This is a genomic window from Streptomyces sp. NPDC098781, assembly GCF_044759995.1.
Taxonomy (GTDB): Bacteria; Actinomycetota; Actinomycetes; order Streptomycetales; family Streptomycetaceae; genus Streptomyces.
Map to the genome: position 1 here is coordinate 226,372 of NZ_JBIWAK010000006.1, position 57,671 is coordinate 284,042.

The 57,671-nt window shown below is 71.4% G+C and carries 44 protein-coding genes and 1 riboswitch (2 of these 45 only partly in view); of the genes, 19 read left to right on the forward strand and 25 right to left on the reverse strand.

The genetic code is table 11. The features are described from left to right. Positions 1-1,230: the 3' portion of an SWIM zinc finger family protein gene (locus ACIQWG_RS25395; protein ID WP_404099848.1), read on the forward strand. 126 nt of this gene lie to the left of the window's left edge; only the last 1,230 of its 1,356 coding nucleotides appear in the window; its start codon lies off the left edge, out of view; the stop codon is at positions 1,228-1,230. Between the two features lie 170 nt (positions 1,231-1,400). Continuing rightward, positions 1,401-3,038 carry a DUF5691 domain-containing protein gene (locus tag ACIQWG_RS25400; protein WP_404099850.1) on the forward strand — a complete coding sequence of 546 codons (1,638 nt, stop codon included), beginning with the start codon at positions 1,401-1,403 and terminating at the stop codon, positions 3,036-3,038. 205 nt (positions 3,039-3,243) lie between these two features. Here ACIQWG_RS25400 and ACIQWG_RS25405 read toward each other — a convergent pair whose 3' ends face one another. Further along, positions 3,244-3,660 carry a cobalamin B12-binding domain-containing protein gene (locus ACIQWG_RS25405; protein WP_404100362.1) on the reverse strand — a complete coding sequence of 139 codons (417 nt, stop codon included), beginning with the start codon at positions 3,658-3,660 and terminating at the stop codon, positions 3,244-3,246. A 650-nt stretch (positions 3,661-4,310) separates the two neighbouring features. On the opposite strand from ACIQWG_RS25405, the gene ACIQWG_RS25410 reads away from it, so the two are divergent. Continuing rightward, a complete protein-coding gene (locus ACIQWG_RS25410; RefSeq protein ID WP_404099852.1) occupies positions 4,311-5,168 on the forward strand; it encodes a lipase family alpha/beta hydrolase in 858 nt (285 codons plus the stop codon). A gap of 217 nt (positions 5,169-5,385) precedes the next feature. Then, on the forward strand, positions 5,386-6,960 hold the full coding sequence (locus ACIQWG_RS25415) for a M23 family metallopeptidase (RefSeq protein ID WP_404099854.1): 1,575 nt from the start codon (positions 5,386-5,388) through the stop codon (positions 6,958-6,960). 58 nt (positions 6,961-7,018) lie between these two features. Here ACIQWG_RS25415 and pcrA read toward each other — a convergent pair whose 3' ends face one another. Then, positions 7,019-9,505 (reverse strand): DNA helicase PcrA, encoded by a 2,487-nt coding sequence (gene pcrA, locus ACIQWG_RS25420; protein ID WP_404099856.1) that lies wholly within the window; start codon positions 9,503-9,505, stop codon positions 7,019-7,021. A 370-nt stretch (positions 9,506-9,875) separates the two neighbouring features. Continuing rightward, positions 9,876-10,044, forward strand: a riboswitch (cyclic di-AMP (ydaO/yuaA leader). Positions 10,045-10,052: 8 nt separating this feature from the next. Here pcrA and ACIQWG_RS25425 point away from each other — a divergent pair. Together ACIQWG_RS25425 and ACIQWG_RS25430 are read left to right on the forward strand one after the other, a co-directional pair. After that, positions 10,053-11,225, forward strand: coding sequence for an NlpC/P60 family protein (locus ACIQWG_RS25425; RefSeq protein ID WP_404099858.1), 1,173 nt, complete (start codon positions 10,053-10,055; stop codon positions 11,223-11,225). A 390-nt stretch (positions 11,226-11,615) separates the two neighbouring features. Then, positions 11,616-12,638 (forward strand): tellurite resistance/C4-dicarboxylate transporter family protein, encoded by a 1,023-nt coding sequence (locus ACIQWG_RS25430; protein WP_404099860.1) that lies wholly within the window; start codon positions 11,616-11,618, stop codon positions 12,636-12,638. Here ACIQWG_RS25430 and ACIQWG_RS25435 read toward each other — a convergent pair. Beyond that, positions 12,616-12,969: a hypothetical protein gene (locus ACIQWG_RS25435; protein ID WP_404099862.1), complete on the reverse strand. Its 354-nt coding sequence runs from the start codon at positions 12,967-12,969 to the stop codon at positions 12,616-12,618. The two genes, ACIQWG_RS25430 and ACIQWG_RS25435, sit on opposite strands and share 23 nt — an antisense overlap. Positions 12,970-13,467: 498 nt before the next feature. Between ACIQWG_RS25435 and ACIQWG_RS25440 the strand changes: the two genes are divergently transcribed. Continuing rightward, positions 13,468-14,550, forward strand: a complete 1,083-nt coding sequence (locus tag ACIQWG_RS25440; protein ID WP_404099864.1) for an NlpC/P60 family protein — start codon at positions 13,468-13,470, stop codon at positions 14,548-14,550. 47 nt (positions 14,551-14,597) lie between these two features. Here the strand turns inward: ACIQWG_RS25440 and ACIQWG_RS25445 are convergent, their stop codons facing one another. Beyond that, positions 14,598-15,317 (reverse strand): LuxR C-terminal-related transcriptional regulator, encoded by a 720-nt coding sequence (locus ACIQWG_RS25445; RefSeq protein ID WP_404099865.1) that lies wholly within the window; start codon positions 15,315-15,317, stop codon positions 14,598-14,600. Beyond that, positions 15,317-16,639, reverse strand: coding sequence for a PspC domain-containing protein (locus ACIQWG_RS25450; protein ID WP_404099867.1), 1,323 nt, complete (start codon positions 16,637-16,639; stop codon positions 15,317-15,319). The genes ACIQWG_RS25445 and ACIQWG_RS25450 overlap by 1 nt, the downstream gene beginning before the upstream one ends. 143 nt (positions 16,640-16,782) lie before the next feature. Here ACIQWG_RS25450 and ACIQWG_RS25455 point away from each other — a divergent pair, with 143 nt between their 5' ends. Together ACIQWG_RS25455 and ACIQWG_RS25460 are read left to right on the forward strand one after the other, a co-directional pair. Next, a complete protein-coding gene (locus ACIQWG_RS25455; RefSeq protein WP_404099869.1) occupies positions 16,783-18,216 on the forward strand; it encodes a PspC domain-containing protein in 1,434 nt (477 codons plus the stop codon). Further along, positions 18,203-18,445, forward strand: a complete 243-nt coding sequence (locus tag ACIQWG_RS25460) for a hypothetical protein (protein ID WP_404099871.1) — start codon at positions 18,203-18,205, stop codon at positions 18,443-18,445. The genes ACIQWG_RS25455 and ACIQWG_RS25460 overlap by 14 nt, the downstream gene beginning before the upstream one ends. A gap of 4 nt (positions 18,446-18,449) precedes the next feature. On the opposite strand, the gene ACIQWG_RS25465 is transcribed toward ACIQWG_RS25460, so the two are convergent. Both ACIQWG_RS25465 and ACIQWG_RS25470 read right to left on the reverse strand, forming a co-directional pair. Continuing rightward, the gene (locus ACIQWG_RS25465) at positions 18,450-18,980 is read right to left on the reverse strand and encodes a DoxX family protein (RefSeq protein WP_404099873.1); all 531 of its coding nucleotides are present in this window, start codon (positions 18,978-18,980) and stop codon (positions 18,450-18,452) included. A 204-nt stretch (positions 18,981-19,184) separates the two neighbouring features. Beyond that, entirely contained in the window at positions 19,185-20,465 is a 1,281-nt protein-coding gene (locus tag ACIQWG_RS25470; RefSeq protein ID WP_404099875.1) for a hypothetical protein, read from the reverse strand. 367 nt (positions 20,466-20,832) lie between these two features. On the opposite strand from ACIQWG_RS25470, the gene ACIQWG_RS25475 reads away from it, so the two are divergent. Continuing rightward, positions 20,833-21,717 carry a DUF4429 domain-containing protein gene (locus tag ACIQWG_RS25475; protein WP_404099877.1) on the forward strand — a complete coding sequence of 295 codons (885 nt, stop codon included), beginning with the start codon at positions 20,833-20,835 and terminating at the stop codon, positions 21,715-21,717. A gap of 32 nt (positions 21,718-21,749) precedes the next feature. On the opposite strand, the gene ACIQWG_RS25480 is transcribed toward ACIQWG_RS25475, so the two are convergent. Continuing rightward, positions 21,750-22,556 (reverse strand): class II aldolase/adducin family protein, encoded by an 807-nt coding sequence (locus ACIQWG_RS25480; protein WP_404099879.1) that lies wholly within the window; start codon positions 22,554-22,556, stop codon positions 21,750-21,752. Positions 22,557-22,710: 154 nt separating this feature from the next. On the opposite strand from ACIQWG_RS25480, the gene ACIQWG_RS25485 reads away from it, so the two are divergent. Continuing rightward, positions 22,711-23,184, forward strand: a complete 474-nt coding sequence (locus tag ACIQWG_RS25485; protein ID WP_404099881.1) for a pyridoxamine 5'-phosphate oxidase family protein — start codon at positions 22,711-22,713, stop codon at positions 23,182-23,184. A gap of 10 nt (positions 23,185-23,194) precedes the next feature. Here the strand turns inward: ACIQWG_RS25485 and guaA are convergent, their stop codons facing one another. Then, positions 23,195-24,772: a glutamine-hydrolyzing GMP synthase gene (guaA, locus tag ACIQWG_RS25490; protein WP_404099883.1), complete on the reverse strand. Its 1,578-nt coding sequence runs from the start codon at positions 24,770-24,772 to the stop codon at positions 23,195-23,197. 319 nt (positions 24,773-25,091) lie between these two features. On the opposite strand from guaA, the gene ACIQWG_RS25495 reads away from it, so the two are divergent. Further along, positions 25,092-25,379, forward strand: a complete 288-nt coding sequence (locus tag ACIQWG_RS25495) for a chorismate mutase (RefSeq protein WP_404099885.1) — start codon at positions 25,092-25,094, stop codon at positions 25,377-25,379. Between the two features lie 608 nt (positions 25,380-25,987). Here the strand turns inward: ACIQWG_RS25495 and ACIQWG_RS25500 are convergent. Further along, positions 25,988-27,121, reverse strand: a complete 1,134-nt coding sequence (locus tag ACIQWG_RS25500; RefSeq protein WP_404099887.1) for a hypothetical protein — start codon at positions 27,119-27,121, stop codon at positions 25,988-25,990. A gap of 246 nt (positions 27,122-27,367) precedes the next feature. Here ACIQWG_RS25500 and ACIQWG_RS25505 point away from each other — a divergent pair, with 246 nt between their 5' ends. Next, complete coding sequence (locus tag ACIQWG_RS25505) at positions 27,368-28,399, forward strand: LPXTG cell wall anchor domain-containing protein (protein WP_404099889.1); 1,032 nt, start codon at positions 27,368-27,370, stop codon at positions 28,397-28,399. Between the two features lie 105 nt (positions 28,400-28,504). On the opposite strand, the gene ACIQWG_RS25510 is transcribed toward ACIQWG_RS25505, so the two are convergent. From ACIQWG_RS25510 to ACIQWG_RS25545, 8 genes are all read right to left on the reverse strand, one after another. Beyond that, complete coding sequence (locus ACIQWG_RS25510) at positions 28,505-30,283, reverse strand: GMC oxidoreductase (RefSeq protein WP_404099891.1); 1,779 nt, start codon at positions 30,281-30,283, stop codon at positions 28,505-28,507. Between the two features lie 29 nt (positions 30,284-30,312). Further along, positions 30,313-31,926 carry a succinic semialdehyde dehydrogenase gene (locus ACIQWG_RS25515; protein WP_404099893.1) on the reverse strand — a complete coding sequence of 538 codons (1,614 nt, stop codon included), beginning with the start codon at positions 31,924-31,926 and terminating at the stop codon, positions 30,313-30,315. 132 nt (positions 31,927-32,058) lie between these two features. After that, complete coding sequence (locus ACIQWG_RS25520; RefSeq protein ID WP_404099895.1) at positions 32,059-33,783, reverse strand: serine/threonine-protein kinase; 1,725 nt, start codon at positions 33,781-33,783, stop codon at positions 32,059-32,061. 38 nt (positions 33,784-33,821) lie between these two features. After that, positions 33,822-35,486, reverse strand: a complete 1,665-nt coding sequence (locus ACIQWG_RS25525) for a serine/threonine-protein kinase (RefSeq protein ID WP_404099897.1) — start codon at positions 35,484-35,486, stop codon at positions 33,822-33,824. Positions 35,487-35,578: 92 nt separating this feature from the next. Next, on the reverse strand, positions 35,579-36,769 hold the full coding sequence (locus tag ACIQWG_RS25530; RefSeq protein WP_404099899.1) for a serine/threonine-protein kinase: 1,191 nt from the start codon (positions 36,767-36,769) through the stop codon (positions 35,579-35,581). A 130-nt stretch (positions 36,770-36,899) separates the two neighbouring features. After that, a complete protein-coding gene (locus ACIQWG_RS25535) occupies positions 36,900-38,585 on the reverse strand; it encodes a serine/threonine-protein kinase (protein ID WP_404099901.1) in 1,686 nt (561 codons plus the stop codon). A 152-nt stretch (positions 38,586-38,737) separates the two neighbouring features. Beyond that, positions 38,738-41,356 carry a protein kinase gene (locus ACIQWG_RS25540; protein ID WP_404099903.1) on the reverse strand — a complete coding sequence of 873 codons (2,619 nt, stop codon included), beginning with the start codon at positions 41,354-41,356 and terminating at the stop codon, positions 38,738-38,740. 185 nt (positions 41,357-41,541) lie between these two features. Continuing rightward, positions 41,542-43,638 (reverse strand): serine/threonine-protein kinase, encoded by a 2,097-nt coding sequence (locus ACIQWG_RS25545; RefSeq protein ID WP_404099905.1) that lies wholly within the window; start codon positions 43,636-43,638, stop codon positions 41,542-41,544. 287 nt (positions 43,639-43,925) lie between these two features. Here ACIQWG_RS25545 and ACIQWG_RS25550 point away from each other — a divergent pair, with 287 nt between their 5' ends. Continuing rightward, on the forward strand, positions 43,926-44,933 hold the full coding sequence (locus ACIQWG_RS25550; RefSeq protein ID WP_404100364.1) for a serine hydrolase domain-containing protein: 1,008 nt from the start codon (positions 43,926-43,928) through the stop codon (positions 44,931-44,933). A gap of 276 nt (positions 44,934-45,209) precedes the next feature. Here the strand turns inward: ACIQWG_RS25550 and ACIQWG_RS25555 are convergent, their stop codons facing one another. After that, entirely contained in the window at positions 45,210-46,916 is a 1,707-nt protein-coding gene (locus ACIQWG_RS25555; protein WP_404099907.1) for a glycerol-3-phosphate dehydrogenase/oxidase, read from the reverse strand. 263 nt (positions 46,917-47,179) lie between these two features. Between ACIQWG_RS25555 and ACIQWG_RS25560 the strand changes: the two genes are divergently transcribed. Beyond that, complete coding sequence (locus ACIQWG_RS25560) at positions 47,180-48,388, forward strand: nucleotide sugar dehydrogenase (RefSeq protein ID WP_404099909.1); 1,209 nt, start codon at positions 47,180-47,182, stop codon at positions 48,386-48,388. Between the two features lie 541 nt (positions 48,389-48,929). On the opposite strand, the gene ACIQWG_RS25565 is transcribed toward ACIQWG_RS25560, so the two are convergent. From ACIQWG_RS25565 to ACIQWG_RS25580, 4 genes are all read right to left on the reverse strand, one after another. Continuing rightward, a complete protein-coding gene (locus tag ACIQWG_RS25565) occupies positions 48,930-50,054 on the reverse strand; it encodes a GuaB3 family IMP dehydrogenase-related protein (RefSeq protein WP_404099911.1) in 1,125 nt (374 codons plus the stop codon). Between the two features lie 105 nt (positions 50,055-50,159). Next, positions 50,160-51,665, reverse strand: a complete 1,506-nt coding sequence (gene guaB, locus ACIQWG_RS25570) for an IMP dehydrogenase (RefSeq protein WP_404099913.1) — start codon at positions 51,663-51,665, stop codon at positions 50,160-50,162. 153 nt (positions 51,666-51,818) lie between these two features. Continuing rightward, positions 51,819-52,406, reverse strand: a complete 588-nt coding sequence (locus ACIQWG_RS25575; RefSeq protein WP_404099915.1) for a sigma-70 family RNA polymerase sigma factor — start codon at positions 52,404-52,406, stop codon at positions 51,819-51,821. 333 nt (positions 52,407-52,739) lie between these two features. Next, complete coding sequence (locus tag ACIQWG_RS25580; RefSeq protein ID WP_003948568.1) at positions 52,740-53,351, reverse strand: response regulator transcription factor; 612 nt, start codon at positions 53,349-53,351, stop codon at positions 52,740-52,742. 381 nt (positions 53,352-53,732) lie between these two features. On the opposite strand from ACIQWG_RS25580, the gene ACIQWG_RS25585 reads away from it, so the two are divergent. Then, positions 53,733-54,062 (forward strand): WhiB family transcriptional regulator, encoded by a 330-nt coding sequence (locus ACIQWG_RS25585; protein ID WP_404099917.1) that lies wholly within the window; start codon positions 53,733-53,735, stop codon positions 54,060-54,062. 58 nt (positions 54,063-54,120) lie between these two features. Here the strand turns inward: ACIQWG_RS25585 and ACIQWG_RS25590 are convergent, their stop codons facing one another. Further along, positions 54,121-55,017 (reverse strand): LysR family transcriptional regulator, encoded by an 897-nt coding sequence (locus ACIQWG_RS25590; protein WP_404099919.1) that lies wholly within the window; start codon positions 55,015-55,017, stop codon positions 54,121-54,123. Between the two features lie 81 nt (positions 55,018-55,098). On the opposite strand from ACIQWG_RS25590, the gene ACIQWG_RS25595 reads away from it, so the two are divergent. From ACIQWG_RS25595 to ACIQWG_RS25605, 3 genes are all read left to right on the forward strand, one after another. Continuing rightward, a complete protein-coding gene (locus ACIQWG_RS25595) occupies positions 55,099-55,767 on the forward strand; it encodes an MOSC domain-containing protein (protein WP_404099921.1) in 669 nt (222 codons plus the stop codon). Between the two features lie 122 nt (positions 55,768-55,889). Beyond that, a complete protein-coding gene (locus ACIQWG_RS25600) occupies positions 55,890-56,663 on the forward strand; it encodes an SDR family NAD(P)-dependent oxidoreductase (protein ID WP_404099923.1) in 774 nt (257 codons plus the stop codon). An 81-nt stretch (positions 56,664-56,744) separates the two neighbouring features. Beyond that, a complete protein-coding gene (locus tag ACIQWG_RS25605; protein WP_404099925.1) occupies positions 56,745-57,437 on the forward strand; it encodes an ester cyclase in 693 nt (230 codons plus the stop codon). A gap of 78 nt (positions 57,438-57,515) precedes the next feature. On the opposite strand, the gene groL is transcribed toward ACIQWG_RS25605, so the two are convergent. After that, positions 57,516-57,671, reverse strand: partial view of a chaperonin GroEL gene (groL, locus tag ACIQWG_RS25610; RefSeq protein ID WP_404099927.1) — the 3' portion only. The gene runs 1,470 nt beyond the window's last position; the window shows 156 of its 1,626 coding nt (coding positions 1,471-1,626); its start codon lies off the right edge, out of view; the stop codon is at positions 57,516-57,518.

Below are 57,671 nucleotides of genomic sequence, written 5' to 3' on the forward strand. Positions count from 1 at the left end.
GAAGGGACGGTGTGGGGGCTGTGCAAGGGCAGCGGCAGCAAGCCGTATCAAACGGTCATCGACATCGCGGACGCATCGGGGCCCGCGTACAAGTGCAGCTGTCCGAGCCGGAAGTTCCCGTGCAAACACGCCATCGGGCTGTTGCTGCTCTGGGCCGGCGAGGACGGTGCGGTGGCGACCGGGCAGCCGCCGGACTGGGCGGGACAGTGGATAGAGGGGAGAAGGCAGCGGGCCGAGGAGAAGCGGACGGCGAGCGCCTCCGGTTCCGCCCCGGCGTCCGCTGACCCGGAGGGGGCACGACGCAGGGCGGAGCGAAGGGCCGTCCGGGTCACCGCGGGGGCGACGGAGCTGGAGCAGCGGCTGGCCGACCTGCTGCGCGGCGGCCTGGCCGGGGCGGAACAGTCGGGGTACGGGCTGTGGGAGGAGACGGCCGCCCGAATGGTCGACGCCCAGGCCCCGGGACTGGCCGCACGCGTACGGGAGTTGGGAGCGATCCCGGCGTCCGGGCCCGGCTGGCCGGTGCGGCTGCTGGAGGAGTGCGCCCTGCTCCACCTGCTCGACCAGGGCTGGCTGCGCCGCGAAGCGCTGCCGGAGGGCCTGGCGGACACGGTCCGCTCCCGCATCGGCCTGCCCGCATCGGCGGACGGCCCGTCCGTGCGGGACCGCTGGCTGGTGCTCGCCCAGTACGACACGGCGGACGTGAAACTGACGACGCGCCGGATATGGCTGCACGGCGCCGACTCTGGCCGCACCGCGCTGCTCCTCTCTTATGGCGCCGCCGGCCGGGCTCCGGAGCTGACGCTGCCGGTGGGGCTGGCGCTGGAGGCCGAGGTGGCGTCGTACCCGGGCGCCGGGCAGCTGCGAGCCGCTCTGGGCGAGCAGTTCGCCCCGCCCGCCCCGGCGGCGATACGACCGCCAGGTGTGACGACGGCCGAGGCGACGGCCCGTTACGGCAAGGCACTGCGCGACGACCCTTGGCTGGACTCCGTCCCGGTCACCCTGGACAGGGTCATACCCACCCCAGACAGCGACTCGTGGCAGCTCGCGGACGCCGACACCGACACGGCTCTGCCGCTCACCCCGGCCGCCCGTGCCCGCCCGGGCCTGTGGCGCCTGGTCGCACTGTCGGGCGGGGGGCCGGTCAAGGTGTTCGGCGAGTGCGGCCACCGCGGTTTCACCCCGCTGACGGCCTGGCCGGAGGGGCCGGGAGATGCCGTACCGCTGTGCTGAGCGGCACGCGCCGCCCCACCACGGGGAGCCCCACCCCATAGCGCTCGACCACCCACACCCACCGACAACTCCACGGCACCCGCCCGAAAACAGACACGCAGACAGACGCGCGGACAGATACGCAGACAGTCACAAAGACGACAGACACGAAGACAGAGAGGAATGACCCCATGAACAGCCCCTCCGTTCCCGTGGATTCGTCGGCGCCCAGCGCCTGGGAGGAGCTCGTCACGGCCGCGCTGCTCGGGACGGACCGGCGTACGCCCCCGGGCGGCACGCCGGGACGCGAGGCACCGGAGGCACTGCTGGACGCGGCGGCCGCGGAGACCGTACGGCGGCGGGCCGGGCTGCGACCGGCCGGCGCCGCGCAACGTCCGCCGCAGGCCCCCGAGGACCCGCGGCCGGCGCTGCCCCCGGCGGCGACCCGCCGGCTGGCCATGCTGCTGTCCGACCGTCCCGGCGGATCCGGCGGCGGCCGCAGAGGCACGGCACCCGACCTCGTGGAACTGCTGCCGGAGTGGCTCGCGACGGCGAACCACCGGGGTTTCGGGCCGCGCCCCGAGGTACTGCCCGCCCTGCTGGACGCCGCTCGGGGCCGTACGGATCTGCGCCCGGCGGCACTGACCTTCGCCGGCCCGCGGGCGGTGTGGCTCGCTCGGCTCAACCCGGACTGGCGGTTCGCCCTGCGCGCGGCCCCGGGCGGGAGCGCGGCGCTGCCGCAGCTCGAGGACACTGCGCAGGTCGAACAGCTATGGCAGGAGGGGCTGTTCGCGGAGCGGGTCGCCCTGCTGTCGGCGATACGCGCGCGTGAGCCCGACGCCGCACGGGAGTTGCTGATCACGACGTGGGCGACCGAGCGGGCGGAGGACCGGCTGATGTTCCTGGACTCGCTGCGGACGGGACTCGGCCCCCAGGACGAGCCGTTCCTGGAGCGGGCGCTGTCCGACCGGAGCCGCAATGTCCGGGCGACGGCTGCGGAGCTGCTGTCGGCGCTGCCGAGTTCGGCGCTCGCCGCGCGGATGGCGGTGCGGGCCGGGGCCTGCGTGGCGGTGGACCACACGGGGGAGGCCCCGGTGATCGGCGTGGAGGCGCCGCACGAGTGCGACGCGGGCATGGAGCGCGACGGCGTCGTGGCCAAGGCCCCGTCGGGGCGGGGTGAACGGTCCTGGTGGTTCGGCCAGTTGGCCGAGGCGACGCCGCTCATAGCCTGGCCGCGGCGGCTGGGAGGTCGTACACCTGAGGAGATCGTGGGGCTGCCGGTGGCGGACGACTGGCAGGCGGAGCTGCACGCGGCCTGGTGCCGGGCCGCGGTACGACAGCGGGACGCCGAGTGGTCGAGGGCGCTGCTCGGGTCGCCTTCGGCTTCGGAAGCCGGCGGTCCGGGGGCGGTGTCCCTGGCCGAGCGCGCGAAGCTGCTCGGCACGCTGGGCCCGGCCGAGCGGGCCGAATGGGTCGCCGGGTTCATCGCGGCGCACGGCCTGTCGGAGGCGTTTCAGCTGCTCGGGGTGTGTGCCGTGCCGTGGGCCGCGCCGCTCGGGCGGTCGGTGGTCGACGCGCTCAACATCGCGCGGGACGCGGGGAGTTATCCATGGAGTTTCAGTGGGGTGATGGGCCTGGCCGAGCGCTGTCTCGACCCGGCCGAGGCGAGCCGCCTGGACGGCCTGCTGGCGGTACCGGACGAGCCGGAGAACGCGTCACCGGGGGCCGGGGCGTACTGGGCGGAGGCGTTCCAGCGGCTGGTCACGACGTTGCGGTTGCGGGCAGCCATGATCAAGGAGCTGGAGCCCCTCGGCCCGCCCGGCGCCTGACGCCGAGGCCGATCAAGCCGAACGGCGTCCCGAGGGCCGAGCCCCCGACGGACGACCCGCCTGCGGACCCACCCGCTCCGGCGAAATCGGCCTGGTCGCCCGACCACCGGCTGCCCGAGCGACGCCGCCCCGACCGAAGGCTCCCGGCCGACGACTCTCCAGCCGACGGCCGGCCTCCCCCACGACCGCTCGCTCACGCGAAGGCTCACGCCCCAGCCGGCTGCCTGACGTTGGCCCGCACCCAGTCCACGATCGACTGTGTCGTCGCACCGGGCGTGAAGATCTCCGCGACGCCCTTCTCCTTCAGCGGCGGAATGTCGTCCTCGGGGATGATCCCGCCGCCGAAGACGAGGATGTCCGCCGCGTCGCGCTCCTTGAGCAGCTCGATCACGGCGGCGAAGAGGGTGTTGTGGGCCCCGGAGAGGATGGACAGGCCGATCGCGTCGGCGTCCTCCTGGATCGCGGTGTCGACGATCTGCTCGGGGGTCTGGTGGAGCCCGGTGTAGATGACCTCCATACCGGCGTCGCGCAGGGCCCGCGCGATCACCTTGGCCCCGCGATCGTGGCCGTCGAGTCCCGGCTTGGCCACCACCACGCGGATCGGACCGGCTGCCACACCCATCACTGCCTCCATGAAGCGACTACATCCATCCGTACCGACAAGCATCACTCATATATGAGTTATGCCGCACAGGCCGCACATGTCATACATGCTGCGCGTATCGCACTTTTCCGCTACTCACCGCACCGGACGTGCCACCACGGCACAGACGCCCCGGGCCACGCCGCCCAGGGAAGTGAACGAACGTTATCGCCAGCATCCCGCAACCGGCAGTTTCGCGGTGCGGACCGAGGGGGAAATCACACGGTGGGACACGTTCGCCGCGCACCGTTTCCACATCTCTGCGGCACACGGGCCGCAGCACTCTGCGGTACCCGAGTCGCAGCGGGACCGAGCGCAACGGGAGCCGCAACGAGGTCGCCGCACCACCGCGCCGCAGGCCGCGCGACGTGGCGGTGCGGCGCATCGACGGTGGTACGAAGGGCACGTAGGGCAGGTAAGGCACGACAGCGGGGAAGCCTCGTCGCCACACCGGCAGGGAGCCCCGTCGGGCCATCGGCGCACCACGGCCACCGGGGCCGTTGCGCACGGCGCGCGCCTCGCTTGCCCCACGCACCCTCCGCACGCCCGCCGGCCACCTCCGGCGCGACTTCCCACGAGGGCACACGGGGGTCGGAGCCGTCCTCCAGCGTGCCGCAAGGAGGTCGGCCATGAAGGTCACCGGGGCAGTACTCCCCTTCATCCCGTTCTACCGGCGTCTGCTCCCGAGCAGCCTCGCCGGCCTCTCCCTGGCCCTGCTGAAGGCGACCGCCCTGGAGATCGCGATCCTCGCCGGGCATCTGCTGCTCTACCCCTCCGGCATCACGCAGGAGCGCCGCACCACCCCTACGCTCCCCACGCCGGACACCGCCCAGCTGCCCACGGGGTCCCCACCCCCCGTCGTCCTGCTGCACGGCTTCATAGACAACCGCTCCGTCTTCGTCCTGCTGCGCCGCAGCCTTGCCCAGCACGGCAGGCAGCACGTCGAGTCGCTCAACTACTCCCCGCTGACCTGCGACATCCGCACCGCCGCCGAGCTGCTCGGCCGGCACATAGAGGGGATCTGCGAGCGCACCGGCAGCAAGCAGGTCGACATCGTCGGACACAGCCTCGGCGGGCTGATAGCGCGCTACTACGCGCAGCGCCTCGGCGGCGACCTCAGGGTCCGTACGCTCGTCACGCTCGGCACACCGCACTCCGGCACGCGAGTCGTTCCGCTGGCCAACGCGCACCCCATCGTGCGCCAGATGCGCCCCGGCTCACCGATCCTCGAGGAACTGACCCGCCCCGCGCCCGGCTGCCGTACGCACTTCGTGAGCTTCTGGAGCGACCTCGACCATCTGATGGACCCGCTGGAGACGGCCTGTATCGACCATCCCGACCTGATGGCGCAGAACGTCCGGGTCAGCGGCGTCGGCCACCTCGCCCTGCCGGTGCACCCCGCCGTCGCGACCGGGATACGCCAGGCCCTCGACTCCGCGCCGACGACAGCCGCAGCCGGCCGGCCGAACGGCCTCACCGTGGCGTAACAACAGGCGTCCAGCGTCGAACAATCTTCGAACACAAGGCCAAACTCGCGCCCGCAGTCCGCCAAAACACGGCCGAATGCCCGTTTCCTGCGCGCGCGAAACCTGCCGAAGATTGTCGTGCCCGCGTACCGCCGGGTACAGTCGCCGCACTGCTCTGGCAGCCCCTGTTGTCGAGGCGAGAGAGAAGTTGGTGAACGATCGTCACCCGTCGGGGACCATGACGTCTCCGGCTTCGGCTTCCGACGCCACCGCGGCGCACTACGCGGCGTACGGCACCCAGGAAGCCCACTACGGTGACTCCACCACGTACGGCACGTACGACGCCAACGGATTTGCCACCGCCGGCCACGCCGCCCCGACCTTCGACGCCGATCCGCTGTTCGGCAGCCTTCCCGGGGAAGGCACGGGCACCTACGACGCCACACAGTGGTCCACGGGCAGCCACCACACCGCGCACTACGACGCCTACGCGGGCCAGCACCAGGCCGGCTACGACACCGGCGCGTACGACACCGCGGCCTGGACCACCGACCACGAGCGGCTGGCGTTCGTCCCGCAGCAGGCCAACGGCCATGACGTCTCCGGTCAGTGGGACGCGAACGCCTGGCTCCAGCCCGACCAGTCCGGCGCGCCGGCCGACCAGACCCAGCACTGGCAATGGGGCACGACGGCCTTCGACACGGGCGCGTACGACGCCACCCAGTGGAACTCCGACGGCAGCGCGGCGCAGGCGACCGACGACTACGAGCAGCCAGCAGAATCCTTCGACCAGCAGGCCACGGCGCACTTCGAGCAGATCGAGCACGGCGCCCCCGCCTACGAAGACCCTGCCGCCTACGAAGACCCCGCCACGTACGAAGACCCGGCCGCCTACGAGGACCCGTCGGCGTACGACGAGCACACGACGTACGACCACACCTCGTACGACGACCCGGCCCAACGTGACGCCGAGTTGAGCGCCACCGGCGAACTCCCCGCCGTGGCGCCGCTCCTCGACGACCAGGAGGAGACCACTCCGGCCCCCTCCCCGCGCGCCTCCTCCCGCAGCGGGGCGCGTTCCCGTCGCCGTACGCCCCCCAAGCGCTCCGCGCTGCTGACGGTCGCCGTGCCCTCGGCGTGCGTGATGGGCGTCGCCGGCATCGCCGCCGCCTCGGTCAACACCCTGACCGACGACAAGGACGCGTCGTCCACGCTGGCGGCCTCGGAGGGCACGGCCGTGAAGCCGTCCGCGGCGAACAACAAGCTGGACAGCCAGCTGGAGAGCCTCTCCGCCGGCGCCGACGACTTCGCCGACCGGGCCAGCCGTACGCAGGAGCGCATCGATCTCAAGGCACAGCAGGCGGCCGAGAAGCGGAAGGCCGCCGAGGAGGCCGCCCGCAAGGAGCGACTGCGCCCGAAGTTCGCGGTCCCGGTCGCCCAGCACGGCCTCAGCGCCTACTACGGCCAGTCCGGCATCAACTGGATGTCCGTGCACACCGGCATCGACTTCCCGGTCTCGTACGGCACGACGGTGATGGCCGCGACCGACGGCACCGTCCGTACGCAGTGGAACAGCGCCTACGGCAACATGATGATCGTGACCGCGATGGACGGCACGGAGACGTGGTACTGCCACCTCTCCACCTACCGCGTCGCCTCCGGTACGACGGTCAAGGCCGGCGACCCGATCGCGTACTCCGGCAACTCCGGCAACTCGACGGGCCCGCACCTGCACTTCGAGGTGCGTCCCGGCGGCGGCTCGGCGATAGACCCGCTGCCGTGGCTGCGCAGCCACGGGGTCGACCCGACGTAGGCGGCACCACAGCTTCGCCTCGCGCCCCCGCCCATCGGCGGGGGCGCACTCGTATGCGCTAGAGCTTCTCCACCGGCGCGTACCGCAGCAGCAACCGCTTCGGCTTGGTGTCCCCGAAGTCGATCGTCGCCTCGGCGTTCCCGCCCGTGCCCTTCACGGCCATCACCGTGCCGAGCCCGAACTGGTCATGCGTGACACGGTCGCCGACCGCCAGCTGCACGACCGGCTTCTCCGAGGTACGGCGCGTGGCGAAGCCGGAGGCGCCCGAGGCCGAGGAGCGCGAGCGGGACGAGGACAGCGAGGCGGCGACCCCGGACGCGGGCCCGGAGGAGACCGGCGCGGTCGCCCCGGTGCGCTTCCAGTCCACGTGCTGTGCCGGGATCTCCTCCAGGAACCGGGAGGGCGGGTTGTACGACGGCTGCCCCCACGCGCTGCGCATCGACGAACGCGTCAGGTACAGCCGTTCACGGGCGCGCGTGATGCCGACGTACGCGAGCCGCCGCTCCTCCTCCAGCTCCTTGGTCTGGCCGAGGGCGCGCATGTGCGGGAAGACGCCGTCCTCCATGCCGGTGAGGAAGACGACCGGGAACTCCAGGCCCTTGGCGGTGTGCAGGGTCATCAGGGTGATGACTCCGGAGCCGTCCTCCTCCTCGTCCGGGATCTGGTCGGAGTCGGCGACGAGGGCGACCCGCTCCAGGAAGGCCGCGAGCCCGCCGGAGGCCTCACCCTCGCCCGACTCCTGCTCGAACTCCAGGGCGACGGCGGCGAGTTCCTGAAGGTTCTCGATCCGGGTCTCGTCCTGCGGATCCGTGGAAGCCTGCAACTCGGCCAGGTAGCCGGTTCGTTCGAGCACCGCCTCCAGGACGGTCGCCGGTGCCGCGCCGGACTCGACGATCGTACGGAGTTCCTCCATCAGCGTGTTGAAGCGCCTGACGGCGTTGGTCGACCGCGCGGCCATGCCGTACGCCTCGTCGACGCGGCGCAGCGCCTGCGGGAAGCTGATCTTCTCCCGCTGTGCGAGGGCGTCGATCATCGCCTCGGCACGGTCGCCGATGCCCCGCTTGGGGACGTTCAGGATCCGCCGCAGCGGCACGGAGTCCTCGGGGTTGGCCAGCACCCGCAGGTAGGCCAGGACGTCCCGGACCTCCTTGCGCTCGTAGAACCGCACTCCACCGACGACCTTGTAGGGCAGCCCGACGCGGATGAAGACTTCCTCGAAGACACGGGACTGGGCGTTCGTCCGGTAGAACACGGCGACGTCGCCGGCCTTCGCGTCCCCCGCGTCGGTCAGTCGGTCTATCTCTTCGGCGACGAACTGTGCCTCGTCGTGCTCGGTGTCCGCGACATAGCCGGTGATGCGCGCGCCCGCGCCCGCGTTGGTCCACAGGTTCTTGGGGCGGCGGGACTCGTTGCGCTCGATGACGGCGTTGGCGGCGGTCAGGATGGTCTGCGTGGAGCGGTAGTTCTGCTCCAGCAGGATCGTCGTCGCGTCCGGGTAGTCCTCCTCGAACTGGAGGATGTTGCGGATGGTGGCGCCCCGGAACGCGTAGATCGACTGGTCGGCGTCACCCACGACACACAGCTCGGCGGGCGGGATGTCGTAGTCGCTGGGCGGTACGTCGACGGGGTGCTCGCGGGTCCCGACGAGCTCGCGCACCAGCGCGTACTGGGCGTGGTTGGTGTCCTGGTACTCGTCCACCAGCACATGGCGGAAGCGACGGCGGTAGTGCTCGGCGACGTCCGGGAAGGCGCGCAGCAGGTTGACCGTCGTCATGATCAGGTCGTCGAAGTCGAGGGCGTTGGCCTCCCGCAGCCTCGACTGGTACAGCGCGTAGGCCTGGGCGAGCGTCTTCTCGAAGCCGTCCGTCGCCTGGGCGGCGAAGTCCTCCTCGTCGATCAGCTCGTTCTTCAGATTGCTGATCTTGGCGCTGAAGGACTTGGGCGGGAACCGCTTGGGATCGAGATCCAGATCACGGCACACCAGCGCCATCAGCCGCTTGCTGTCGGCGGCGTCGTAGATCGAGAAGGAGGATGTGAACCCGAGCTTCTTGCTCTCTCGGCGCAGGATGCGCACGCACGCGCTGTGGAAGGTCATCACCCACATCGCGTTCGCCCGCGGGCCGACGAGCTGCTCGACCCGCTCCTTCATCTCGCCGGCGGCCTTGTTGGTGAAGGTGATCGCGAGGATCTGCCCCGGATGCACATTCCGCTCGGCCAGCAGATGGGCGATGCGGTGGGTGAGCACCCGCGTCTTGCCGGAGCCGGCCCCGGCCACGATGAGCAGCGGGGTGCCGGAGTGCACGACGGCGGCGCGCTGGTTCTCGTTCAGCCCCTCCAGCAGTGCCGCGGCGTCGAGGGCGGGCCGCGGGGCTCCGTCGCGGTAGTAGCCGTCCCGGTCCGGTGGCACGTCGAACTTCCCACCGAACAGATCGTCCGGAACCGACTCCGGAGCGTGCTCGTCCTCGGGCGGTGGTGGGGACTCTTCCTCGTGGGCCCGCGGGGCCTGGAGGTCGGCCAGGAAGCTGTCGTCAAAGAGGCTGCTCATCGCTCTCCGAGTCTAGGCCGCCCCACTGACAGCCCGCCGCCGCCCCGAGAACATCGCCCGTTCCGAATCCGGACGATCACCGACCCCCACCACCCCCACGCCCCCTCACCCCCCGCGACCAGCCCTTCACAGTCCGCGATCAACCGATTCGCCCCACCGAACTTCCGGCAAATAACTCAAAACACCCACTCACCCTGAATGTGAGCAACCACCCCCACACTCCCCCGAATGAACCGCCCCTGAGACCTCCCCGCCTCAAGGTCACGAAAATGTATCGGGCATATCGAACATCAACCTTCACAGGGGCCACACGAGTTGGCTACGGTGCCGGACAGGCCGTACGACCCCCTCCGGCGAACGACGCCGGGCCGCACGGCCTCCGCCGAGTCCGGAGCGCCGCCGCGCCCCCGGAGCCGGGGACCCACCGAACTTGGGGTGAATCGGCCCGACTCCCGCCCGGGGAGCGGCCGTAGGGCAAACCTTCCGAGCCACCCGCCCGAACCCGACAGCTAACTCGGTAGGCGGAGCATGGAAGGAGTCGCCTCCCTTGGCGTCGCACCGCAAGTCGCGTCCCTCTGGTACGCGCGTAGCAGGCATACGGACCCCCGCCCTCGCCACGGCGGCCCTCACCTCCGTAGCCCTGCTGTCCCAGACGGCCACCGCCAGCCCGTCCACGGACGACAAGCCGAGCCTCGAAGAGGTCGAGAAGAAGGTCGACGACCTCTACCGCCAGGCGGAGTCGGCGACGGAGAAGTACAACGCGGCCAAGGAGAAGACCGCGAAGCAGCGCAAGCGCGTCGACACCCTCCTCGACGACGTCGCCCAGCGCACCCAGCGGCTCAACGAGGCCCGCGAGGAACTCGGCCGCAACGCCGCCGCCCAGTACCGCACCGGCGCCGCCGCCCCCGACACGGCGACCTTCCTCCTCGCGGACACCCCGCAGGACTACTTCGACCAGTCCCAACTGATGGGCCGCATGACGGACCGTCAGAAGGAATCGGTCGACGAATACTTCACCGAGCAGTCCGCGACCATGAAGAAGCGCCAGGAGGCCACCCAGAGCCTCGAGACGCTCACCGAGTCGCAGACCGACCTCCAGGCCGCCAAGACCACCGTCCAGCAGAAGCTCTCCGACGCACGCGAGCTGCTGTCCAAGCTGACGGCGGAGGAGAAGGCCCGCCTCGCCGCGATCGAGAAGCGCAAGCAGGAGGAGGCCGCCCGCAAGGCGGCCGAGCTCGCCCGCGAGCAGGCGGAAGCCGAGGCCGAACGCCAACGCCAGGAGGCCGCGCAGCAGCAGGAGAGCACCGAGTCCCCGTCCGAGTCGGGCACCTCGGACTCGTCCTCCGCGGACAGCTCCTACGCCACCAAGGCCGAGAAGGCCCTGGCCTTCTCCCGCTCCGCGATCGGAAAGCCGTACGTCTGGGGCGCCACGGGCCCCGACTCCTACGACTGCTCCGGTCTCACCCAGGCCGCCTGGAAGGCAGCCGGCGTGGACATCCCCCGCGTCACCTACGACCAGGTCAACGCCGGCACCACGGTGTCCCTCTCCAGCGCCCAGCCCGGCGACCTGGTCTTCTTCTACGACGATGTCACCCACGTGGGCATCTACATAGGCAACGGCATGATGATCCACGCCCCGAAGCCCGGCGCCTACGTCCGCGAGGAGTCGATCTACTACGACGGAGAGTCGTCGATCCACAGCGTGGTCCGCCCGGCCTGACCCCACCGCCCGCACAGGCGACCGAGGGGCCTCGCCGCAAGGAAGGCGTCCCGTCAGCCGCGTACGGCGGCAAGGGGCCACGCGGTCGTGCGGTCGTGCGGTCGTGCCAGGGGGGTGTCCGCACGCAGCGGCCGGCGTCGACGGACGACACCTCTGTGCCCGACAGCGACCGCCCGACGGAGGACGGACACCCCCGGCACGGCCCCGACCGAGGGGACGGACACCCCCGGCACGGCCCCGACCCCCAACGCACCCGCAGGCGCCACCCGCACCCCCACCGGACAGCGACGGGCCGCCGCAGGCATCCCCCGCCCAACCGCCGGAGGCAAACCGCACGGACGACCCGCGCGCCCCACCCCCAACCCTCACCCCGCTCCATAGCATCGCCCCATGCCCGCCACCACCACCCCCACCTCCCCCCTCCACACCTGGTGGTCGCAGCGACCCCCCGCGGCCGGCGCAGCCGTCATGGCGACCGGCATCATCTCGGTGGCCCTCCACCAGACCGGCTACGAGACCCTCTCCCGCATCGCCCTGGCCCTCGCCTCGGCGGCCTGGCTCGTCCTCGGCGGCGACTTCACCGCCCGGCTCCTGCGGGACCGCCCGAGCTGGGTCGAGGAGGCGGCAACTCCAGCCGCACTGACCGCCATCGCCGCGACAACGGTCCTCGGCACCCGCTTCGCCGCCCTCGGCTGGGAGACCCTCGCCGAAGCCCTCCTGGCCCTGGCCGCCGTGCTCTGGCCGGCCCTGCTCCTCGCGGTCGCCCGTCACTGGCGCCGCGGCATGCCCGGCTCGGTCTTCCTCGGCTGCGTCGCCACGCAGGGCCTTGCCGTCCTGGGCGCGACCCTCGCCGCGACCGAGAAGGCGGCATGGCTCGCCCACGCCGCGCTCGCGCTGTTCTGGCTGGGCCTGGTGCTCTACGTCATCGCCCTGGCCTGCTTCGACCGGCGCGAGATCGCCCACGGCGCCGGCGACCACTGGGTGGCGGGCGGCGCCCTGGCCATCTCCGCGCTCGCCGGCTCGAAGCTCCTCGCCGCCGACGGCCCCGGCCTGTACCTCTGGAACAGGGACGACGAAGGCGTCCTGCGCACGGTGACCGTGGCCGTGCTCGTACTCGACCTCGCCTGGTACGCCGTCCTGTTGCTCGCCGAATGCGCATGGCCACGGCCGCGCTACGACGTACGCCGCTGGGCAACCGTCTTCCCGATGGGAATGACGTCGGCGGCGACCCTCTCCGTCGCCTCCGCCGCGGACATCGCCTGGCTGGAGACCCCCGGCGAGGTACTCCTCTGGGTCGCGGTGGCGGCCTGGCTGGCGGTCACCGCGGGCGCGGTACGGTCCTACACCGGCGGAACAGCCCCCGAAGGCCCGGGCGATCCCGGGACCGACATCACGTCCACAACACGGCGATGAAGATGTTCGCGGTGGTCAACAGCCCCACCGCGCCGAACAGACGCTTGTCCACCGTCTCCTCGTCCCGCTTCACATAGACGAGCCCGAGGATCACGATCAGCAGCGCCAGCTTCACGCCGATCTTGATGTTGTCGACCGACTGGTCGTCCGCCTGATTGAGGCCGACGAGGATCACCCCGGTGACCAGCATGGTCAGCGCGCCGTGCAGCATCGCGGGGACGAACCGGGCCGTGCCCTGCCCCATCGCCTTCATCTGGGTGAGGAAACCACCGAGCAGCGCGGCGATACCGACGATGTGCAGGCCGACGAACAGATGGATGAGTACGTCCATGGAGCCGGAGCCTAACCACCACGAAAATCCCACCCCACACCGCCCCACACCGCGCGCATATATGCGCGCCATAGCACTCCGCCACCCCCGCGCAACCCCGAACCGCCACATCGGTCAGCACCCTGCGTGAACCAGACGCCCCCATCCCGGGATCACGCTCACTTACGGTCACCGACGGTCCGCTCCCGGCACTTCCGCACATCGCCACACCGACCCGCCACACCGAGGTTTAGCGTCCTGCACCAGGTGACCGGCTCCCCACCGCCGCCCGGGCCAGGGGCGGCAGTCGGCCACCACCGCCGAGAAAAGTCCGGCGGCGGCCCGCTCCCCCTGTGCAGGCCGCCGCCGGACGCGTGACCCGCCCCGGGCGGTCGTACGTCCGCTCCCCCCAGGCGTCCGTACACCCGCCGCTCCTCCGGGGCTGGAGTACCCCCGCGGTCCGCCACCCAGGCGGAGGCCACGGGACCGGGCGGTCGTAGGAAAGGACGTGCAGTCCACGTGGCAGCGCACAGAAAGCCCCGCCGGCGCACGGTCGGCGGCATGGGTGGCATCGGTGGCAACACGGCCCGCACGGCATGGACCATCGCACTGGCGGGCGCGGCGACGGCGACGGGCTTCGACGGGACCGGACACGCCGAACCCCAGCTGACACCGGCGCAGGTGAAGGCGAAGGTGGACCAGCTGTACCAGGAGGCGGAGGCCGCCACCGAGAAGTACAACGGGGCGAAGGAGAAGGCGGACGCCGCCGAGCAGCGGATCAGGACGCTCCAGGATGAAGCCGCCCGCAAGACGGACCAGCTCAACTCGGCACGCGAAGCACTCGGTTCGATGGCCGCCGCCCAGTACCGCGACGGTGGCGTCGACCCGGCGCTCCAGCTTGCGCTCTCCGACGACCCCGACCGCTATCTCGCCGGTGCCGAGTTCGCCGAACGCGCCGGCAACCGCCAGGCGGCCTCCGTCGCCGACGTGCGCAGACAGCTGCGCGAGATCGAGCAGTTGCGCGGCGCCGCGCACATCGAACTGACCTCGCTCAAGTCCCGCCAGGCCGAGCTGAAACGCCACAAGGAGACGCTCACCGGCAAGCTGGACGAGGCCCGGGACCTGCTCGCCCGGCTGCCCGCCGAGGAACGCGCACAGCTCCAGCAGAGCGGCACCGACCGCGCCACCCGCTCCGCGACCGGCGCCCGCGACGCCCTGGCCGCCGCCGGCTCCGCCACGGCCCAAGCCCCCAACTCCCGTGCCGCTGCCGCCATTTCCTACGCCTACGCCAAGCTCGGCAGCCCCTATGTCTGGGGCGCCACCGGCCCGAACGCCTTCGACTGCTCAGGCCTCACTCAGGCCGCCTACCGCTCGGCAGGCATCTCCCTGCCGCGCACGACCTACGCCCAGATCGACGCGGGCCGCCGTGTCTCCCGCTCCGAACTCCTCCCGGGCGACCTGGTGTTCTTCTACTCGGGCGTCAGCCATGTGGGCCTCTACATCGGCAACGGCCAGATGATCCACGCCCCGAACCCGTCGGCCCCGGTCCGGGTGGCCCCGCTCGACGAGATGCCGTTCGCGGGGGCCACGCGGGTCGTGTGAACCGGCACGGCGGTAGCGGCGGTACGGCGCTCGGGCCAGCTCAGACCTCAGACCAGCCGTCGTGCCGTCGCCCACCGCGTGAGCTCATGCCGGTTGGACAGCTGGAGCTTGCGCAGCACCGCCGACACATGCGACTCGACCGTCTTCACGGAGATGAACAGCTGCTTGGCGATCTCCTTGTACGCGTACCCCCGGGCGATCAGCCGCAGCACCTCCCGCTCGCGCTGGGTGAGCCGGTCGAGGTCCTCGTCGACCGGCGGCGCGTCCGTCGACGCGAACGCGTCCAGCACGAAACCGGCGAGCCGAGGCGAGAACACCGCGTCGCCGTCCTGGACCCGGAAGATGGAGTCGACCAGGTCGGTGCCCGTGATCGTCTTCGTCACATAACCGCGCGCACCGCCCCGGATCACCCCGATCACGTCCTCCGCGGCGTCCGAGACGGACAGCGCGAGGAAGCGGACGGGCTGTTCGGCGTCCGCCATCAACGGGGCGCAGCGGCGCAGGACTTCCACCCCGCCGCCGCCCGGGAGGTGCACGTCGAGGAGGACGACCTCGGGGCGGGTCGCGGTGATGACCGTGACCGCCTGGTCGACGTCCGCGGCCTCGCCGACGACCTCGACGCCGGTCTGCTCGGTCCGGCCGATCTCGGCCTGGACTCCGGTACGGAACATCCGGTGGTCGTCGACGAGGACCACGCGCACATGCCGCTCGCCCACGCTCCCGCCGGTCGGCTCCACGGGCTCGCTCGCCTCGGTCGGGTCGCTCATCACGTCTTCTCCGCCCTCTCCATCTCCAGCTCGACCTCCGTGCCGCCGTCGGGTACCGCCCGGAGCCGGGCCGTACCGCCGTAGCGCTCCATGCGGCCGATGATCGATTCTCTGACGCCCATGCGGTCGGCGGGTATCGAGTCGAGGTCGAAGCCCGGACCGCGGTCCCGGACGGACACGAAGACGGTCTTCCCCTCCACCTCGGCGTAGACCTGCACTGCGCCGCCCTCGCCACCGTACTTCGCGGCGTTCACCATCGCCTCGCGCGCGGCCTGCATCTGTGCGCCGATCTTCTCGTCGAGCGGACAGTCCCCGACGACCACGACCTCGATGGGCACGCCGTGTTTGTCCTCCACCTCGGCGGCGTTGCGCCGCACGGCGTCGGCGAGGTCGGTGGGTTCGTCGGCCTCGTCCTTGCCGGTGCCCTCGGGTTTGTAGAGCCAGGTGCGCAGGTCGCGCTCCTGGGCGCGGGCCAGGCGGCGGACCTCGTTCGCGTTCTCCGCGTTGCGCTGGATCAGGGTCAGGGTGTGCAGCACCGAGTCGTGGACGTGCGCGGCGACCTCGGCGCGCTCCTGGGCCCGGATGCGCATCAGCCGTTCCTCGGAGAGGTCCTGGGTCATCCGGACCAGGTACGGCCCCGCGAGGAGCGTTATGCCGACGAGGACCGCCAGGGCGGCCTGGAGGACGGAGCCGAGGTGGGCGGCGGAGCCCTGAAGGACGAAGATGCCGGAGACGCCGGCCGTGACCAGCACGACGCCGCCCGCCGCGCGCAGCAGGCTGAGGGTGCGCCGGCGCCGGCCGACCTCCATCCAGCGGGCCCGCCGCGCGTTGTCCGCCTGGCGCCAGACCAGGGCGACGCCCGCGCCGACCAGCACGGCGGGCAGGAGGTAGGCCTTCGCGCCGTTGCCCAGGTCCACGCTGCCGACGAAGACCATGGCCACCGCGACCATGAGGAGCAGGGCAACGATCTGCCCCTTGTCGGGCTTGCGGGCGACGAGTCTGCGCCGGCCGTCCGGCGCGGTCTCGGTGGCGAAGGGGGGCGGCCGCTGCGCGTCGACACCGCCGACGCCCAGCGGAACGAAGAACCAGAACGCGGCATACAGCAACGCGCCGAGGCCGTCCGCCATGAACAGACCGACGAAGACGAGCCGCACCCAGATGACGGGCAGGCCGAGATGCCCGGCCAGCCCCCGCGCCACGCCCCCGAGCCAGCGTCCGTCACTGCTGCGGTAGAGCTTGCGCGGCGGCCGCGGTTCGACGAGTGGCGCTGCTGCGGCTTCCGGCATGCCATCGATGGTCACACGCCCGGCCGACCAGGGCATCAGGGTCGACCCCCTAGACTCCCCTGATCTTCGCGGGCCGCCGTTTCGCACACATCCCCCGCACCCGCCTCAGGGCCGATATCAGGGTCCGACCAGGGTCGTACCGACTCCCATCCGGCCGACCCGCCCGTCACCATGGACACATGACTGATCACCAGCACGCCGCGGACTCCGTGCCCGAGCCGGACGACGTGCCCACCACGGGCACTCCGTCCGGCCCGGCACCCGCGAGCGCCGCGGGTGAGGGACCACGTGCGCACCCGGGCGCGGAAACAGGGGCGCCGGCGGAAGCGGGCGTCCTCGACGCGCCGCACAGGTTCCGGCGCGACCGGGGAAACAAGATGCTGGCCGGTGTGTGCGCCGGGCTCGGTCGGCAGTGCGACATGGATCCGGTGATCTTCCGGATCACCCTCGCCGTCCTCTCGGCGACCGGCGGCATCGGCCTGATCTTCTACGGCTTCGCCTGGCTCTTCGTCCCCTACGACGACGAGGACGAGAACGAGGTGCGCAAGCTGCTGACCGGCCGCGTCGACGGTCAGGCGCTGACGGCCGTGCTGTTCGCGCTGGTCGGTTGCGGTGTCTTCCTGACCATGCTGAGGAACGGCGGTGTGCTGGCCTTCGCCGTCGTCCTCTCCCTCCTCCTCGCGGGCGCCGGCTACTGGTCGCGGCACCGCGGCACCCCCGACCCCGACCCGCTCGCCGCGCAGGCCGTCGCCGACGCCCCGCCGGAGGCCCAGGCGCCTCCGGTGCCCGCGGCCTACCCGTCCTGGTGGCGCGACCCCATCGTCAAGGACGGCACCCATGACGGCGGCACGGGCTATCTCTGGGGCCCCGGCGACGCCCGCGACCGCGACATCGCGGCGGCCGTCAACATCGGCCTCGGCAACACCTGGAGCAGCCGACAGGACATCCGGACCCGACGCCCCCAGCAGCCCAAGCCCCGCGGCCCCCGTTGGATCGGCGGCTGGGTGTTCCTGCTGGCCCTCCTCGCGGGCGCCCTGGGCACGGGCGCGACCTGGCACGACGACACACTCGGCACCAGCCTCCAGACCGGCCTGGCCTGTGCGCTGCTGGTCATAGGCCTGGGCATAGCGGTCAGCGCCTTCCTGGGCCGCACGGGAGCGGGCTCCGTCTTCCTCGCGGTCATCACCGCGGGCCTGCTGGCCGCCTCGGCCGCCCTGCCCAAGGACATCAGCACCCACTGGATCGAGAAGGACTGGCGACCGGCGGCGGCGACACAGGTGCAGGAGGACTACGAGCTTGGGACGGGCGTCGGGACCCTGGACCTGACCCGGCTGAAGTTCACCGGGGACCAGCCGGTGACGACGCGAGCGGACGTCGGCGTCGGCCGGCTGAAGGTGATCGTCCCCAAGGACGCGACCGTGAAGGTGAGCATCGACGTCGGCGTGGGAGACATCCAACTGCCGGGCGAGGACGAGCGGGACGTGGATGTCGCGCCGGGCAAACACAAGGAGCTGACCCTGAAACCGCCCACCGGTACCAAGAGCGCGGGCACGCTGGACCTCGATCTGAGCGTGGGCGTCGGACAGGCGGAGGTGAGCCGTGCTGCGTCATGAGTTCCAGCCCGGAAGGCTGGTCGCCGGCGGCTTCCTGACCCTGGCGGGCATCATCTACGCCGGTGACGCGGGCGGCGCCTGGGAGACACCGTGGTTCGCGGTGATCCCCCTGGTCGTCTTCGGCCTGTTCCTGGCAGGGGCGACGGCACTCCTGACCCGAGCGATACGCAGCAGACGCCGCACCAGGCCGCGCACCCCCGTCGGCCCCCAGCAGGAGCCACCCAACTGACCGGCTACCGATACGCACCGGTCCGCCGCCGTCGTCGCGCACGAAGCGCGGCGTCCACCGACAGCAGCGGAGCACCGGCCAGCACGAGCGGCAGCCAGGCCATCAGGTAGGCGAGGTCGTTGCCGTAGTAGTAGGGATCGGAGGCCCAGCTCACCGTCAACCACAGACTCAGCGAGATGAGCGCCCCGCCGAGCGCCGCCAGACGGGCGAACAGCCCGATCAGCGTGCCGATGCCGACGGCCAGCTCACCGAAGGCGATGGCGTATCCGAAGCCCACCGGGTTGTCCAAGGCCATGTCGACCATGGCCGGAATGGCCGCCGTGTCCCGAACGGCCCGCATCATGTCGCCGATCGAGCCCGCCCCGGCGTCCTTCATGAAGGCGCTGTCGGTGAGTTTGTCCAGGCCGGCGTAGATGAAGGTGACGCCGAGAAAGACGCGCAGCGGCAGCAGCGCGTAGCGGGTGGCGGTCTCCCGCCAGTCCCGACCACCGTCAAGGTAGGGACGGTGAGCATCTGTGTGCATACCGTGAGTCATCGCCAGTAGCCGCCTCTCGCCCGCCGTGCCGTGACCCCTCAAAAGACCATACGTACGCAATAACCGCGCCGCTCAACCACACCGCCCCGCATTCTCCGCCCCGCCAAGGCCTCCGGGAAACCCCCGCGCCCCACCGGCCGGCAACAGGCCGCCGCGGGCATCGCCCGCCCGCGCACCGGACGGCACCCGCCACTCAGTTACTAGTCACTCAGTCACATCGATCACGTACCGATTCGTCTCCACGCCCACCGCGGTAACCACCTGCACCTCCACCCGGCCCGGCTCGACCTCCACGGGCACCGGCACGGTCAGCACCGCATCCGTCGGGTTGCTGAAGCCCCCGGCCACCGGCACCAACGGCACATGCACATGCACCGCCCCGACCCGCACCACCATCCGCGACAACCGATCCGCCCCCTGCGCCCCGGGCGGCACGAACCCGGCCCCCCGGATCTCGATGTCGTCCCCCGTCCGGATCGGAGCGTCCAGATCGCCGGCCTCGCGGACCCGTACCACCGAGAGAATCACCGGTCGGCCGCCCTCCGCGTACTTCCCCGCCAGATACGTCGCGGCGGAAACGAGCACCACCACCGCCAGCCCCCACGGCAGATCGGGCAACTGATCCGGCCGCCGCCCCAACCGCACCGCCGCGAACAGCAATGCCACGGCACCGATCACGACGTACTGAATGTCGGCGAACGTGCCCCGCCCCGCGTCGTCCGTCAGCAGATCCGCCGCCCGAGGCCGATGCGCACGCACCTTCTGCAACCGCTGCCCGAGCACCCGCATCCCGACGACGCGCCGCACCAGCACCGCGATCGCGCACACCACCGCGAGCACCGTCACCACACCGGCCCCGCGCGCCAGATCGAGCCCGGCGATCAGCGCGTCGCGCTCCGCGTGCCCGGAGGCCGCGGCCAACCGCCCCACGAGCACCAACACCGCGTACGCCACGAACAGCACCCAGGCCCCGGCCACCGCCCGTGAGGTGGACAGCCGGTTGTCCTCCCCGATGACCGGCGCCAGTACGCCACCGCGCGCCCGGTGGAACCACGACGCGGCCGTGAGCACCCCGGCCGTGACGACCGCCGCCAGCAGCCCGGCGGTGCGCGCGGCGGTCCACCCCGTGCCGATCGCCGTGAGCGCCTGCACCAGCAGCAGCGCCACGACCAGTCCCCACACCACGCTCGCCGTACGCCACCACAGCCGAGCCAGCCACGCCTGGCCTTCGGCCCGTCCGCGCTCGGCGACGAGTTCCGCCGACTGCGTCAACTCCTCGGAGACCCACTGCCGGGAGGCCGAGACCGAGTGGGCCACCGCCGCCGGGAGCCCCTGTCCGGCGGCGAACTCGTCCCGCATCAGCAGGAATTCGGCAACCGCCCGCCGATGCCCCGCACGCGCACCGTGCGGACAGTCCCCACAGGTGCAGCCGCCCCCGTGAGCGCCCACGACCGCGCCGCCCTGCCCAGCCTCCTGCACCGCCACGCCCGACGCCTGCCTTCCTCGAACCTCACGACCGACCCCACGACCTTCAGAGCTTCCACGCCCATCAGGCCCCGACAACCCGCACCGGCGACCCCACGGGCACACCGGCAGACTCACACCGGCAGACCCCGCCGGCACACGGCCGCACGAACACACGGCCACACCGCCTTATAGCCCACGGCCCCACCCCCGGCAGCCGGATCTCACATACCGGCCACCGTCGATTTCGGCCACCGCCGGCGCCGCTTGCAACTGCCGTACGACGACAGCGAATTGTGCCGTACAGCGCCCGTTCGGCTGTCGGCAGGGCCATGGGGCGCGGGTGAGCGGAGGACCACCGTGTTGACCCGGCTGCGAGAATTTCCCCATGGCCGAGATCATCCAGCGCGACGGGACCTGGGCCTTCGACGGCACAACGGTCCGGATCACGCCGGGACTCCACCGCTCCGTGCCGCTGTTCCGGCAGACGTACGGAGAGATCGCCGTACCGCTGGAAGCCGTGGCGAGCATCGTCTTCGAACCCGAACGCAGGCGCGGCCGACTGCGTATGCGGCTGCGCGAGGGCGCCGACCCGCTGCTCCAGGCGACCGGTGGCCGGCTGCCGGAGACGGCCGATCCGTATCGGCTCACGGTGGACATCGACCGTGCGGGAGTCGCCGAGTACCTCGCCGAGGAGATCCGCCAGGCGCTGCTCCTGGACCAGATCCCCAGGGAGGCGAGCAAGACCTACCTCCTGCCCGGCCCCCCGGTCCCGGTCTCCGTCCGCTCTTCCGACGGCACGGTCTCCTTCGACGGCACCCAGGTGCGGATCGACTGGTCCGACACCTCCGAGCGGGTCAAGCGGGCGACCGGCCCACGCATCATCGACGCGGGCGACCTCGTGCAGGTCGAGTGGCTGCCCAACACCGGCTACGAGGACGGCTTCCTGCGCTTCGTGACCCGCGAGACGGTGTTCTCCAAACTACCGCCGGAGAAGGACCCGTACGCCCTGGATCTGTGGGGCAGCGCCCGGCGCGATCTGCTCACGGCGCTGATCGCCACGGCCGTCACCGCACGTCTGCCGCACCCCTCCACGCGCACCGGCATCGACCACGCCGACCGCCCGCAGCCGGCGGCGTCCGTTCCGCCCCCGGCCGACCATCACGACGTACTGCTGCGCAGGCTCCGCGAGTTGGGCGAGCTGCACCGGGACGGCGTCCTCACGGACGAGGAGTTCGCCAGGACGAAGGCGGTGGTCCTGCGCGGCTTCTGACCACGCGACCGCCCCGGCACCGGGACCTCGGCTCAGCTCAGCAGGTCCGGCTCGCTTCGGCTCACGTCCTGCCACAGCGGCTGATAGTTGATCCACGCCACCAGATCCCCGCCCAGCTGCTCCCGCGTGGCCACCGCCTGCCGATGCTCGATCAGCACCGGACGTCCCGCCGCCCGGGCGGTGAGCTGCACCTGGCAGGACCGTTCCATGGACAGGAACCACCAGGCCGCCGCGTCCACCGAGTCGCCGACGGTGAGCAGTCCGTGGTTACGCAGGACGAGGGCCTTGTGGGAGCCGAGCGCGGACGCGATCCGGCGGCCCTCCAGGGCGTCCACGGCGACCCCGGAGTAGGCGTCGTAGAGCGAGTGGTCCTCGTAGAAGGCGCAGCTCTCCTGGGTGATGGGGTCAAGGAGTTCACCGAGCGCCGCGAGCGCGCGCCCGTGCACCGAGTGGCAGTGGGCGACCGCGACGACGTCGGGGCGGGCGGCGTGCACCTGGGAGTGGACGGTGAAGGCGGCCTGGTTCACGTGGTAGCGGCCGTCGATCACCTGCCCCTCGGAGTTGGCGAGGACCAGGTCGCTGACGGTGACGTGCTTGAACGGCATCCCGAACGGATTGACCCAGAAGCAGTCGCTGAACTCCGGATCGCGCGCGGTGATGTGTCCGGAGACCCCGTCCTCGAACCCGAGCCGTCCGAAGATCCGCAGCGCGCCCGCGAGCCGTTCCTTGCGGTGCCGGCGCTCGTCGTCGAGGGACTCGTGCCTCGGTGGCATCGCGAACCGCAGCTGGTCGGTCGGCAGCGGCGAAGGCGGAGTGGGCCCGAGGGGCGTCCCGTGCATCTGTCCTCCAGCACTGGGTTGCTTACGGGGCGGAAGTTACCCTCGGTCAGCGCAGGAGAACAGAGCTGTTCTGTAAAGATCCCGCCCCCACGAGATCCCGGTCGGCCCCGGAAACCAGACAGCGGATGTCGGGTATCGGCGCGACACTCACCGTATGACAGCGAACTGGGCCGCCTTCGCCGCCGCAGAACCGGACCTCGCCCGCACCGCCGAAGAGCGCTTCGGCGCCTTCACCCACCACGTCCTCGCCACCCTCCGCAAGGACGGCTCCCCCCGCACCACCGGCCTGGAGGTCCGCTTCCTGAACGGCGAGCTGTGGCTCGGCATGATGCCGGACTCGCTCAAGGCCCTCGACCTGCGCCGCGACCCGCGCTTCGCGCTCCAGGCCAACCCCGGGGAGGGGCAGTCCATGGGCGGCGGCGATGTGCGGATCAGCGGGCGGGCGATCGAGGTCGAGGACCCGGCGCAGAAGGCCGCGTACGGCGAAGAGGTGGAACCGCCGGAGCCGTTCCACCTCTTCCGTACCGAGCTGACGGAGGTCGTGAGGACCTACGTGGAGGACGACAAGTACCTGGTCGTCCAGGTCTGGCAGCCCGGCCGGCCCGTGCGCACGATCAAGCGCACCTAGGGCCTGTCCGCTACTCCCACTCGATGGTGCCCGGCGGCTTCGAGGTCACGTCGAGGACGACGCGGTTGACGTCCCGCACCTCGTTGGTGATCCGCGTCGAGATCTTCGCCAGCACGTCGTACGGCAGCCTCGACCAGTCGGCGGTCATCGCGTCCTCGGAGGAGACGGGCCGCAGGACGATCGGGTGGCCGTAGGTCCGGCCGTCGCCCTGCACGCCCACGCTGCGGACGTCCGCGAGCAGGACCACCGGGCACTGCCAGATGTCCCGGTCGAGGCCGGCGACGGTGAGCTCCTCGCGGGCGATGGCGTCGGCGTCGCGCAGGAGGTCGAGCCGGTCCTTGGTCACCTCGCCGACGATCCGGATGCCGAGGCCGGGACCCGGGAAGGGCTGGCGCTGGACGATCTCGTCCGGGAGCCCGAGCTCCTGGCCGACCATCCGGACCTCGTCCTTGAACAGCTGGCGGAGCGGCTCGATGAGCTTGAACTCCAGGTCCTCGGGGAGGCCGCCCACGTTGTGGTGGGACTTGATGTTCGCCGTGCCGGTGCCGCCACCGGACTCGACCACGTCCGGGTACAGGGTGCCCTGGACGAGGAACTCCACCGCCGGACCCTCGTCCGCGATGATCTCGGCCTGCGCCTGCTCGAAGACCCGGATGAACTCCCGGCCGATGATCTTCCGCTTCTCCTCGGGGTCCGAGACCCCGGCGAGCGCCTTGAGGAACCGCTCCTCCGCGTCCACGACCTTCAGCTGTACGCCGGTCGCGGCCACGAAGTCCTTCTCGACCTGCTCGGTCTCGCCCTTGCGCATCAGGCCGTGGTCGACATACACGCAGGTCAGCTGGGAGCCGATGGCCTTCTGGACCAGGGCCGCCGCGACGGCGGAGTCGACGCCGCCGGACAGCCCGCAGATGGCGCGCCGGTCGCCGACCTGCTCGCGGATGGCCGCGACCTGCTCCTCGATGACATTGCCGGTGGTCCAGTCCGGCTTCAGACCCGCGCCCCGGTACAGGAAGTGCTCCAGCACCTGCTGGCCGTGCGTGGAGTGCATGACCTCGGGGTGGTACTGGACGCCGTACAGCTTCAGCTCGTCGTTCTCGAAGGCGGCGACCGGGACAACGTCCGTGGAGGCCGTCACCGAGAAGCCCTCGGGGGCGGTGGAGCAGGCGTCGCCGTGCGACATCCACACGTGCTGCTCGGCCGGGGTGCCCTCGAACAGGGTGGAGGACGACTTCGAGACGTGCAGATCGGTACGGCCGTACTCGCGGGCGCCGGTGTTGTCGACCGTGCCGCCCAGGCTCTGCGCCATGAGCTGGAAGCCGTAGCACATGCCGAAGACGGGGACGCCGGCCTCGAAGAGGGCGCGGTCGAGGCGGGGGGCGCCCTCCTCGTACACGGACGAGGGGCCGCCGGAGAGGATGATCGCCGCCGGGTTCTTGGCGAGCATCTCCTGGACCGGCATGGTGCTCGGCACGATCTCGCTGTAGACCCGCGCCTCGCGGACGCGACGGGCGATGAGCTGGGCGTACTGCGCGCCGAAGTCGACGACCAGGACGGTGTCGGGGGTGGCGGCGGGGTTCGCTGATGACACGGGTTGCCTTCCGGCGGTTGAGCGAGGTGTGTGTGGGGCCGAGTCTACCGGGATCCACGGACCCCCCTTCGGGCCAAGCCCGTCTCAGGATGCGAACCGTCTTGGACGCCCCCGCGCGGCACGGCATACTGGCCCCATGCTCACGCACACGACCTTCCTCTTTACCTATGGCACCCGGCCCGCCGGCTGCCATGGTCGTGCCGCTTGAGCAACTGACAAGCGACTTCCCAGGCGCCCCGGGCCGACAAGGCCCGGGGCGTCTGGCGTTTCCGGGTCCTGTCGGCTCCGTGGCGGCCCCACCCCCTGACAGGAGCCCCGCATGACCGCGACCGCCGCCGAGAAGACCGGCGCCCACACCCCCGAGGCCGTCGATGTGATCACCGGCGCCCGTGAACGCATCGACGCGCTCGACGACCGGATCATCGGTCTGATCCAGGAACGCGTGGCCGTCTCGGCGGTGATCCAGGAGGCGCGGATCACCTCGGGCGGCCGGCGGGTGAACCTCGCCCGGGAGATGGAGATCCTCAACCACTACAGCGAGGCGCTCGGCAAGCCGGGCACCTCCCTCGCCATGACGCTGCTCGAACTGTGCCGCGGTCGCATCTGAGTTCGGCCTTTCTCTCACCCGTACGGCGCGTGACGCCTCCCGTACCGCTTCGTTGGTACCGGTGTCCGTGCCAGCCAGGGGCGGGCCCGAAAGAACCACGCGTGGCTCGCTTGGAGCGATGAGGTGGACGGATCACGCCGTACGCCGTGGGACCTCGCTCCAGGAAAGTGACCGGACGGCAGGGGACAGCAGCCCGGTCACCCAAGAGAACGGTCGGCTCCGGGGACGCCCGGGGCCGACCGGCGGAAAAGTAAGCAAGGAGTACAAAACCGGGCCGAACGGTTGCGGTGACCGCACCCGTCCAGCACGATGCGTACAAAGCCCGGGTCCCACGGCCTCAGGCACCGCTGTCCCCAGCCTCACCGCCTCAAGTCCCGCCCGTACTCCCGCATTGCCCGGCCCGGTCGTGCGTCGCCGCACTGCCAGAGGTCGAGACCATACGTTGCCCGCCGCGCGTCCGCCGAGACGGAGCGCGGCGACCGGACCAGCGGCGCAACCCCCCGGCGCCGCTCCCAGGCACCGACGCTGCCCTGACGTCGGTGCTGACGATAGAAGGGCCCCGCGGCTTCGCACCTGCGGGGCCCTTCTCATGTCCGCCGGGCGCGGCGTCAGGTGCGCGAGACGGTGCCGCAGTCCCTGGACTTCCCGTCCAGTTTCCTGCTGCGGTCGTAGGGGTCGACCACCTCGCCGGAGGGCTCGGGGCCGCCGATCAGATCGGACTGGAACATCGGGTGGATACGGCCGTCACCACCCACCTGGCAGTCGTCGTTGGAGACCTCGCCGTCGATGGCGCTGACCCAGATGCGCCCCGCGGTGCCCTGGTACTTGGCCGGATCCGAGACGTCCACCTCGACGATGCGGCGGACGATCGTCCGCGCGACCTCGTTGCCGCCACCGACCTCGGCCAGCGCGTACACGAAGGTGTAGTCGGCCCGGATCAGCGCCTTCCCGGCGCCGTCGCCGGGCTCCACGGTCATCCGGCCGCGGACCTTCACCTCGGTGCCCACGAGCTCGACCTCGTCGGGGTCGAAGCGGGTGAAGGTCCACGCGGGGTCGTTCTTCTCCGTGGGCCGGCGCAGCGAGGAGCGCAGCTCGGCCAGGTACTCCTTCTGCAACGGGTCGACGAGCGCCAGCGCGGCCTTCGGTTCGGCGCCGTACATCACCTCGCGGTCGAGGTTGGCGGCGACCACGAAGTCCTTGGTCAGCCGCAGGCCCGTCCGGATCGCCGCGGCGGAGACACCGCCGACGGCCTTGGCCTTCGGCACCTCGATGGCGGCCGCTCCGGCGGCCCAGGGCTCGGCGGGGGATCCGGCGAACGGCCGCTGCCGCGTGGGGAGTCCGGCGGCGTCGGCGGGGGCTCCGCTGGGCCGGGCCGTCTCCGCCGCCAGGGGTGACTCGGGAGCCGCGGACGGCTCGTCCCGGGAACCGCCGGGCAGCCAGGACAGCACGGCGGACGGCTTGAGGGCGATCACGGCCACCGCGACGGCCAGCAGCACGCCGAGCACGCTCCAGATCCTGCGGCGGCGCGGGCCGCGGCCGTTCATCTCCTGCCAGGCGGGGCCGGTGCGCCAGCCCGCGGGCAACTCGCCCCTGGCGTCCTGCTGCCGAAGCCGTTCGGTGACCATCCGGGCCCGTGCGGACGGTTCCTTCGGTACGGAGTCCTGGGCGCGCTCGGCGTCCTGGAGGAACTTCTCCAAAGCCTCGTCGGATATGGACGAGCCTTCGGACGGCTTGTCGGTCACGGCGGTGTGCGCTTCCTCTCAGCGGGCTGTCGGCCGGCTGAGCGTACGTCAGTTCGGGGCCGCCGAGGGGACACTTCGGTGGTGTGACGCAGGACACATAAGAAATCTGTTAGTGAAGGCACAACCATTCACAGCCGTCGCGGATCAAACCCTGCGAATCAAGGGCCACAGCCGCGCCCCACACGCGGAGGCCTCCCGATAGCGCGTGCTGCGACGCCGCAGCACTCCGGACTTTCCGAGGTCTTCATGAAGCTTCGCCGTGCACTGGCCGCCGCGGCCACGACAGCTGTCATAGCGCCGATCGCGCTGCTGTCCGCGCCGGTCGCGTTCGCCACGGACGAGACCCCGACGCCGCCGGTGTCGGAGAGCACGCCGGCCGCCGACGACACCACGCCCGCGGCCGAGGACAGCACCCCGGCCGCCGACGAGTCCACCCCTGCCGCCGACGAGTCCACCCCGGCCGCGGACGACAGCACCCCCGCCGCGGACGAGAGCACGCCGGCCGCCGACGAGTCCACCCCGGCCGCCGACGACAGCAGCCCCGCCGCCTCCCCGTCGCCGAGCGCGAGCGAGAGCGCCCCGGAGGAGGTCGACTTCTGCGAGGACGTGGACGAGGAGGAGGTCGGTCTCAGCGCTGACCTGCACAGCGGTCTGTCGGGTCTGCCCGAGACGATCGTCGCCGGCAGCGGCTGGACCGACTTCTCGTTCGACGTGTCCAACTCCGGCGACGAGGCCATCAAGAACATCAAGCCGATGATCGGCGTCGCCGCGGTCGGCTGGGACTCCGAGGACTACTCCGGCGAGATCAAGGTCCAGGTCTTCGACAAGCAGGCCGGCGCCTGGCAGACCCTCGCCGACGCCGCCGGTGAGGGCGCGACCTTCACCGCGTTCGGCCTCGACGCCGGTCAGTCGACGTCGTTCAAGCTGCGGCTCAGCGTCAGCGGCAAGGTGCCCGACGCCATCGGTCTGACCGGCGGCTTCGCGCAGTACTCGGACGCGGACGGCTGCTGGCTGGCCGACGACCCGAACGGCTGGGTCTACTTCTTCGACATCCTCGCCGCGGGCTCCGACCCGGGTGACCCGGAGGAGGCCAAGCCGCAGACCGGCGGCCAGGAGCCCATCTCCGACGTCAGCGACGTCGACGTCGCCGGCAGCCTCGCCGAGACCGGCTCCAGTTCCAACCTGCCGATCCTCGGCACGGTCGGCGGTATCGCCATCGTCGCCGGTGCCGGTGTCGTGTTCGCGATGAAGCGCCGCAAGGTCGGTGCCGAGGCCTGAGCCTCGTAAGAACTGCCGGCAAGACAGAGAAGGACCTGCGCTCGGAGGGGGGCGCAGGTCCTTCTCTGTTGGTCGGGTCGGCCGTCCGGCCGTGAGCCCGTGGGCCTACTTCTTCGGCGGCACCGCCGGCATCCCGAGGAACGGCAGCTTCAGCGCCCCGAACGCCTCCGCCGGCACCGCCGGGGACTGCGGCTCGACCGGCTTCAGGCGTTCGTACGCCGCTCCCTGCGCCGGACGCGGGTCGGCCTCGCCCATGTTGGGCCAGAACGACATCGCCCGCTCGGCCTGTGCGGTGATCGTCAGGGACGGGTTGACGCCCAGGTTGGCCGAGACCGCGGCGCCGTCCACGACCGAGATACCGGGGTGGCCGTAGAGGCGGTGGTACGGGTCGATGACACCGGTCTCCGGCGAGTCGCCGATCGGACAGCCGCCCAGGAAGTGCGCGGTGAGGGGCGTGCCCATCAGCTCGCCGACGTTGGAACCGGCGAAGCCGTTGATGTCGGCGGCGATGACCGACGCGGCCTCCGAAGCGGCCTTGATCTGCTTGGGGTTGGGCGCGCCATGACCCTGACGTGCCGTCAACAGGCCCTTGCCGACGCCGTTCGGCTTCAGGTACGTGGTCAGCGAGTTGTCCAGGGACTGCATGACCAGGCCGATGATGGTCCGCTCCGACCAGCGCCGGTTGGACAGGGAGCGGGCGACGAGGAGCGGATGGCGGGCCGCGTTGGCCAGCCAGGCGCCGACGCGCGAGCGGCCCTGTGCGTACGGCACCTGGAGGATCGACAGGCCGCCCATCGAGTTGGAGCCCTTGCCGTAGCGGACCGGCTCGATGTGGGTGTTCTCGTCCGGGTGGATCGAGGACGTGATGGCCACTCCGCGCGTGAAGTCGACCTTGGCCTCGCCGGTCGCCTTGCGGTAGCGCCGGTTGTCGGTCTGGGCGCCGACCAGGGCCTCGGAGTTGGTACGGGTCAGCTCGCCCAGCTTCGCGGACAGGTGCGGGAGCTGGCCGCCGGCCTTCATCCGGTGCAGCAGGGTCTGGGTGCCGTACGTGCCGGCGGCGATCACCACTCGGCGGGCCTTGAACAGCCGGCCCCCGCCCTTCTTCCCGCGGTTGGTCGGCAGGGTCGCCACCGCGTAGCCGCCCTGCGAGTCGTCGGTGATCGAGACGACCGTGGTCAGGGGGTGGACGACCGCGCCCGCCTTCTCGGCCAGGTACAGGTAGTTCTCGTTCAGCGTGTTCTTGGCGCCGTGCCGGCAGCCCGTCATGCACTCGCCGCACTCGTTGCACGCCCTGCGCGCCGGACCCGCGCCGCCGAAGTACGGGTCGGCGACCTCCTCGCCCGGCCCGGCCTCGGCTTCACCCCCGGCGTCCTTGCCGTCCCCGAAGAACACCCCGACCGGCGCCATGTGGAAGGTGTCGCCGACGCCCATCCGCTCGGCGGCCGCCTTCAGATGGACGTCGGACGGCGTCATCGTCGGGTTGAGCCGTACCCCCAGCATGCGCTGGGCCTGGTCGTAGTACGGCTTGAGCTCGTCCTGCCAGTCGGTGATGTCACGCCACTGCGGGTCGTCGAAGAATGCCTTCGGCGGTACGTAGAGGGTGTTCGCGTAGTTCAGGGAACCGCCGCCGACTCCCGCGCCGGCCAGCACCATGACGTTGCCGAGCAGATGGATGCGCTGGATGCCGTACATGCCGAACTTGGGGGCCCACAGGTAGTTCTTCAGGTCCCAGGAGTTCTTGGGCAGGGTTTCGCGGGTCCAGCGGCGGCCGGCCTCCAGGACACCTACGCGGTAGCCCTTCTCGGTGAGACGAAGGGCCGTGACGGAGCCGCCGAAGCCCGATCCGACGACGATCACGTCGTAGTCATAGGTGTCCTGTGGCACGTGCTCTCCTCATTGAGAACGGGGTGTTCCTACTTGAACCGCAGCGCCTTCATCACCCGCAGGCTCCGGCTCATGAACTGCGCGTACTTCTCGTCGTCCATGCCCAGCGACGGCGCCATCGGCAGCAGCCGCTGCTGTGCGACCGTCTGGGCCTCGGTGTACTTGAGGATGCCCTCGGAGCCGTGCCGGCGGCCGAGGCCGGAGTCCTTCATGCCGCCCATCGGAGACTGGACGCTGCCGTAGGCGGGGGCATAGCCCTCGTTGACGTTGACCGTGCCGGTGCGCAGGCGGGCGGCGACCGCGCGGCCGCGGGCGCCGTCCTTCGTCCAGACCGACGAGTTGAGGCCGTACGGCGTGGAGTTGGCGTGCTCGATCGCCTCGTCCTCGGTCTTGAAGCGGTAGAGGGAGACGACCGGGCCGAAGGTCTCCTCGGAGCAGACGGCCATCGGCGCCTCGACGCCGTCGAGGATCGTCGGCTCGAAGAAGTACGGGCCGACATCGGGGCGGGCCACCCCTCCGGCGACCAGCTTGGCGCCCTTGGCGACGGCCTCCTCCACATGCCGGGTGACCGTCTCCAGCTGACGATCGCCGACCAGCGAGCCCATGTCGGCGCCGTACGCCAGGGAGGTGCCGAGCCGCATCGCCTTGGTGCGGGCGGAGAAGCGCTCGACGAAGGCGTCGGCGATCGACTCGTGGACGTACAACCGCTCGATGGAGATGCACAGCTGACCGGCCGAGGAGAAGCAGGCGCGGATCGCGCCCGCGGCGGCCTTCTCCACGTCGGCGTCCTCGAGGACCAGCATCGCGTTCTTGCCACCGAGTTCGAGGGACACGCCGACCAGACGGGCGGCGGCGCCCTGGGCGACCTCGCGGCCGGTGCGGGTGGAGCCGGTGAAGGAGACGTAGTCGGCGTGCTTGACGACCTCGGGGCCGACGACGGGGCCCTCGCCGAGCACGACCTGGAAGACGTCGGCGGGCAGTCCCGCCTCGATCAGCAGGTCACGGGCCCAGAGCGCGGTGAGGCAGGTCTCCGTGTCCGGCTTCATCACCACGGCGTTGCCCGCGACGAACGCCGGGAGCGCGTCACCGACGGACAGCTCCAGGGGGTAGTTCCAGGGGGCGATCTGGCCGACGACGCCGCGCGGGTGGCGCAGTTCGGTGACCTTGGTGAGCGTGGGGATCGCGCCCGTGTGCCGCTTGGGCTTGAGGTAGGCGGGGGCCTTACGGCCGTAGTGGCGGGCCGCGACGGCTACGGCCTGCACCTCCTCATGGGCGTGCAGACGGGCCTTGCCGGTCTCCAGCTGGATGAGGTCGAGGACCTCGGCCTGGCGTTCGAGCACCAGGTCGTGGAAGCGGAGCAGGACCGCGGCGCGCTGCCGCGCCGGGACCCGGGCCCAGACGGCCTGCGCCCTGCGGGCCGCCTCGAAGGCCTTCGCCACGTCCTCGGGCGTCGACTCCGGCAGGTCGGCCAGCTTCTCGCCGGTGAACGGCGTGTGGTTGGCGGTACGGCCGGAGCCGACCACGCCCTTGGTCAGCTGCGCCACCAGCTCGGGCGTGACCACATCGGCAGCGGTACGGGCGCCCTGCGGTGCGGGGGCGAGGGGGTTGGTGCCGGTCTTGGCCGGGGCCTGCGCGTCCGTCATGAGGCGCAGGGTATGCCGGAGCGAGAGCTTTGTGTACCCGTCGGTAATGGGGATTCACCGACTGCTCACATGACGCCAGTGTCCACTGGCAACGAACGCCCTGATCAGGGCGTGGTCCGGGTCGGTGCCGGGTCACTCGATCTCGAGTCGGTCACGGGCGCCCTTGAAGACCGCGGTGCCCTTCTTCTCGGTGGGCGTGCCTTTGGGCATGTCGACGCGCAGTTCGTACATGCGGTCGTCGCCGGTGACGACGATGAGCTGCATGACGCGGGTCGGGGACTCCTCCTTGCCGAAAGTGGTGTCGGAGAGGACGGCGTCGTAGCCCTTGAAGGTGGTGCGGGTGGCCTGGGTGCTCGCGTCGTGCCGGTAGCTGTCCCAGGTGTCGTGCGCCTCCTGGGCCTGGTCGAGGAGCGGGCGGGGCGCCTTGTCCCACTGGGTGAGGCGGACCTGGACGAGGCCGATGTCGTAGACGACCAGCCGGGGCGGGTCGGCGGCGCCGCCCTCGCGCGCGGCCTCCTTGTACTCGGGAGGAAGCGAGAGGACGGCGTCCATGTCCTTCTCGCGGTGCGCGATCCAGTTGGCGGCGGTCGGGGTGGGGGCCGGCGTGGACGTGGGGTCGAGCGGGGCCGAGGTGCGGACGGGGTCCGTCTTCTTCCCTACCTCGTCGCCCTTGTCGGCGATGACGTGGGTCGTGGTGAGCCAGGTGCCGGCCAGGAGGAGGACGGCGAGCGCGGCGACTGGGGCGGGACGGAGGAGCCGGGGGCGGTGCGCGGGCTTGGCGGAGTTCGGCTCATGGCTCTGCTCCGGGTCCGGGTCCCGGTCCGGGTCCCGGTCCGGGTCCCGGTCCGGGCCCGGCTCCGATTCCGAGGCGGGTTCCGTCCCCGGCTCCGGATTCGGCTCCGGCTCCGGTTTCAAGCCATGCCCAAGCCGTACGGTCCCCGAATCCTCCGCGAACTCCCGCAACACCGAGGCGTCCTGCGGCCCGGCGGTCCCCGAACCGGCGACGGGCTCCGGCACCGGCCACCCTTCCGCCACCGCCTCCAGCACCGCCGTGACCTCGTCGGCGTCGGGCCGGCGCTCGGGGTCCTTCAGCAGCAGTCGCACGAGCAGCGATCCCAGCGGGCCCGCCTGCTTCGGCTCGGGCGGGTCGGCGGCGAGGATCGCGGCGAGCGTGGACTCCAGGGTCGTACGGCGGAAGGGCGACCAGCCCTCCACGGCGGCGTAGAGGAGCACGCCCAGCGACCACAGGTCGGAGGCGGGCCCGGCGCCCCGGCCGGACATCCGCTCGGGGGCGATGAACTCCAGGGAGCCGACGAACTCCCCGCTGACGGTCAGGGACTCCTCGCCCTGGATATGGGCGATGCCGAAGTCGGTGAGGACGACGCGGTCGTGTGCGCCGAGCAGCACGTTGGCGGGCTTGACGTCACGGTGGACGATCCCGACGGTGTGCGCGGCACGCAGGGCGCCCAGGACGGCGACGCCGATGCGGGCGGCCTCGGACGCCTCCACCGGGCCGCGCTGGAGGACCTCGTGGAGGGACTCGCCGCGGACCAACTCCATGACGATCCATGGCAGTCCGCCCTCGACGACGACGTCGTGGATGGTGACGGCCGACGGATGGTCGACGCGGGCGGCCGCGCGGGCCTCGCGGTAGAGCCGGTGGGAGGCGCGTTGATGGCCGGCGTCCTCCGGGTCGCCCGGCAGCCTCGGCTGCTTGACGGCGACCTCACGCTCCACCAGCTCGTCGAGTGCCCGCCAGACGGTGCCCATGCCACCCGAGCCGATGCGCTCGACGAGGCGGTAACGCCCGCCGATCACACGCCCGTTGGGGCCGGTGCCGCCACCGTCTTCGCTCATGCCCCATGCCTACCCTGCGGGGTGGGCGGTTCGCCAGTTCAGAGCTTGCCGATCTCCAGGTTCGCGATGGTCGTCCGCGCCACCTCACGTCCGCGGTCGGTGAAGTCGCCCTTGCCCGGGTAGTTGACGGTGAGCTTGTACATGTCCCCGGCGGACGTCTTGTAGTAGAAGATCCGCATCTCGCGCGGGCGCGGGTTCTGGGTGTCGTTCGCGGTGTAGACGATCGTGTTCTCGGCGGACTTCCGGCCCTGGTACGTGGTCTCCTTCGGGGTCGTCCCCGGGTTCGCCGGCATGCCGATCTCGTACTCGCCGGTCTCCTTGAAGTCCCCGTCGTCGTCGTACATCTCGGCCGCGGCGGACCCGGCGATGTCCTTGCTCGTGTCCTCCGCCTTCTTGTCCAGCCGCAACCCGATCGAGATGGCCCCGCTGAGGTCGGTGTACGTGACCCAGTGGTCGTCGTCGTCGGCCTCGGGCGTGGCCCGCTTGTAGCCCTGGGGCACGGCCAGCGAGGCGGCGAGTGCCTTCTCCTCACGGACCTTCCAGCCGTCCGGCAGCGGCCCCGCGAACGGATCGGCGATCACCAGATACGCCGCCACCGCCCCCGCGAGGACCGCCGCACCGGTCCCCAGCAACGCCTTGCGCCCCAGCCGTATGCCGCCCTGACCGCCCCCGCCGTCCCCGCCGTCCCCGCCGTCCCCGCCGTCCCCGGCGATCCGTACGACCTGGGTGGCGGCCGGCGACGGCGGCTCGGCCGCCTGCTCCAGCAGCGCACGCGTCTGCGCGGCGTTCGGGCGGCGTGCCGCGTCCTTCTGGAGGAGGCCGTTGATGGCTTCGGCGAGCGGGCCCTGCGCGGCCGCGGGCGGTGCGGGTACGGCGTTGAGGACCGACTGGAGGGTCGCGGGGGTGTTGCTGCGGCGGAACGGCGAGACGCCCTCCGTCGCCGCGTACAGCACGACACCCAGGGACCACAGGTCGCTCGCCGGCCCCGGACGCTGGCCCAGCACCCGCTCGGGCGCGATGTACTCGGGCGAGCCGACGAAGCCGCCGGTGTCGGTCAGATTGGTCTCGCCCTCGATCTGGGCGATACCGAAGTCGGTGAGGACGACACGGTCATGACGGCCGAGGAGGACGTTGTCCGGCTTCACGTCACGGTGCAGGATGCCCGCCGTGTGCGCGGCCTCCAGCGCGCCGAGCACTTCGAGGCCGATTCTCGCCGCGTCACGGGCGCCGAGCGTGCCCTCCTGCAACGCGTCGCCCAGCGAACGGCCCTGCACCAGCTCCATCACGATCCACGGCCGGCCGTCCACGACCGCGACGTCATGCACGTTCACGACCGCCGGGTGATCGAGCCTGGCCGCGGCACGTGCCTCGCGGCGCATCCGCTCATAGGCGTTGGCGCGTTCGCGTTCGGGAAGGTGATCCGGGACGCGGGGCTCCTTGACGGCGACCTCGCGGTCCACGGTCTCGTCCTTGGCCCGCCAGACCGTGCCCATGCCGCCGTGCCCGAGCTTGGCGAGCAGCCGGTAGCGGCCGGCGATCAGACGTCCGGTGCCGGGGTCGGGGGTGGGCGGTACGGGCCCGACGGGGGTCGCGTACGGGTTGTCCTGGTGAGGGACGGGCGCGTGCGCGTTCGGCTGCGGAGGTTGCAGTTCAAAACTCGTCGGCTCGTCGGACCGGTAAGGGGCTCCCCCGTTGCTGCTCATGGCTCCATCCATATCGCGGCAAGGGCTCCAGCAGCCAGGGCGAACTGTTTCCGGTCACAGACCCGTGACTCAGGTTGCCACTTATCCCCCCTTTATTCGGAGTTGGCGGGTGTGGGGGTCGCAGGGGCCGACGTGGTGGGTGAGGGAGATGAGGGGGATGTGGGAGATGAGGGGGACGGGCTGGGCGCACTGGAGGGTCTCGCCGGGCTGGGGGGCCTCGCCGTGGTGGGAGGCCTCGCCGTGGTGGGGGGTCGCGTCGTGCTGGGGGGTCTCGTCGAAGTGCTCGCCGTCGGTACGACACCCCCGTCCCCGCCCCCGGTCACCAGCAGCGCCGCCGCCGACACCCCCGCCACCGCCATGGCGGCGACCAGCACGACGGTGGCCAGCACACTGCGGGGCGAGTACGGGCGCTGCGCCCTGCTGAACCGTTTCGGCACCGGTGCGAGGTCGATCCCCGTCTCCAGGAAATCCCTCAGCATCCGTTCCGCGCTCTCCGCGTCCAGCCGCTGCCCCGGGTCCCTCTCCAGCAGCCCCTGCACGACGGACAGGATCGGTGTCGCCTGCGCGGGCGGACGGATCTCGTCGGACACCACGGCGAGCACGACGCCGCTCAACGAGTCGCGCCGGAACGGCGACTCACCGCTCAGCGCCGCACACAGCAGCGCCCCCACCGACCACAGGTCGGAGGCGGGCCCGGTCCCGGCGCCCGACATCCGCTCGGGCGCGGTGTACTCGGGCGAGCCGACGAAGGAACCGGATTCGGTGAGCGTGGGCGTGCCTGGCACCTGGGCGATGCCGAAGTCGGTGAGGACGACGCGGTCGGTGCCGCTCTCGACGAGGACGTTGGCCGGTTTGATGTCCCGGTGCAGCACCCCGGCCGCGTGCGCCGTGCGCAGCGCGCTCAGCAGGTCGGCGCCGACCCGGGCGGCCTCCCGCGCGCCCACCGGACCGTGCGCCGCGATCAGGTCGGCGAGGGAGTGACCGTCGATCAACTCCATGACGATGTACGGACGATCGTCGTCCTCGACGATGTCATGGACGACGATGACATGCGGATGGCTGAGCTGCGCCACCGCCTGCGCCTCGTGCAGCGTGCGCTCCCGCTGCCGCCGGGCGTCGGCGGCGGAGAGCGAGTCGTCGAAGGGCAGCTCCTTGACGGCCACCTGGCGCCCGAGCAACTGGTCGGTCGCCCGCCATACGACGCCCATGCCGCCGCGACCGAGCCTCACCTCGAGGCGGTAACGCCCCGCGATCACACGGAAGTTGCCGCCCTCGGTCCCCATGCGCCCCATCATGCCCCACCGGACGGACCGACTCCGGGGCGCCGATCGGCCAACTATGCAAAGGAGCAAACGACTTCAAATGCCGCCTGGTGGTCGGAAACCGCGGGCGGCCGTTCGCCCGTGAGCAAGCTCAGGAGGCGCTCGCCCGCCAGCCCTTGAGGACCGAGGTGAACTGCCGGCGCGTGGCCGTCCAGTCCGCCACCGGCGTGGACATGTAGATCGCGTACTCCGTGCCGTCCCGGTCGACGTACCCCTGGTCGATGGCGCGGCGCGGCCCCGGGAAGGGGGTGTCCTTGGCCTGCGCGGTCCAGGTGTACTCCCACAGGGAGCCATCGCGGTCGCGGTAGAGGTTCTGCTTCAGGGACACCGTCTGGTAGTCGACCAGCCGCTGGCCCAGCTGGTCCTCCAGGTCGCTGAAGTGGTCGTAGGCGTTCGCGAAGTCGGGTGAGGTGTCGACGGCGATCCGGAGGAAGTGCTCGCCGCCGTCGGGCGTGTAGTCGACCTGCTGGAGACCCTCGTATTCCTTGCCGACCACTTCCCGCTGCCAGCCCTCGGGCAGATAGAGGCTGAAGCCGAGCGGGTCGTCGTAGCGGACCCAGGACGCCGGCACGCCGCCTTCCGGGCGCGGCGACGCGTCGTCGGTGGGGTCGGGCGGGGTCGTGGTCGTGGTGGAGGCGCTGCCGCCGCCGCCCTGCGGGCCCCACTTCTGAAGGACGACCGCGGTGCCCCCGCCGATGATCGCGGCAAGGGCGATGACAAGGGCGATCGTGCGCAGCCGGCGGCGCTTGCGGGACGGCTGGGCGGGCGTGCCGCCGGTGCCCGCCGTGTCGTACGGCCGCCCGATCGTCGTCGGCCCGTGCGTCGGGGGGTACGGCGTGCCGGTGACCGCCGTGTTCGCTCCCGTCGGCGTGGGCGCCCCGGCGTGCGAGGGCCGGGTGTACGGCTCCGGCTCGTATCGGGTGTGCTGCGTCGGCACGTACACCTGGGCCGCGCTCGGCCTGCGTCCCTCCGCCGCCTCGGCCAGCATCTGCTCGGCCTCGGCCGCGCCGGGCCGGGTGGCCGGATCCTTGCGCAGCAGGGCGGTGATGACCGGCGCGAGCGGGCCGGCCTGCTGCGGCGCGGTGGGTTCCTCGTCGACGACCGCCTGCATGGTGCTCAGCGGTGAGGTGCGGCGGAAGGGCGAGCGGCCCTCCACGGCCGTGTACAGCGTCGCGCCGAGGGCCCAGAGGTCGGAGGCGGGGCCGGGGTCATGGCCGCGGACCCGCTCGGGGGCCAGGTAGTCGACCGAGCCGACGACCTCTCCGGTGCGGGTGATGGTGCTGTCGCCCTCGATCTGGGCGATGCCGAAGTCGGTCAGCAGGACGCGGCCGTCGTCGGCGGAGATCAGTACGTTGCCGGGCTTGACGTCCCGGTGCAGCACCCCGGCGGAGTGCGCGGCGCGCAGCGCCCGCAACACCCACAGGCCGACCCGGGCGGCCTCGGCCGGCTCGATGCGTCCGCGCTCCTTGACCGCGTCGGCCAGCGAGTAGCCCTCGACCAGCTCCATCACGATCCACGGCCGGCCGTCGTGCTCCAGCACGTCGTGCACGGTGACGACGGCGGAGTGGTTGATGCGCGCGGCGGCACGGGCCTCGGCGCGGGTGCGTGCGAGCAGCCGTTCCTGGTCGCTCTCGGAGACATAGAGAGCGGCGGTCAGTTCCTTGATGGCGACCGCTCGATGGAGCACCTCATCGTGCGCACGCCAGACCCGGCCCATACCGCCGCTGCCGATCGCGTCGGCGAGCCGGTAGCGGCCCGAAACGAGCTGGCCCTGCATCTGATTCACGTTGCCCCGCAATGTTCTTGACAGGGTCAGGTTAGGGACCGGCGGACGTGACCGGAACCACGGGGGCGCCAAGTCGACCGCACTGTGATGGTTGTCGCTTTCGCCGTACGCAAGCAACCATCACCCTGCGTCCGCGCGCGGCGTCATCCGGTGACCTGATAAGTAGCCGACGCCTGCTCGAACAACCGCGTCACCTCGTCCCGCTCGGCGTCCGGACCGCGCAGCTGCACCACGTGGTACCGCCCGTCGACCAGGATCGCGAGATTCCGTACGAACAGGTCGCGGCCCTGGTCGTCGGTCCAGGTGAACTGCCCCTCGGCCATGACCCGCTCACCGACCTGAATGGTCTTCAGCCCACCGGAGGAGGCCCAGCTGGAGTCCCGGTACGGCTGCAACTCCCGCTCGTGCTCCCGCTGGTAGACCATCGGGTCGTCGCCGTACTGCTCGGCGGTGTCCCGGCCCGCCACGAGGACGAGGTCGAAGTCACCGTGCGAGTACACGACCTGTCCGCGCCCGTTCTCCGGGGTGCGGTTCCATCCGTTGGCCACCGCGACCTGGAAGCCGGCCTCGTCCTTGCGCACGGTGAAACCGTCGGGAACCTCTGGGCCGTTGGTCTGTGTCTCGGTGGAACCGGCCGACTCCGTGGGGCCGTTGCCGGACTCCGGGGAGGTCTGGTCGGGCCGCGGTTCACTGCTCGCCTCGGCCGACCCCTCGGGATCCGCCTGATCGGCCTGCCCCGCAGCGCCGGTGCGATCGGCGTCGGCCGTGGCACCGTCGCCCTGGTCGGCCTTCGGCATGAACAACAGCGCGTACGCGATCGCCGTGGCCATCCCGAGGAGCACGAGCAGCAGCAGCGTACGGCCGAGCCGCCTCGGCGAACGCGCCTCCTGCTTGGCCCGCTTGTGCCGCCCGTGATGCGCGGGCAGCCCGGCCCGGCGCCGGCGCACCAGCTCGCCCCGCCGCCGGACGATCGGCAGCCGGTTCGGGTCGACGGGCGGGGCGGCGACGACATGCGCGCCGGCCTCCGGCTCGGGCGCGGACCGGACGAGCGAGCGCAGCCAGCCCCTGAGCTCCTCGAAGTCGAGTCGCTCGGTGGGGTCCTGACGCAGCAACGACTCCACGACCGGCCTCAGCGGCCCGCACTCCTCCGCGAACGCCGGCGGCTCCGCGCACACCATCTGCACCAGCTCGGCCGTGGACTCCTCCGGGTACGGCGCGTGTCCCTGCACGGCCCGGTAGAGCAGCGCTCCCAGCGCCCAGAGGTCGGTGGCGGGTCCGATCGGCGCGGCGAGCTGCCAGTTCTCGTGCACGGGACCGGCCTGCTCCGGCGCCCACCGCTCGGTGACGGGGCCGACGACGGCCATCCTGGCGTGCCGGGCCCGCTCCGCGGCGAGCGCGGTGGTGGGGCCTCGGCGGGCGGGGGCGCTGGTGACGAGGTCGTTCCAACGGGTTGGGGCGGCCTTGGCGTTGCCGGCCGGGGAAGCGGTGGCGTCGGGCGGGGGGAAACCTCCTGCGCCGGGGGCGGGGACACCGCGCCCGGCGAGACCGTTGGCGCCCGGAGCGGGGGTACCGGCCGCCGGGGGTGCCCCACGTCCGAGGGCTGGCATGCCCGGGTCAGGGGAGCCGAAGCCGGCCGGGGGCAGCGCCGCGCGGTCGTGGCCCTCGTCCACGGGTGTGCCACCGACCCCGCTGCGAGGCGCGGCACCGTGCCAGGGCGCGGGCCGCACCCCGTACGGGTCGGCGATCTGCCCCGGCGGCGTCGTGGCGCCCTCACCCGGGGCGTACGGCTGGTGCGTGGCGCCGTTGGCCTGGGGCACGGGGCCGTTTTCGGGTGAGCGGGCACCGGGCAGCGCGACACGGCCGCTCTGCCCGCTGTCCTGTACGCGCGCCGCGGCACGGGCACCGGCCCGATACGCGGCGATGGCTCCCGCCCGTGCCGCCCTGATGTCCCCGCCGGCCTCCATGGCCCGGTCCGCTGCCGCCGCCGACGCCGCCGCGTCACCCGCGGGCACCGGCAGCCCACCGGCCGCCCGCGCCTCGATCGCGGCCCGCCGCGCGGCCTCGGGATCGCCACCGACGCCACCGCCGGGGGCCGGGGGACCCGCGCCGAACGCCGCCGCCCCGCCGCCGCCTTCGTCACCGTCCTCGGCCGGGACGGGGTCGTACCCGCACAGCGCCTCTTCGGCGGCCCCGACCGCGAGCCCGGTCAGCATGACCCGGCCGTCGTCGCAGACGAGCACCGTGCGAGCGGTGATGTTCCGGTGGACCCACCCATGCGCGTGCAGCACCCGCAACGCCATGAGGACGTCGGAGGCGACCTCGGCCGCCCGATAGGGCGTCAACGGCTGCTCGGCGAGCAGTGCGGCCAGCGGACGCGAGGCCACCAACTCGCTCACTATCCACAACGAGCCGCCCTCGGCGAACACGTCGAAGACCTGGTCCAGCCGTGGATGGTCGGGAATCCGCGCCGCGGCCTGCGCCGCCTCGACCGCTCGCCGTACGGCGGGGTCACTGGGCCGGCGCGTACTCGAACGGGCCGAGGCCCCGCGCTCCCTGGAGTTACGCGCGGTGAAGCCGTCGGGCAGCCCCTCGGCGTCGAGCACCTCCGCCTCGACGACCTCCGGCAACGGCACCTGCCGGACCAGGACTTCCTGACCGCTGTAGGTGTCGAAGGCCCGGGACTCGGTGAGTTCGTACTCGTCGGAGGGCGGCAGCGGCAGGCGGTAGCGGTCGGCCAGCACCCGACCCGCATAGTCGTCCACGTTGCCTCCCCCGGCCGCCCGGTTGGTCAATTCCGTTCGCCTTGCGTCGCGTTCCGGACGCACGACTGGATGCGCACGGTCCGCAAGCTTTCACGATACGTGCCGGAGGCAACCCACAAAGAGGGGTTGCCGTATCTCACGGCTCAAACCCCGCCGTCACGCGCCGAAACCCGCGGCGGCTCACTTCACGACTTCGGCTGGAACGAATCGGTCAGTGTCTTCCAGGTGTCCTTGCGGAGGTCGCTGTCCCAACCGGCGGCCTTCGCCGTGTACATCAGCGCGTACCCCTGGCTGTCGTCCACCACGAACCCACGGTCGATCGTCCGGTACCCGGTACCGCCGTCGGAGTAGGTGAACTCCCAGTCGGCGGTGTTCCAGCCCCGATAGTCCACCTCCTCTATACGGATCCGGTCGTACTGGGAGCGCTGCATGTACTGCTCCTGGTTCTTCCAGTCCGCGACCGGGTCGTCCTTCGGCGTGGACGTCCAGGCGATGAGCAGCTTCTGCCCGTCGGGGCCGGTGAACCGGTCCCCCGCCGACCCCGTGGACTGGAACTTCCACCCCTCGGGCAGCCCGATCGAGTACCCCTGGCTGCCCTTGTGGGTCGAAGCGGCTCCGCTGTCACCGCCGGAGCCGGCCTCCGCACCGCTTCCGCCGGTCGCGCCCGCCTCGGCGCTCGGCGTCTTCCCGGTCTCCGCGCCGGAGCCGGACCCCGAGCCGGAGCCGTCCGTCGCGGAGCCGTCCGTACGAGTACCGCCGCTCTCGTCCTTCTTGGTGTCGCCGCTCGCGCTCGCCTCGGCGGACGACTTGGCCCCGCCGCCGCTCGACGACCCCGTCGAGTCATCGCCGCCGCTGAGCAGGACGGCCAGCACCACGCCGATCACGGCCAGCGCCACGACCACCGCGATGATCACCAGCGTCCGCTTCGGCACCACATCGGTCAGCGGCGCCCGAGGCGTGGGCCGCGTCGGCAGATCCGGCGGCGGCATCACGGGCCAGCCCGAACTGCGCCCCGCGCCCTGCCCGTTCCCGCTCGTCGTATCCCGCTCACCGGCACCGGCCTTGCCAGCGGCACCCGCCGCGGAACCGGTGGTCGCACCAGCGCCTCCGGCACCGGAGTCCCGCTCGGCGCTGCCGGCTCCGGCCGCGAGCGCGGTCGGCTTCTGAGCCGCGCCGCCGGCCTCGGAACCGTCCTTCTCGCTCACGGACTTGGTCCGACTGCCGGCCGCCCCGGCCGCGCCGGCACTCCCGCCGGCGGCCTTCCGCACGGACCGCAGCGCCCCGCGCAACCGCTCCCCGGCCTCCTCGCCCCGCTTGGCCCCGGACCCGACACCGGAACGCCGCTTCTCCCCGGGCTGCGGCGGCAGCGGCACGACCTTCGTCGCATCCACCGGCTCCGGATCGGGCTTGCGCGCGGGCGCGTGGAGGACGGCGTTGAGCATCGCCCGGGCACCGGCGTCGTCGAGCCGCTTCTCCGGGTCCTTGGTGAGCAGCCCGTAGATGACGTCCTTCAGCGGCCCCGCGTTCTTCGGCTCCTCCAGGGGCTCGGTCATCACCGCCGTGAGGGTGGCGATGGCGGAGCCCTTGTCGTACGGCGGCACACCCTCCACCGACGCGTACAGCAGCCCGCCCAGCGACCACAGGTCGGCCGCGGGGCCCGGCTTGTGCCCGCGGGCCCGCTCCGGGGAGATGTAGGAGGGCGCGCCGACCAGCATGCCGGTCGAGGTGATGGACGGATCGCCCTCGACCTGGGCGATACCGAAGTCGGTGAGCACGACCCGGTCGGTGTCGGACTCCAGCAGGACGTTCGACGGCTTCACGTCCCGGTGCAGGATGCCCTCACGGTGCGCGGACCGCAGCACGTCGAGCACGGCCAGGCCCACCTCGGCCGCCCGCTTGGGCTCCAGCAGGCCGTCCTCCCGGATGACCTCGGCGAGCGACTTGCCCTCGACGAGCTCCATCACGATCCACGGCCGGTCGTCCTCGTCGACCACGTCGAACACCGTCACCGCGCTGTTGTTGCGGATCCGCGCGATCGCCTTGGCCTCACGCAGGGTTCGCGTGATGAGCCGCCGCTTCTCCTCCTCGTCGATGTTCGACGGGAACCTCAGCTCCTTGACGGCGACGGTCCGCCCCAGCGTCTCGTCCACGGCACGCCACACCGTGCCCATGCCGCCTCGGCCGAGGACCGCGCCCAGCCGGTACCGCCCCGCGAGGAGACGCTCACGGTCGTCCTGACGAGTGTCCTGACGAGATGTCCCCGCCCGCTCCGCCTCCGACATGCGTCCCCTCATACAACCCGCCCTGACAGAGCCTCCATTGTCTCTCACCCGACAAGTGCCCAGCGCCCAGGGTGCCCCTCGCGTCGCGATCCGGCCGCATGGCCCGAACCTGCCGGTCCCGATGGGCCGAAGACCCGATGAACCGCCTGTTCCGCGGCCCGGCATGATGGGCCGGGACGAGAGGAGGAACCGGCATGGCCCGACCGGCGACATCGCTGCTGCGGACCGCACCCGTCGTCCTGGTGCTCCTGACCCTCGTCGTCGTGCCCGCGCCGGCGCTCCTCGGCATGTCCCCCACCGTCTCCTCGGTCCTCACCTCCTCGTCGACGTCCGGGCCCCCGGCGACGGACGCCCTCCTCGCACGGCTCGTCACCCGGGGCAAGGCCCCCGCCGCGGCCCTGTTGGCCCAGCAGGACAGCGGCCTCCGCTACGTCCGCGCCGGCCACGGCATCGCCCGCACCGACCATTTCCGCGCGGGCAGCATGACGAAGACGTTCATCGCGACGGTCGTGCTGCAACTGGCCGCCGAGCGACGGCTGTCGCTGTCCGACACGGTGGAGCGGCACCTGCCGGGCCTGGTGCGCGGGGCGGGCAACGACGGGCGCGCGCTGACCCTTCGTTCCCTGCTGACCCACACCAGCGGCCTGTACGACTTCACCACCGCGACCGACGGCACCCTCCCGCTCACTCCGCTTCAGGCCGTCCGTGTGGCCCTCACCCACCCTCCTGCCGCCCCCGGCGCGTTCTCCTACTCCAACACCAACTACGTCCTGCTCGGCCTGGTGATCGAGCAGGTCACCGGCCGCTCGTACGCCGCCGAGGCCGAGCGGCGCGTCATCGCCCCGCTGCGTCTGACGGGCACCTCCTTCCCCGGCTCCCGCACCTCTCTTCCCGACCCGCACGGCCGCGCCTACGCCGCCGACGGGACCGATGTCACCAAACTCGATCCTCGGGTGGCCGGCGCCGCCGGCGAGCTGGTGACCACGCTCGCCGACCTCGACCGCTTCTACGGCGCGCTGCTCGGCGGCCGTCTGCTGCCCCCGCACTGGCTGCGCGAGATGCTCGACACCCGTGCCGCACACGGCTCGTACGGCATGGGGCTCTTCCCCGTGAAACTGCGCTGCGGCACCGTCGTCTGGGGGCACAACGGGCGCATCTCCGGCAGCTACGTGCGCTCCGCGGCCACCGTCGGCGGTCGTCGCGTCCTGACCTTCCGGGTGAACACGATGGCGATCGCAGATCCCGGTCTGGAACCCCGGCTGCTCGCCGCCGAGTTCTGCCCTCGCACCAGGTAGAACGGGCGAGGTGCGGGCAGAGATCCCGACCCCGCTCACCCATTCGGGTGACGTTCTCCCTGGTCGGGCCCATCGGTGACCATCGGGCTCATCGGTGACCATCGAGCCCACTGGCGGCCATCGAGCCCATCGGTGACCATCGGGCCCATCGGCGACCATCGAGCCCATCGGTGACCATCGGGCCCATCGGCGACCATCGAGCCCATCGGTGACCATCGGGCCCGTTGGTGACCACCACCTCCGGGCCCAGCTCCACCCAGCCGAGGCGCGGCGAAGCTACAGCGGCACGATGTCCGGCGCCCCCAACCGCGCCGCGTCCGCCGTCAGGTCGTCCGGCTGCCGCTGCGACTCCCGCTCGGCCTCCACCCGCTTCTGGTAGTGCTCGATCTCCCGCTCGATGTGGCCCTTGTCCCAGCCCAGCACCGGCGCCATCAGCTCGGCCGCCTCGCGCGCGCACCGCTGGCCCCGGTCGAACGTCTCGATGGAGATGCGGGTGCGCCGCGTCAACGCGTCGTCCAGATGGCGTGCGCCCTCGTGCGAGGCGGCGTACACGATCTCGGCGCGCAGATAGTCGTCGGCGGACTGAAGGGGCCGGCCCAGCGAGGGGTCCGCGGCGATGAGGTCGAGCAGCTCCTCCGCGAGTGCCCCGTACCGGTTCAACAGGTGCTCGACGCGGACCACGTGAATGCCGGTGCGCGCCGCGACCCGAGCCCGCGCGTTCCACAGCGCGCGGTAACCCTCCGCGCCCAGCAGCGGGATGTCCTCCGTCACGCACTCGGCGACCCGCATGTCGAGCCCGTGCACGGCCGCGTCCACGGCGTCCTTGGCCATCACCCGGTACGTCGTGTACTTGCCGCCGGCCACGACGACGAGTCCGGGCACGGGGTGCGCCACGGTGTGCTCGCGCGAGAGTTTGCTGGTGGCGTCCGACTCGCCGGCGAGCAGCGGCCGCAGGCCCGCGAACACGCCCTCCACGTCGTCCCGGCTGAGCGGCACCGCGAGCACCGAGTTCACGTGCTCCAGCACGTAGTCGATGTCCGCGCTGGACGCGGCCGGGTGGGCCTTGTCGAGGTCCCAGTCGGTGTCGGTGGTACCGACGATCCAGTGCCGGCCCCAGGGGATGACGAACAGGACGGACTTCTCGGTGCGCAGGATCAGCCCCGTCGTGGAGTGGATGCGGTCCTTGGGCACGACCAGGTGGATGCCCTTGGATGCGCGCACATGGAACTGACCGCGCTCGCCCACCATCGACTGGGTGTCGTCGGTCCACACACCGGTCGCGTTGACGATCTGCTTGGCGCGGATCTCGTACTCCCCGCCTCCCTCGACGTCCTGCACCCGGGCCCCCACGACCCGCTCGCCCTCGCGCAGGAACGAGGTCACCCGCGCGCGGTTGGCGACCCTCGCGCCGTAGGCCGCCGCCGTGCGCACGAGGGTGGCCACATAGCGCGCGTCGTCCATCTGCGCGTCGTAGTACTGGAGCGCGCCGACCAGCGCGTCCTTCCTCAGGGCGGGCGCGACGCGCAGAGCGTGACGTCGGGTCAGGTGCCGGTGCAGGGGCAGGCCCCGGCCATGGCCGCGGGCCATCGACATCGCGTCGTAGAGGGCGACGCCCGCACCGGCGTACAGGCGCTCCCAGCCCTTGTGCTGAAGCGGGTACAGGAACGGCACCGGCTTCACCAGATGCGGTGCGAGCCGCTCCAGCAGCAGCCCTCGTTCCTTGAGGGCTTCCCGCACGAGTACGAAGTCGAGCATCTCCAGATAGCGCAGACCGCCGTGGATGAGCTTGCTGGATCTGCTGGAGGTGCCCGACGCCCAGTCGCGGGCCTCGACGAGGCCGGTGGACAGGCCGCGCGTCACCGCGTCGAGTGCGGTGCCCGCGCCCACGATGCCGCCGCCCACGACCAGTATGTCCAGCTCGCGCTCGGCCATGGCCGCCAGTGACTCGGCGCGCTCCTCCGGCCCCAGTGTCGCTGTCCTCACCGCTGCCTCCCGCTCATCGGTCGCGTAGGCCGCACCCGTCGGGCGAAGCCCGCTTCGTACCCCCCATGCCCAAGATTCTGACCGGGTTGCCGGACTTCAGCCACCACGCGCCCTCAGCCTGTGGACAACACTCCCGGAAACGCGATCATTCAATGCAGCAAATCGGTCATATTTACTCCTAGTCTGACATTGCGCTCCCTCGTCCTGTCCACAGGGGTTGCGCACCTGCCCCGCTTCGGTTATTGGGAAGGACGGCCCACGCCATGCCCGCAGATCTCGCCGTCATCGGACTCGGCCCGTACGGCCTGCCCCTGGCCAAGGCCGCCGTCGCCGCCGGCATCCCCACTCTCGGCTACCGCACCGGGCCCGAGGCCGGCTCGCTCAGTCCCGCCGAACTGCGCCGGATGCTCTCGGGGGGCTTCCGGCACGCCACCAACCCCGCCGAGCTCGGCCGCGTACGCACCGCCGTGATCTGCCCGCCCACCCCGCGTGGCGCGGACGGCGGGCTGGACCTGAGCCAGCTGGAGACGGCCGCCCGCACCCTGGCCGCGCGCATGCGCCCGCACACCACCGTGATCCTGGAGTCGCCCGTCCCCCCGGGCACCACCGAGAACGTCCTGCGTCCCCTCCTCGAAGAGGGCTCGGGTCTGCGCGCCGGCCGCGACTTCCACCTGGCCTACTCGCCCAGCCGGGTCGATCCCGGCAACCGCGACTTCACGCCCGCCAACACCCCCAAGGTGATCGGCGGCCTCACGCCCGCGTGCACCGAGTCCGCGGCCGCCTTCTACGGCCGCCTCACCGACAAGGTCGTACGCGCGCGTGGCCCGCGCGAGGCGGAGACCGTGCAGGTGCTGGAGACCAACTTCCGGCACGTCAACATCGCCCTCGTCAACGAAATGGCCGTCCTCTGCCACGACTTGGGCGTCGACCTGTGGGACGTCATCCGCTGCGCGGAGACCAAGCCGTTCGGCTTCCAGGCCTTCCGCCCCGGCCCCGGCGTCGGCGGCCACGCCGTCCCGCAGGACCTCACCGGCCCCGCCGGCCGCACCCTGCGCATGGTCGAACTGGCCGAGCAGGTCAACAGCCAGATGCCCCGCTACGTCGTCCAGCGCGCCGCCACCCTGCTCAACGAGCACGGCAAGTCCGTACGCGCGGCCCGCATCCTCCTGCTCGGCGTCACCTACAAGCCCGACCTCGCCGACCAGCAGTCCACCCCCGCCCAGGAGGTCGCGACCCGCCTGCTGGAGCTGGGCGCCTGCATCAGCTACCACGACCCCTACGTCGCGTCCTGGAGCATCCTGGACCGGCCGGTACCCCGCGCTGACGCACTGTACGAGGCTGTCGCGGAGGCGGATCTGACGATTCTGCTTCAGCAGCATCGGACGTATGACTTGCAGGGGCTCTCGGTTAAGGCGCAGCTCTTGCTGGATACGCGGGGGGCGGCGCCTACGGGGGCGGCGCATCGATTGTGATGGGGGGCGCGTGGGGTGCGTGAGCCTCAGAGGTCGGTGGCGTAGGGCACTCTGCGCCGATACCGTATGGAGCAGGTGGAGCCCACCGCAGGGGCTACTGCGACGGGCTCCGAACGGATTACGGGTGTCCGCCCCTAGCTCACATGGGGGCGGCCGCTCACCGTCCGTAGTACCACAAGATGCACCTCCTCCGGAATTTCACCAGCCGAAGCCAAGTGCGATCCCAGCGGGTGGGCTTGCGGTGACGACCCATTGGGCGCCCCCTTCCATGACGCCGCCCAGTAACCCGGTGAACGGTTCATTGGATTTCGGGCCGGGCCCCGAGGGCGGGGTCCGGACCATGTCCTTGGAAGGGGGCGCCCGAGAGCCGGGTCGCCGATCACCGACACTACCGCCCCCCTTCACCCGTTCAGCCCGCATTCGCCCCAAACGCAACCACGCGCCCCCTCCCCCACAACACGCCCCCGCCAAGCCCCACTTGGGCACACAAAAGGGCCGGTCACCCCACTCGGGAGCAACCGGCCCTGAGCCGACGTAACGGCTACCGCATGTGCTGCGAGTCCGCCACCGTCACCTCGACCCGCTGGAACTCCTTCAGCTCGCTGTACCCGGTCGTGGCCATCGCCCGCCGCAGCGCACCGAAGAAGTTCATCGAGCCGTCCGGAGTGTGCGACGGGCCCGTCAGCACCTCCTCGATGGTGCCGACCGTGCCCAGGCGGACCTTCTTGCCGCGCGGCAGCTCCTCGTTCACGGCCTCCATGCCCCAGTGGTTGCCCCTGCCCGGCGCATCCGTGGCACGGGCCAGCGGGGAGCCCATCATGACCGCGTCCGCGCCGCAGGCGATGGCCTTGGGCAGGTCGCCGGACCAGCCGACGCCGCCGTCCGCGATCACGTGCACGTACCGGCCGCCGGACTCGTCCATGTAGTCCCGGCGGGCCGCCGCCACGTCCGCGACCGCGGTGGCCATCGGGACGCGGATGCCGAGCACGTTGCGTGTGGTGTGCGCGGCGCCGCCACCGAAGCCGACCAGGACGCCCGCCGCACCGGTGCGCATCAGGTGCAGGGCCGCGGTGTACGTCGCGCAGCCGCCGACGATCACCGGGACGTCGAGCTCGTAGATGAACTGCTTCAGGTTCAGCGGCTCGTGCGAACCGGAGACGTGCTCCGCCGAGACCGTGGTGCCGCGGATGACGAAGATGTCCACGCCCGCGTCGACGACCGCCTTGGAGAACTGGGCCGTGCGCTGCGGGGAGAGCGCGGCAGCCGTGACCACGCCGGAGTCGCGCACCTCCTTGATGCGCTGCCCGATCAGCTCCTCCTTGATGGGAGCGGCGTAGATCTCCTGGAGGCGGCGCGTGGCGGCCTCCGTGGGCAGCTCGGCGATCTCGTCGAGCAGCGGCTGCGGGTCCTCGTAGCGGGTCCAGAGTCCTTCCAGGTTCAGGACACCCAGGCCGCCGAGCTCGCCGATGCGGATCGCGGTGGCCGGGGAGACGACCGAGTCCATGGGGGCGGCCAGGAAGGGCAGCTCGAAGCGGTAGGCGTCGATCTGCCAGGCGATCGAGACCTCCTTCGGGTCCCGCGTACGGCGGCTGGGGACGACGGCGATGTCGTCGAAGGCGTACGCCCGGCGGCCGCGCTTGCCGCGCCCGATCTCGATCTCAGTCACGTCTGTGGCCTTTCCCTGATGCGTTCAGCGTCTTCCAGTATCGCCGACGGGTACGGCAAGGGCGGCCCCGGAGGTTCCGGGGCCGCCCGTGAAGCTGCCTGGTGACTACTTGCTACGGCTGTAGTTCGGCGCCTCGACCGTCATCTGGATGTCGTGCGGGTGGGACTCCTTGAGACCGGCGGAGGTGATCCGCACGAAGCGGCCCTTGGTCTCCATCTCCCCGATGGTGGCGGCGCCGACATAGCCCATGGTCTGACGCAGACCGCCGACGAGCTGGTGCAGCACGTTGGCCAGCGGGCCGCGGTAGGGCACCTGGCCCTCGATGCCCTCGGGCACGAGCTTGTCGTCGGAGGCGACCTCGGCCTGGAAGTAGCGGTCCTTCGAGTACGACCGCCCCTGGCCGCGGGACTGCATGGCGCCCAGCGAGCCCATGCCGCGGTACGACTTGAACTGCTTGCCGTTGATGAACTGGAGCTCGCCCGGGGACTCCTCGCAGCCGGCGAGGAGGCTGCCCAGCATCACGGTGTCGGCGCCGGCGGCGAGCGCCTTGCCGATGTCGCCGGAGTACTGGAGGCCGCCGTCGCCGATCAGCGGGACACCGGCCGGACGGGCCGCGAGGGACGCCTCGTAGATCGCGGTGACCTGCGGGACGCCGATGCCGGCGACGACCCGGGTGGTGCAGATCGAGCCGGGGCCCACGCCCACCTTGATGCCGTCGACACCGGCGTCGATCAGCGCCTGGGCACCGTCACGCGTGGCGACGTTGCCGCCGATCACGTCGACGCCGACGCTGGACTTGATCTTCGACATCCAGCTGAGGGCGTTGCTGTTGTGGCCGTGCGAGGTGTCGACGACCAGGAAGTCCACACCGGCCTCGGCGAGCGCCTGGGCCCGCTCCAGGGCCTCGGGGCTCGCGCCGACGGCGGCGCCGACGATCAGCCGGCCCTCCGCGTCCTTGGCGGCGTTGGGGTACTGCTCGGCCTTGACGAAGTCCTTGACCGTGATGAGGCCCTTGAGGACGCCCGCCTCGTCGACCAGGGGAAGCTTCTCGATCTTGTGGCGGCGCAGCAGCTCCATGGCCTCGACGCCGGAGATCCCGACGTGCCCGGTGACCAGCGGCATCGGGGTCATGACCTCGCGCACCCGGCGGGAACGGTCGCTCTCGAAGGCCATGTCGCGGTTGGTGACGATGCCGAGCAGCTTCTTGTCGCCGTCGGTGACCGGCACACCGCTGATGCGGAACTTGGCGCACAGCGCGTCGGCCTCGGCCAGCGTGGCGTCCGGGTTCACCGTGATCGGGTCGGTGACCATGCCGGACTCGGAGCGCTTGACCAGGTCGACCTGGTTGACCTGGTCCTCGACCGAGAGGTTGCGGTGCAGCACGCCGACGCCGCCCTGACGGGCCATGGCGATCGCCATGCGGGACTCGGTGACCTTGTCCATCGCCGCCGAGAGCAGGGGAATGTTCACCCGGACGTTGCGCGAGATGCGGGACGAGGTGTCGACCGCGTTGGGGAGCACCTCGGATGCGCCCGGCAGCAGCAGCACGTCGTCGTAGGTCAGCCCGAGCGTCGCGAATTTCTCGGGCACTCCGTCGACGTTGGCAGTCATGACACCTTCCCCAAATGGCCTTGATCGGTGCGGATGTCCATGCTAACGGGAAGCATGGGGCGCAAATTCCACGGTTACGGCCGACCCTCGGCTTCGTATGTTCGTACGGAACCGGAGTGAGGCATGTTCATCCGGGGGCGCATCAAGGGAGCGCTACTGCTCGGCCAGTGCGCGCAGCCTGCTCAGCGCCCTGTGCTGGGCCACCCTCACCGCTCCGGGTGACATTCCCAACATCTGTCCCGTCTCCTCGGCAGTCAAGCCCACGGCGATCCTCAGCAGCAGCAGCTCGCGCTGGTTCTCGGGCAGGTTGGCCAGGAGCTTCTTGGCCCACTCGGCGTCGCTGCTGAGCAGCGCGCGCTCCTCCGGGCCGAGGGAGTCGTCGGGGCGCTCGGGCATCTCGTCCGAAGGGACCACCGTGGAACCCGGGTGTCGCATCGCCGCCCGCTGGAGGTCGGCGACCTTGTGCGCGGCGATGGCGAAGACGAACGCCTCGAAGGGGCGGCCGGTGTCCTTGTAGCGGGGCAGGGCGAGGAGGACGGCCACACAGACCTCCTGCGCGAGGTCCTCGACGAAGTGCCGGGCGTCGCCCGGGAGGCGGGACAGCCTGGTGCGGCAGTAGCGCAGCGCCAGCGGGTGGACATGCGCGAGCAGATCGTGCGTGGCCTGCTCGTCCCCGTCCACGGCGCGATGGACGAGTGCACCGATCGCCCCTGCGGCGTTCGCCGCCTCGTCGTCGCGCATCGGTCCATGGTGCCTTGCGGCCGTTGGGTCCGTGGCATCGCGCCCGTTGTTGTGCACCGAAGCGTTATGAGCAGGTGCGCCGGAACTCATCCCTTGCGCCCTCCCCTTCCGCTCGACCGACTCGTCCCCGAGAGACTCCACATCTCAAGGATGCGGCATCCGCGGCGAAACGAGCATCGGGCTCCGACAGGACCGGTTGACCGACCCCGCAGCCGCGCCCCCGAAGGGGCGCGGGACTGCAACGATCTGCGGCCGGCGCCGCGTGTGCATGACCAGCCGGCGGGACGAACCAGCGGCCGCCGGACGCCACGACGCGGCACTCCGATGGAGCGACTAGCGCACCAGACCCCAGCGGAAGCCGAGCGCGACCGCGTGCGCCCGGTCCGACGCACCGAGCTTCTTGAACAGCCGCCGGGCGTGCGTCTTGACGGTGTCCTCGGAGAGAAAGAGCTCACGGCCGATCTCGGCGTTGGAGCGGCCGTGACTCATGCCCTCCAGCACCTGGATCTCACGCGCGGTGAGCGTCGGGGCGGCACCCATCTCGGCGGAACGCAGCCGGCGCGGGGCGAGCCGCCAGGTGGGGTCGGCCAGCGCCTGGGTCACCGTGGCGCGCAGCTCGGCGCGCGAGGCGTCCTTGTGCAGATAGCCGCGGGCACCGGCGGCGACCGCGAGGGCCACGCCGTCCAGGTCCTCGGCGACGGTGAGCATGATGATGCGCGCACCGGGGTCGGCGGACAGCAGCCGCCGGACGGTCTCGACGCCGCCCAGGCCGGGCATGCGTACGTCCATAAGGATCAGGTCCGAGCGGTCGGCGCCCCAGCGGCGGAGGACTTCCTCGCCGTTGGCCGCCGTCGTCACACGCTCGACGCCGGGCACGGTCGCGACCGCGCGGCGGAGCGCCTCTCGGGCAAGCGGGGAGTCGTCGCAGACGAGGACGGATGTCATGGCCGCCCTCCGCAGCTGATGCACGTCACCTTGAGCCTCCAGGCTGGTACGAAATCGTCACCTGTGCGGTCGACCGTCTCGGACGCCTGCCCGAGCGCTTGTTGTTTCAACCGCCTCCGCCCTCTCAACGACGGTCACTCGAAAGAGTTACGGGGGCATGCGCTGTCTTCGGCACTCTACGTGAGGGGACGGACACGGGGCAGACATGCACGGCGGACCCTCAATGTTTCATCACAACCCATGCCCCATTCAGCCCTTTTTCTTCCCGTTTCTTGGCGTTTGGAGCTAGATTCGCAATGAGTCATATTTTCATCTCCTTAGATCGTAGATGTACGGTCGTAGACACCGTATCCGCCCAGAACGGCTACAAGGGGTCACGCAATGGCAGATTTCTCCCGCCTTCCCGGACCGAACGCGGACCTGTGGGACTGGCAGCTGCTGGCTGCTTGTCGCGGGGTGGACAGTTCGCTGTTCTTTCATCCGGAGGGCGAGCGCGGTGCGGCTCGGAGCGCTCGAGAGAACTCGGCCAAGGAGGTCTGCATGAGGTGCCCGGTTCGCGCGCAGTGCGCGGCGCACGCGCTGGCGGTACGCGAACCGTACGGCGTGTGGGGCGGCTTGACCGAGGACGAGCGCGAGGAGCTCATGGGGCGGGCGCGCAACCGGCTGGTGTCGGCATCGACAGCCAGCGGCGAGGCCGGTCCGAACACCTGAAGGAACGTTTCTGCACATCAGGGCACGCGCGCGCGTGCCCTTCCTTCTGGGCCGGTGGCTAGCGGGCGGCGGCTCGCGCCAGTTGTTCCAGCGTCGCCGCGACAGCGGGCACCTGCGCCAGGTCGGGCAGGGTGAGCGCGACGATCTCCCGGCGGACGGCCGGTTCCAGGGTCAGCATGCGCGCCCCTCGCGGCCGTACGGACTCGACGGCCAGCTGGGGCAGGACGGCCACGCCGAGGCCGGCGCCCACCAGACCCACGACGGCCGGGTAGTCGTCGGTGGCGAAGTCGATGCGGGGCGTGAAGCCGGCGCTCTCGCACACCTCGACCAGCTGTCCCCGGCAGCGCGGGCATCCGGCGATCCAGGGCTCGGCCGCGAGTTCCCCGATGGCGACCGACCCGGCGCGGGCGAGCCGATGCCGTTCCGGTACGAGGCCGATGAGACGGTCCGTCAGCAGGGGACGTACGACGAGGTCGTCCCACTCCCCTTCCTGCGCCGCCCCTTCGTAGCGGAACGCGAGCGCCACATCGCAGTCCCCCTCGCGCAGCAGCTCGACCGACCTCGGCGGCTCGGCCTCCTCCAGGGAGACACGGGTGCCGGGGTGTGCGGCGCGCAGGGCGGCGAGGGCGGTCGGGACGAGGGTGGAGCTGCCGCTGGGGAAGGAGACGAGCCGGACGCGGCCGGCCCGCAGTCCGGCGATGGCGGCGACCTCCTCCTCGGCGGCGGTGAGCCCGGCCAGGATCCCGGACGCGTGCCGCACCAGCGCCTCGCCGGCCTGGGTCAGCCGCATCTCGCGCCCGGTGCGGACCAGCAGGGGCGTGCCGACGGATGCCTCCAGCGCCTTCATCTGCTGGCTGACGGCGGGCTGGGTGCAGCCCAGTTCGCGCCCCGCCGCGGAGAAGGAGCCACTGGCGGCGACGGCGCGCAGCACACGGAGATGACGAGCCTCGATCACGCCATCGAGCATAAGGGAACCTTGGACAAAGCGCCGGATAATGCGTGGACGCTTTGACCACCGGTCGCCTACCGTGCCGTCATGAAGCTTCTGTCAGTGAACCTGGGGCACCGCAAGTCCGCGCCCTACACCGACCACCCCGAGGGTGTGACCGGGATAGACAAGCAGCCGTTCGACGGACCGGTGCGGGTGGCGGCACCCGGGCCCAAGGGGACCGGGGGAAGCGGTGTGGCCGGGGACACGGTGTGCAGCCTGCGCCATCACGGCGGCGATGACCAGGCCGTGTACGCGGTGGCGCGTGAGGACCTGGACGCATGGGAGCGCGAGCTGGGGCGGCCGCTGACGAACGGCGGCTTCGGCGAGAACCTGACGACCTCGGGCCTCGACGTGTCCGGCGCGCTGATCGGCGAGCGCTGGCGGATCGGGGGTGTGGTGGTGCTGGAGGTCACGTCCGGTCGCATTCCCTGTCGTACGTTCCAGGGCCATGTGGGTGAGAAGCAGTGGGTGAAGCGGTTCACGGCGAAGGCCGCGCCGGGCGCCTACCTGCGCGTCATTGAGCCGGGCGAGATCCGGGCGGGTGACGCGGTGGAGATCGTTCACCGGCCGGACCACGACGTGACGGTCGCGCTTCAGTTCCGGGCGGTCACGACGGAGCGGGCGCTGCTGCCACGGCTGTTGGCGGCCGGGGCCGCGCTGCATCCGGAGTCGCTGGAGGCGGCCCACAAGTACGCAGCCCAGCACGGGTCCTGACGGCACGTCACCCGTCGGTGTCCGATGACCGCTCACGGCACCGGTCTTCGCGGGCGCTTCACCGATCGGGAGGCCGTGTGCAGCAAACGGATGCACACAGTCCAGGTCACTAACCTTGCGCCATGACAACGGCATTGATTACGGGTTCGACCGCGGGTATCGGCGCCGCCTTCGCGCGGCGGCTGGCCGCCGACGGGCACGATCTCGTCCTGGTCGCCCGGGACACCAAGCGGCTGCGCGAACAGGCGACCGAACTGCACGACCGGCATGGCATCGAGGCCGAGGTGCTCACCGCCGACCTCGCCGAGGACACCGGCATCGAGTCCGTCGCCGCCCGCCTCGGCGACCGCCGGAACCCCGTCGACCTGCTGATCAACAACGCCGGCTTCGGCAACAAGGGCCGTTACCTCGACGTCTCCATGGCCGACGAGCTCAAGATGCTCAAGGTGCACTGCGAGGCCGTACTGCGCCTGACGTCCGCCGCGGCGGAGGCGATGCGCGAGCGCGGGCGGGGCGGCGTCGTGAACGTCGCGTCCGTGGCGGCCTTCGTACCGCGCGGGACGTACGGCGCCTCCAAGGCGTGGGTCGTGCAGTTCACGCAGGGGGCGGCCCGGGATCTGGCCGGGAGCGGGGTGCGGTTGATGGTGCTGTGCCCCGGGTTCGTGCGCACCGAGTTCCATGAGCGGGCCGGGATGGGGACGGACAACATCCCGGGGTGGATGTGGCTGGACGCGGACAAACTGGTGGCCGCGGCGCTCGGCGATCTGGCGCGGGGCAAGTCGGTGTCGATCCCGGATCCCCGGTACAAGGTGCTGCTGGGGGCGGCGAAGTTGGTGCCCCGGGGGATGCTCGGCGGGATCACGTCCAAGACGGGACGGAAGTACGGGCCGCAGTAGGACGCTTCGACAGGCAGGGCCTCCCGTCCGCGAGGAGAATGGTGCTGTCCCCACCCAGGGCACCCGGGAGGCGACGGCGTCATGACCTTCGTACAGCTCATCGGCTGTAGAACGAGCCGGTTCGACGAGATGAACCGGCTGATGGACAGGTGGGTCGAGCAGACCAAGGGGAAGCGGACGGCGACGCACGACATCATCGGGATGGACCGGTCCGACCCGGCGCACTTCGTCGAGATCGTGGAGTTCGCCTCGTACGAGGAGGCGATGCGCAATTCGAGTCTTCCCGAGACCGACCGGATCTTCCAGGAGATGGTCGCGCTCTGCGACGAGACGCCGACGTTCACCGATCTCGACGTCGTGCGGGACGAGCAGCTGAACATGCTCGCCGCGCGGGCCTTCTTCGAGCAGATGGGGATGATGGCGCCGGAGCGGATCGGCGACCATCTCACCGAGGACTACGTGGATCACGATCCGTCGTATCCGCAGCCGGTGCAGGGCGTCGAAGGGCTGCGGGAGCAGTACACGGACTGGCGGGCCGCCTTCGACTTCACGTTCCGGATCGACGACCAGCTGGCTCAGGGCGAGCAGGTGTGCACACGGTGGACATGGGCCGCGCGGCACACGGGAGACTTCCTCGGGATTCCGGCGACCGGACAGGCGGTCACCATGCGGGGCATGACCTGGCAGCGGTTCCGGGGCGGACGGATCTGCGAGGGCCACTGGCTCTACGACCGGGCGGGACTGCTTGAGCAGCTGGGGGTACTCGGTCGGTGAAGCCCGCGAAGGGGAAGGCCCCGGTCCCGCACACAGGTGCGGGACCGGGGCCTTCTACGAGCGTCCGAGCGACTGGGCTCAGTGGGCGTGCCCGTGGCCGTGGCCACCGGCCGCCGGCTCCTCCTCTTCCTTCTTCTCGACGACCAGGGTCTCGGTCGTCAGAAGCAGGGAGGCGATGGAGGCGGCGTTCTCCAGGGCGGAGCGGGTGACCTTGACCGGGTCGATGACGCCGGC

Excerpts from the sequence above, each read along its gene's own strand:
- ACIQWG_RS25400 (WP_404099850.1), top strand. The coding sequence starts at position 1,401 with ATGAACAGCCCCTCCGTTCCCGTGGATTCGTCGGCGCCCAGCGCCTGG.
- ACIQWG_RS25405 (WP_404100362.1), bottom strand. The coding sequence starts at position 3,660 with ATGGGTGTGGCAGCCGGTCCGATCCGCGTGGTGGTGGCCAAGCCGGGA.
- ACIQWG_RS25410 (WP_404099852.1), top strand. The coding sequence starts at position 4,311 with ATGAAGGTCACCGGGGCAGTACTCCCCTTCATCCCGTTCTACCGGCGT.
- ACIQWG_RS25415 (WP_404099854.1), top strand. The coding sequence starts at position 5,386 with ATGACGTCTCCGGCTTCGGCTTCCGACGCCACCGCGGCGCACTACGCG.
- pcrA (WP_404099856.1), bottom strand. The coding sequence starts at position 9,505 with ATGAGCAGCCTCTTTGACGACAGCTTCCTGGCCGACCTCCAGGCCCCG.
- ACIQWG_RS25430 (WP_404099860.1), top strand. The coding sequence starts at position 11,616 with ATGCCCGCCACCACCACCCCCACCTCCCCCCTCCACACCTGGTGGTCG.
- ACIQWG_RS25435 (WP_404099862.1), bottom strand. The coding sequence starts at position 12,969 with ATGGACGTACTCATCCATCTGTTCGTCGGCCTGCACATCGTCGGTATC.
- ACIQWG_RS25445 (WP_404099865.1), bottom strand. The coding sequence starts at position 15,317 with ATGAGCGACCCGACCGAGGCGAGCGAGCCCGTGGAGCCGACCGGCGGG.
- ACIQWG_RS25450 (WP_404099867.1), bottom strand. The coding sequence starts at position 16,639 with ATGCCCTGGTCGGCCGGGCGTGTGACCATCGATGGCATGCCGGAAGCC.
- ACIQWG_RS25455 (WP_404099869.1), top strand. The coding sequence starts at position 16,783 with ATGACTGATCACCAGCACGCCGCGGACTCCGTGCCCGAGCCGGACGAC.
- ACIQWG_RS25465 (WP_404099873.1), bottom strand. The coding sequence starts at position 18,980 with ATGACTCACGGTATGCACACAGATGCTCACCGTCCCTACCTTGACGGT.
- ACIQWG_RS25475 (WP_404099877.1), top strand. The coding sequence starts at position 20,833 with ATGGCCGAGATCATCCAGCGCGACGGGACCTGGGCCTTCGACGGCACA.
- ACIQWG_RS25480 (WP_404099879.1), bottom strand. The coding sequence starts at position 22,556 with ATGCACGGGACGCCCCTCGGGCCCACTCCGCCTTCGCCGCTGCCGACC.
- ACIQWG_RS25485 (WP_404099881.1), top strand. The coding sequence starts at position 22,711 with ATGACAGCGAACTGGGCCGCCTTCGCCGCCGCAGAACCGGACCTCGCC.
- ACIQWG_RS25495 (WP_404099885.1), top strand. The coding sequence starts at position 25,092 with ATGACCGCGACCGCCGCCGAGAAGACCGGCGCCCACACCCCCGAGGCC.
- ACIQWG_RS25505 (WP_404099889.1), top strand. The coding sequence starts at position 27,368 with ATGAAGCTTCGCCGTGCACTGGCCGCCGCGGCCACGACAGCTGTCATA.
- ACIQWG_RS25515 (WP_404099893.1), bottom strand. The coding sequence starts at position 31,926 with ATGACGGACGCGCAGGCCCCGGCCAAGACCGGCACCAACCCCCTCGCC.
- ACIQWG_RS25520 (WP_404099895.1), bottom strand. The coding sequence starts at position 33,783 with ATGAGCGAAGACGGTGGCGGCACCGGCCCCAACGGGCGTGTGATCGGC.
- ACIQWG_RS25525 (WP_404099897.1), bottom strand. The coding sequence starts at position 35,486 with ATGAGCAGCAACGGGGGAGCCCCTTACCGGTCCGACGAGCCGACGAGT.
- ACIQWG_RS25530 (WP_404099899.1), bottom strand. The coding sequence starts at position 36,769 with ATGGGGACCGAGGGCGGCAACTTCCGTGTGATCGCGGGGCGTTACCGC.
- ACIQWG_RS25535 (WP_404099901.1), bottom strand. The coding sequence starts at position 38,585 with ATGCAGGGCCAGCTCGTTTCGGGCCGCTACCGGCTCGCCGACGCGATC.
- ACIQWG_RS25545 (WP_404099905.1), bottom strand. The coding sequence starts at position 43,638 with ATGTCGGAGGCGGAGCGGGCGGGGACATCTCGTCAGGACACTCGTCAG.
- ACIQWG_RS25550 (WP_404100364.1), top strand. The coding sequence starts at position 43,926 with ATGTCCCCCACCGTCTCCTCGGTCCTCACCTCCTCGTCGACGTCCGGG.
- ACIQWG_RS25560 (WP_404099909.1), top strand. The coding sequence starts at position 47,180 with ATGCCCGCAGATCTCGCCGTCATCGGACTCGGCCCGTACGGCCTGCCC.
- guaB (WP_404099913.1), bottom strand. The coding sequence starts at position 51,665 with ATGACTGCCAACGTCGACGGAGTGCCCGAGAAATTCGCGACGCTCGGG.
- ACIQWG_RS25575 (WP_404099915.1), bottom strand. The coding sequence starts at position 52,406 with ATGCGCGACGACGAGGCGGCGAACGCCGCAGGGGCGATCGGTGCACTC.
- ACIQWG_RS25580 (WP_003948568.1), bottom strand. The coding sequence starts at position 53,351 with ATGACATCCGTCCTCGTCTGCGACGACTCCCCGCTTGCCCGAGAGGCG.
- ACIQWG_RS25585 (WP_404099917.1), top strand. The coding sequence starts at position 53,733 with ATGGCAGATTTCTCCCGCCTTCCCGGACCGAACGCGGACCTGTGGGAC.
- ACIQWG_RS25595 (WP_404099921.1), top strand. The coding sequence starts at position 55,099 with ATGAAGCTTCTGTCAGTGAACCTGGGGCACCGCAAGTCCGCGCCCTAC.
- ACIQWG_RS25600 (WP_404099923.1), top strand. The coding sequence starts at position 55,890 with ATGACAACGGCATTGATTACGGGTTCGACCGCGGGTATCGGCGCCGCC.
- ACIQWG_RS25605 (WP_404099925.1), top strand. The coding sequence starts at position 56,745 with ATGACCTTCGTACAGCTCATCGGCTGTAGAACGAGCCGGTTCGACGAG.